Annotated in this window: 47 protein-coding genes and 2 pseudogenes; 26 read left to right on the top strand and 23 right to left on the bottom strand. The window is 63.6% G+C overall.

Annotation, left to right across the window (positions count from 1 at the left end; all coding sequences use genetic code 11):
* Nucleotides 1–205: 205 nt before the first annotated feature.
* From IT540_RS00245 to idi, 4 genes are all read left to right on the top strand, one after another.
* On the top strand, nucleotides 206–1543 hold the full coding sequence (locus IT540_RS00245) for a PQQ-dependent sugar dehydrogenase (protein WP_291171666.1): 1338 nt from the start codon (nucleotides 206–208) through the stop codon (nucleotides 1541–1543).
* A 117-nt stretch (nucleotides 1544–1660) separates the two neighbouring features.
* On the top strand, nucleotides 1661–2128 hold the full coding sequence (locus IT540_RS00240) for a c-type cytochrome (protein ID WP_291171663.1): 468 nt from the start codon (nucleotides 1661–1663) through the stop codon (nucleotides 2126–2128).
* A 16-nt stretch (nucleotides 2129–2144) separates the two neighbouring features.
* Nucleotides 2145–3521: an alkaline phosphatase family protein gene (locus IT540_RS00235; RefSeq protein WP_291171658.1), complete on the top strand. Its 1377-nt coding sequence runs from the start codon at nucleotides 2145–2147 to the stop codon at nucleotides 3519–3521.
* Between the two features lie 11 nt (nucleotides 3522–3532).
* Nucleotides 3533–4075 (top strand): isopentenyl-diphosphate Delta-isomerase, encoded by a 543-nt coding sequence (idi, locus tag IT540_RS00230; RefSeq protein ID WP_291171656.1) that lies wholly within the window; start codon nucleotides 3533–3535, stop codon nucleotides 4073–4075.
* Nucleotides 4076–4116: 41 nt separating this feature from the next.
* Here the strand turns inward: idi and IT540_RS00225 are convergent, their stop codons facing one another.
* Both IT540_RS00225 and IT540_RS00220 read right to left on the bottom strand, forming a co-directional pair.
* Nucleotides 4117–4728, bottom strand: coding sequence for a VTT domain-containing protein (locus IT540_RS00225; protein ID WP_291171653.1), 612 nt, complete (start codon nucleotides 4726–4728; stop codon nucleotides 4117–4119).
* Between the two features lie 102 nt (nucleotides 4729–4830).
* A complete protein-coding gene (locus IT540_RS00220) occupies nucleotides 4831–5262 on the bottom strand; it encodes a GAF domain-containing protein (protein WP_291171650.1) in 432 nt (143 codons plus the stop codon).
* Nucleotides 5263–5591: 329 nt separating this feature from the next.
* Here IT540_RS00220 and IT540_RS00215 point away from each other — a divergent pair, with 329 nt between their 5' ends.
* The 4 genes from IT540_RS00215 to IT540_RS00200 all read left to right on the top strand — a co-directional run bounded on the left by IT540_RS00215 (nucleotide 5592) and on the right by IT540_RS00200 (nucleotide 10318).
* Nucleotides 5592–7673 (top strand): TonB-dependent receptor, encoded by a 2082-nt coding sequence (locus IT540_RS00215; RefSeq protein WP_291171647.1) that lies wholly within the window; start codon nucleotides 5592–5594, stop codon nucleotides 7671–7673.
* A gap of 4 nt (nucleotides 7674–7677) precedes the next feature.
* The gene (locus IT540_RS00210) at nucleotides 7678–8952 is read left to right on the top strand and encodes an MFS transporter (RefSeq protein WP_291171644.1); all 1275 of its coding nucleotides are present in this window, start codon (nucleotides 7678–7680) and stop codon (nucleotides 8950–8952) included.
* A 13-nt stretch (nucleotides 8953–8965) separates the two neighbouring features.
* Nucleotides 8966–9370 (top strand): nuclear transport factor 2 family protein, encoded by a 405-nt coding sequence (locus IT540_RS00205; protein WP_291171641.1) that lies wholly within the window; start codon nucleotides 8966–8968, stop codon nucleotides 9368–9370.
* An 84-nt stretch (nucleotides 9371–9454) separates the two neighbouring features.
* Nucleotides 9455–10318, top strand: coding sequence for an AraC family transcriptional regulator (locus IT540_RS00200; RefSeq protein ID WP_291171638.1), 864 nt, complete (start codon nucleotides 9455–9457; stop codon nucleotides 10316–10318).
* A gap of 182 nt (nucleotides 10319–10500) precedes the next feature.
* On the opposite strand, the pseudogene fhuB reads toward IT540_RS00200, so the two are convergent.
* The 7 genes and pseudogenes from fhuB to IT540_RS00165 form a co-directional block, all read right to left on the bottom strand.
* Nucleotides 10501–12486, bottom strand: a pseudogene (gene fhuB, locus IT540_RS00195) (Fe(3+)-hydroxamate ABC transporter permease FhuB).
* Nucleotides 12479–13315: an ABC transporter substrate-binding protein gene (locus tag IT540_RS00190; RefSeq protein WP_291171635.1), complete on the bottom strand. Its 837-nt coding sequence runs from the start codon at nucleotides 13313–13315 to the stop codon at nucleotides 12479–12481. Before IT540_RS00190 ends, fhuB begins: the two are co-directional and overlap by 8 nt.
* A 59-nt stretch (nucleotides 13316–13374) precedes the next feature.
* The gene (locus IT540_RS00185; RefSeq protein WP_291171632.1) at nucleotides 13375–14217 is read right to left on the bottom strand and encodes an ATP-binding cassette domain-containing protein; all 843 of its coding nucleotides are present in this window, start codon (nucleotides 14215–14217) and stop codon (nucleotides 13375–13377) included.
* A pseudogene (locus IT540_RS00180) lies at nucleotides 14204–15895 on the bottom strand (TonB-dependent siderophore receptor); the annotation flags it as partial. The gene IT540_RS00185 and the pseudogene IT540_RS00180, both read right to left, overlap by 14 nt.
* A gap of 12 nt (nucleotides 15896–15907) precedes the next feature.
* A complete protein-coding gene (locus tag IT540_RS00175; protein WP_291171629.1) occupies nucleotides 15908–16483 on the bottom strand; it encodes a TonB-dependent receptor plug domain-containing protein in 576 nt (191 codons plus the stop codon).
* Between the two features lie 163 nt (nucleotides 16484–16646).
* Complete coding sequence (locus IT540_RS00170) at nucleotides 16647–17519, bottom strand: AraC family transcriptional regulator (RefSeq protein WP_291171626.1); 873 nt, start codon at nucleotides 17517–17519, stop codon at nucleotides 16647–16649.
* 298 nt (nucleotides 17520–17817) lie between these two features.
* Nucleotides 17818–19134, bottom strand: coding sequence for a dicarboxylate/amino acid:cation symporter (locus IT540_RS00165; RefSeq protein WP_291171624.1), 1317 nt, complete (start codon nucleotides 19132–19134; stop codon nucleotides 17818–17820).
* Nucleotides 19135–19271: 137 nt separating this feature from the next.
* Here IT540_RS00165 and IT540_RS00160 point away from each other — a divergent pair, with 137 nt between their 5' ends.
* The 4 genes from IT540_RS00160 to IT540_RS00145 all read left to right on the top strand — a co-directional run bounded on the left by IT540_RS00160 (nucleotide 19272) and on the right by IT540_RS00145 (nucleotide 25613).
* Nucleotides 19272–20363 carry a LysR family transcriptional regulator gene (locus IT540_RS00160; RefSeq protein ID WP_291171621.1) on the top strand — a complete coding sequence of 364 codons (1092 nt, stop codon included), beginning with the start codon at nucleotides 19272–19274 and terminating at the stop codon, nucleotides 20361–20363.
* A gap of 388 nt (nucleotides 20364–20751) precedes the next feature.
* Nucleotides 20752–23133 (top strand): hypothetical protein, encoded by a 2382-nt coding sequence (locus IT540_RS00155; protein ID WP_291171618.1) that lies wholly within the window; start codon nucleotides 20752–20754, stop codon nucleotides 23131–23133.
* A gap of 18 nt (nucleotides 23134–23151) precedes the next feature.
* A complete protein-coding gene (locus IT540_RS00150; RefSeq protein ID WP_291171615.1) occupies nucleotides 23152–24138 on the top strand; it encodes a hydrolase in 987 nt (328 codons plus the stop codon).
* Nucleotides 24139–24152: 14 nt separating this feature from the next.
* Nucleotides 24153–25613 carry a lyase family protein gene (locus IT540_RS00145; protein ID WP_291171612.1) on the top strand — a complete coding sequence of 487 codons (1461 nt, stop codon included), beginning with the start codon at nucleotides 24153–24155 and terminating at the stop codon, nucleotides 25611–25613.
* 108 nt (nucleotides 25614–25721) lie between these two features.
* Here the strand turns inward: IT540_RS00145 and IT540_RS00140 are convergent, their stop codons facing one another.
* Nucleotides 25722–26741, bottom strand: coding sequence for a transporter (locus tag IT540_RS00140; protein ID WP_291171609.1), 1020 nt, complete (start codon nucleotides 26739–26741; stop codon nucleotides 25722–25724).
* A 351-nt stretch (nucleotides 26742–27092) separates the two neighbouring features.
* On the opposite strand from IT540_RS00140, the gene IT540_RS00135 reads away from it, so the two are divergent.
* Entirely contained in the window at nucleotides 27093–28610 is a 1518-nt protein-coding gene (locus IT540_RS00135; RefSeq protein WP_291171606.1) for a J domain-containing protein, read from the top strand.
* A gap of 131 nt (nucleotides 28611–28741) precedes the next feature.
* Here IT540_RS00135 and aroC read toward each other — a convergent pair whose 3' ends face one another.
* Entirely contained in the window at nucleotides 28742–29830 is a 1089-nt protein-coding gene (gene aroC, locus IT540_RS00130; protein ID WP_291171603.1) for a chorismate synthase, read from the bottom strand.
* Between the two features lie 144 nt (nucleotides 29831–29974).
* The gene (locus IT540_RS00125) at nucleotides 29975–30304 is read right to left on the bottom strand and encodes a helix-turn-helix domain-containing protein (protein WP_291171600.1); all 330 of its coding nucleotides are present in this window, start codon (nucleotides 30302–30304) and stop codon (nucleotides 29975–29977) included.
* A gap of 48 nt (nucleotides 30305–30352) precedes the next feature.
* On the opposite strand from IT540_RS00125, the gene IT540_RS00120 reads away from it, so the two are divergent.
* Nucleotides 30353–30832, top strand: a complete 480-nt coding sequence (locus IT540_RS00120; protein WP_291171597.1) for an SRPBCC family protein — start codon at nucleotides 30353–30355, stop codon at nucleotides 30830–30832.
* Between the two features lie 413 nt (nucleotides 30833–31245).
* On the opposite strand, the gene IT540_RS00115 is transcribed toward IT540_RS00120, so the two are convergent.
* From IT540_RS00115 to IT540_RS00105, 3 genes are all read right to left on the bottom strand, one after another.
* On the bottom strand, nucleotides 31246–31833 hold the full coding sequence (locus tag IT540_RS00115; RefSeq protein WP_291171594.1) for a histidine phosphatase family protein: 588 nt from the start codon (nucleotides 31831–31833) through the stop codon (nucleotides 31246–31248).
* 57 nt (nucleotides 31834–31890) lie between these two features.
* Entirely contained in the window at nucleotides 31891–32739 is an 849-nt protein-coding gene (fabI, locus tag IT540_RS00110; RefSeq protein WP_291171592.1) for an enoyl-ACP reductase FabI, read from the bottom strand.
* Nucleotides 32740–32952: 213 nt separating this feature from the next.
* A complete protein-coding gene (locus IT540_RS00105) occupies nucleotides 32953–33402 on the bottom strand; it encodes a hypothetical protein (protein WP_291171588.1) in 450 nt (149 codons plus the stop codon).
* A 290-nt stretch (nucleotides 33403–33692) separates the two neighbouring features.
* Here IT540_RS00105 and pdxH point away from each other — a divergent pair, with 290 nt between their 5' ends.
* Together pdxH and IT540_RS00095 are read left to right on the top strand one after the other, a co-directional pair.
* Nucleotides 33693–34343, top strand: coding sequence for a pyridoxamine 5'-phosphate oxidase (pdxH, locus tag IT540_RS00100; protein ID WP_291171585.1), 651 nt, complete (start codon nucleotides 33693–33695; stop codon nucleotides 34341–34343).
* A 146-nt stretch (nucleotides 34344–34489) separates the two neighbouring features.
* Nucleotides 34490–35521 (top strand): fatty acid desaturase, encoded by a 1032-nt coding sequence (locus IT540_RS00095; protein WP_291171583.1) that lies wholly within the window; start codon nucleotides 34490–34492, stop codon nucleotides 35519–35521.
* 67 nt (nucleotides 35522–35588) lie between these two features.
* On the opposite strand, the gene IT540_RS00090 is transcribed toward IT540_RS00095, so the two are convergent.
* Entirely contained in the window at nucleotides 35589–35807 is a 219-nt protein-coding gene (locus IT540_RS00090) for a hypothetical protein (RefSeq protein WP_291171580.1), read from the bottom strand.
* A gap of 113 nt (nucleotides 35808–35920) precedes the next feature.
* Nucleotides 35921–37549: a DEAD/DEAH box helicase gene (locus IT540_RS00085; RefSeq protein WP_291171578.1), complete on the bottom strand. Its 1629-nt coding sequence runs from the start codon at nucleotides 37547–37549 to the stop codon at nucleotides 35921–35923.
* A gap of 341 nt (nucleotides 37550–37890) precedes the next feature.
* On the opposite strand from IT540_RS00085, the gene IT540_RS00080 reads away from it, so the two are divergent.
* Nucleotides 37891–38496, top strand: coding sequence for a class I SAM-dependent methyltransferase (locus IT540_RS00080; protein ID WP_291171576.1), 606 nt, complete (start codon nucleotides 37891–37893; stop codon nucleotides 38494–38496).
* Nucleotides 38497–38556: 60 nt separating this feature from the next.
* Here the strand turns inward: IT540_RS00080 and IT540_RS00075 are convergent, their stop codons facing one another.
* Nucleotides 38557–38775 carry a cold-shock protein gene (locus IT540_RS00075; protein WP_291171573.1) on the bottom strand — a complete coding sequence of 73 codons (219 nt, stop codon included), beginning with the start codon at nucleotides 38773–38775 and terminating at the stop codon, nucleotides 38557–38559.
* A 373-nt stretch (nucleotides 38776–39148) separates the two neighbouring features.
* On the opposite strand from IT540_RS00075, the gene IT540_RS00070 reads away from it, so the two are divergent.
* From IT540_RS00070 to IT540_RS00060, 3 genes are all read left to right on the top strand, one after another.
* A complete protein-coding gene (locus IT540_RS00070) occupies nucleotides 39149–39982 on the top strand; it encodes a hypothetical protein (protein ID WP_291171570.1) in 834 nt (277 codons plus the stop codon).
* Nucleotides 39983–40123: 141 nt separating this feature from the next.
* Complete coding sequence (locus tag IT540_RS00065; RefSeq protein ID WP_291171568.1) at nucleotides 40124–40405, top strand: hypothetical protein; 282 nt, start codon at nucleotides 40124–40126, stop codon at nucleotides 40403–40405.
* A 21-nt stretch (nucleotides 40406–40426) separates the two neighbouring features.
* The gene (locus tag IT540_RS00060) at nucleotides 40427–41239 is read left to right on the top strand and encodes an aminoglycoside phosphotransferase family protein (protein ID WP_291171565.1); all 813 of its coding nucleotides are present in this window, start codon (nucleotides 40427–40429) and stop codon (nucleotides 41237–41239) included.
* A 64-nt stretch (nucleotides 41240–41303) separates the two neighbouring features.
* Here the strand turns inward: IT540_RS00060 and IT540_RS00055 are convergent, their stop codons facing one another.
* A complete protein-coding gene (locus IT540_RS00055) occupies nucleotides 41304–41441 on the bottom strand; it encodes a hypothetical protein (RefSeq protein WP_291171562.1) in 138 nt (45 codons plus the stop codon).
* 152 nt (nucleotides 41442–41593) lie between these two features.
* Here IT540_RS00055 and IT540_RS00050 point away from each other — a divergent pair, with 152 nt between their 5' ends.
* Entirely contained in the window at nucleotides 41594–42739 is a 1146-nt protein-coding gene (locus tag IT540_RS00050; protein ID WP_291171559.1) for an OpgC domain-containing protein, read from the top strand.
* Nucleotides 42740–42777: 38 nt separating this feature from the next.
* Nucleotides 42778–43566, top strand: coding sequence for an SGNH/GDSL hydrolase family protein (locus tag IT540_RS00045; protein WP_291171557.1), 789 nt, complete (start codon nucleotides 42778–42780; stop codon nucleotides 43564–43566).
* 111 nt (nucleotides 43567–43677) lie between these two features.
* Here IT540_RS00045 and IT540_RS00040 read toward each other — a convergent pair whose 3' ends face one another.
* Nucleotides 43678–43899, bottom strand: a complete 222-nt coding sequence (locus IT540_RS00040) for a hypothetical protein (protein WP_291171556.1) — start codon at nucleotides 43897–43899, stop codon at nucleotides 43678–43680.
* A 97-nt stretch (nucleotides 43900–43996) separates the two neighbouring features.
* On the opposite strand from IT540_RS00040, the gene IT540_RS00035 reads away from it, so the two are divergent.
* Together IT540_RS00035 and IT540_RS00030 are read left to right on the top strand one after the other, a co-directional pair.
* Nucleotides 43997–44452: a hypothetical protein gene (locus IT540_RS00035; protein ID WP_291171555.1), complete on the top strand. Its 456-nt coding sequence runs from the start codon at nucleotides 43997–43999 to the stop codon at nucleotides 44450–44452.
* A 375-nt stretch (nucleotides 44453–44827) separates the two neighbouring features.
* Nucleotides 44828–45178 carry a hypothetical protein gene (locus IT540_RS00030; protein WP_291171552.1) on the top strand — a complete coding sequence of 117 codons (351 nt, stop codon included), beginning with the start codon at nucleotides 44828–44830 and terminating at the stop codon, nucleotides 45176–45178.
* A 13-nt stretch (nucleotides 45179–45191) separates the two neighbouring features.
* Here IT540_RS00030 and IT540_RS00025 read toward each other — a convergent pair whose 3' ends face one another.
* Together IT540_RS00025 and IT540_RS00020 are read right to left on the bottom strand one after the other, a co-directional pair.
* Nucleotides 45192–45821, bottom strand: a complete 630-nt coding sequence (locus tag IT540_RS00025) for a DUF3592 domain-containing protein (RefSeq protein WP_291171549.1) — start codon at nucleotides 45819–45821, stop codon at nucleotides 45192–45194.
* A 90-nt stretch (nucleotides 45822–45911) separates the two neighbouring features.
* Nucleotides 45912–46043: a hypothetical protein gene (locus IT540_RS00020; protein ID WP_291171546.1), complete on the bottom strand. Its 132-nt coding sequence runs from the start codon at nucleotides 46041–46043 to the stop codon at nucleotides 45912–45914.
* Between the two features lie 689 nt (nucleotides 46044–46732).
* On the opposite strand from IT540_RS00020, the gene IT540_RS00015 reads away from it, so the two are divergent.
* Both IT540_RS00015 and IT540_RS00010 read left to right on the top strand, forming a co-directional pair.
* A complete protein-coding gene (locus IT540_RS00015; RefSeq protein WP_291171543.1) occupies nucleotides 46733–48475 on the top strand; it encodes a pentapeptide repeat-containing protein in 1743 nt (580 codons plus the stop codon).
* A gap of 31 nt (nucleotides 48476–48506) precedes the next feature.
* Nucleotides 48507–49439 (top strand): hypothetical protein, encoded by a 933-nt coding sequence (locus IT540_RS00010; protein ID WP_291171540.1) that lies wholly within the window; start codon nucleotides 48507–48509, stop codon nucleotides 49437–49439.
* A 64-nt stretch (nucleotides 49440–49503) separates the two neighbouring features.
* On the opposite strand, the gene IT540_RS00005 is transcribed toward IT540_RS00010, so the two are convergent.
* Nucleotides 49504–50026 (bottom strand): gamma-glutamyl-gamma-aminobutyrate hydrolase family protein (locus IT540_RS00005; protein ID WP_291171537.1); only part of this gene is annotated, 523 nt, incomplete at its 5' end.

Below are 50026 nucleotides of genomic sequence, written 5' to 3'. Positions count from 1 at the left end.
TGATCACCAATACAAGCGGAGTTTCGGCGCTGCGCTCGTATTTTTGCGCGATGCAAAATGATCAGACATCGTGCGGATAAATACGCCTAGAAACAAAATTTGGAAATGGGAGAACGTCCAAATGCGAATGCGGTTCATCACATCCGCTTCGGTATTGGCGGTTGGGCTCCTCGCAGCCGGGGTTATACCGGCCGTTGCGCAGGAAGTGCCCAAATCAGCCGACCAGGTTGCGCGGCCGGGCGGCAAGTTGCCGGGCGATCCGAAGATCGCCTTGGTCAAGGTTGCCGAAGGCTTTCTCGATCCGGTAGGCGTCGCATCGGCTCATGACGGCACCGGGCGCATCTTCGTTGTCGAGCGCCAGGGCACCGTCCGGGTCGTGAACAAGGACGGCAAGGTCAACGACAAGCCGTTCCTTGACTTGACCAAGAACAGCCCGCTCGGCAGCGAGGTCCAGACGGGATTCGTCGAGCAAGGGCTGTGGGCTATCGCCTTTCATCCCAAGTTCAAAGAGAACGGCCACTTCTTCGTCAGCTACGCGTCGCTGCCGTTCAACGGCGCCCATATCATCGCGCGCTACACCGTCGATCCGGCTAGCCCGGACGTGGTCTCGGTCGAGCACGCTAATAAGACCGTCAAGGTCATCATGAACATCCCGCAGCCCTACTACAATCACTACGGCGGCGGCATCCAGTTCGGACCCGACGGCAACCTGTACATCGGCAAGGGCGACGCCGGCTGGGAGGGCGATCCGCTCGACGCCGGCCAGCGCAAGGACGTGCTGTGGGGCAAGATGCTCCGCATCAACGTCGATACACCCGATGACGTTGCCTACACGATTCCCAAGGACAACCCGTGGGCCGGTGCCTATCAGGATCGCATGATGACGCTCTTCGGCATTACCGAGGAAGGCTTCTCGAAGATCCACATGGGCGCCCGCGGCGAGTCCTGGGCCTACGGACTGCGCAATCCCTATGCGTTCCACTTCAACGCCAAGACCGGCGACCTGTTCATCGCCGATGTCGGCCAGAACCATCTCGAGGAGATCAACTGGCAGCCTGCCTCCAGCAAGGGTGGCGAGAACTACGGCTGGAAGCACAACATGGGCACCAACTGCCACCCGATGACGGGGCCGGATGACAAATGCCCAATCGTTGGCGTGCTTCCCGCCGCTCAGTATCCGCACCAGGAGCCCTATCCGGGTGCCGAGAAACTGAAGGACGGGTGGGGCTGTTCCGTGATGGGACTCGGCGTTGCCAACTATGCAGGCATGGACGGCGTGTATCTGACGGGCGATTGGTGCTCGGGTCGCGTGTTCGCGACCGGCTGGGACGGCAGCAAGTGGCAGCTCCAGGAGCTCGCCCAGACGGCCCTGCAGTTTACGGCGGGCAACAACGATGAGGACGGCTCGGTGCTTGCCGTCAACTGTAACTGCTTCTACCTCGACGACAAGGGCGCCGCCGCCAACCCGCCGGGCGCGCTTTGGAGGATCGTCGCTGCCGACAAGGTCCCCGAAGGGGCCGAGGTGGCCAAGACCAAGAAGTAGCGAGCAACGTCTCTCATGCACCACGCTGCATGACCCGCGGAAGGCCCTTGCGCAAAAGCGCAGGGGCCTTCCGTCTGCCAGGAACGCACGATCCGTACTCAGATAGGTCTACGCTTCATGATCTCGAATTTCCGGACCCCGTCCGTCAAAGCCGCCGGCTTCGCGGCCCTCATTCTGGTGTCGGCCTCCGCTGCGCCGGCCTTGGCAGACATCGAGTTCCGCCACGCCCTCGACGACTCTCCGCTTGACCTTGCGCCGATCAAGGGCGAGGAAATCACCGATGCCGTGACAGCGTTCCGCAAGGACGGCGTCAACCCGTACAACGGCAACGCGGAGGCCATCACTGCGGGGCAGACGCTGTTCGATGACAACTGCCAGGCCTGCCACGGTGCCGACGGCACCGGCGGTATGGGGCCGAGCCTCGTCGATGAGGTCTTCGTGAACACGCGCGCCAACACCGATGTCGGCGTGTTCGAGATCATCCATTCGGGCGCCTCGGGCGCCATGCGCTCGGTCTCCGAGCGCGGCGTGACGCAGGACCAGATGCTCAAGATCATCGCCTACATACATTCGCTCAAGAAGTAGGCCCGTTCGAGAGACGATGCATCCTACCGTCGTCATCAATATCGTCGGGCTGACGCCGGCCCTTATCGGACGCCACACTCCCAACCTGTCGCGCTTCGCGCAAAAGGGGTGTCAGCGACCTCTGAAGACCATCATGCCGGCTGTTACCTGCTCGGTGCAGTCGACGTTCGTCACCGGATTGCCGCCGCGCGATCACGGCATCGTGGGCAACGGGTGGCTGTTCCGTGACCTGATGGAGGTCTGGCTCTGGCGGCAGTCCAACAGGCTTGTTTCCGGAGAGCGCGTCTGGGATGCGGCCAAGGCCCGCGATGCGCGCTTCACCTCAGCTAACCTTTTCTGGTGGTACGCCATGGCATCCTCGACCGACATATCGGTCACGCCGCGGCCGATCTACAAAGCCGACGGGCGCAAGCTGCCGGATTGCTATTCCGATCCACCGGAGTTGCGCGGGGAGCTCACACGCAAGCTCGGCGCGTTTCCGCTGTTCCGGTTCTGGGGGCCGGCCACGTCGATCGAGTCGAGCCGCTGGATCGCGGAAGCTGCAAAGCACGTACTAGCGACGCGCGATCCGACACTCACGCTCGTTTACCTGCCGCACCTCGACTACGGGCTGCAGCGGCTGGGTCCCGATCATCCCGACATCGCAAAGGATCTTGGGGAGGTCGACGCCGTGGCGGGCGACCTGATCGATGAGGCGCGCGCGCTTGGCCGGCGCGTCATCGTGCTTTCGGAGTACGGCATCGTTGCCGCGAGACGCCCGGTGCATATCAATCGCGCCTTGCGGGAAGCCGGGCTCCTCGCCGTGCGTGATGAAGACGGCGGCGAGATCCTCGACATTCCCCGCTCGCTTGCGTTTGCGCTGGCCGACCACCAAATCGCCCACGTCTACGTGCGCGACGAAGCCGACATTCCTGCGGCGCACGCGGCGATCGAGCGCGTTGAGGGGGTGGCGCACGTCCTCGATCGCGCATCGCAGAAGAGCTGGGAGATCGACCACGAGCGCTCTGGCGAGCTTGTCGCCGTGTCGGAACCCGACGCGTGGTTCACCTACTATTATTGGCTGGACGATCGCCGCGCGCCCGACTTCGCCCGCACGGTCGACATCCACAAGAAGCCGGGCTATGACCCGGCTGAGCTGTTCATCGATCCTGCGATCCGCTGGCCCAAAGCCTCCATAGGGTGGCGGCTCGCTAAGAAGGCGCTCGGCTTCAGAACGCTCATGGACGTCATTCCGCTCGATGCGTCCCTTGTGAAGGGCTCGCACGGCCGGGCCGACAATCCGGAACAGCATGGACCGGTGTTGCTGTCATCGGAGGCGCGCCTCGTTCCGGAGGGCACGATCGACGCGCGGCAGATCAAGGATCTGATGCTCTCGCATATCTTCGACCTGTAGGGAGCAGCGTCTTGCAGACCTCCGACGAAACTGTGGTTCTTGTCGACGCCGACGACCGCGCCATTGGCACGGCCGAAAAACTCGATGCGCATCGCCGCGGACTGCTGCACCGGGCCTTCTCGGTCATCGTTTGGGATTCCCGTGGCCGCCAGCTTCTGCAGAAGCGGGCCGCGTCCAAGTATCATTCGGGTGGCTTGTGGACCAACACGTGCTGCGGGCATCCGCGCCCGGGTGAGCCGGTCGAGAAAGCAGCCTTACGCCGTCTCGGAGAGGAGATGGGCTTCTCCTGCGCGATCGAGTGGCTTGGCGTTGTCCGCTATCAGGCTCGGTTCGACAACGGGCTTGCGGAGCACGAGATCGTGCATGTCTTTCGCGGGCTTTATGACGGGCCGGTTACCCCCGATCTCGCCGAGGCCGAAAGCTATCAATGGTGCGATTTGGACGACATCCGCGACGCCATCGCCGCCGCGCCGAAGTGCTACAGCGTCTGGTTTCGCCAGTATGTGGCCGAGCAGTGGCCCATGGCGCTGGCGCCACCCATCATTCACACTTAGAAAAAGTCTTCCATGATCTTGGTGTGGGCTCGGCGATATGCCTAAGCTGCCCCGCGCACTACGCGAGCGGCAAGCAGCGAGAGTCCAGGAACGGCCAGCGCAGCGACAAAGGCCGTAATGAATCCCGCAGTTCCTTGCATAGAGGCTCCGATGGCAGCGTAGGCTGCTGATATGCCAAGGTTGGCAAGACTTGTGACGACAAGCGTTTTGAAAGCCGGCAGACCCACTACGCCAGCCGCGATCACGGACGCTTCGGCAAGCACGGGGACGGGACGACAGATGGCCAGCATCGCGGCACCGTAACGATTCAGCAGCCCCGCCAGGTAGGCGAAATCCTCGCGCCCCATCCGGCGTTCTGCGAAATCGTGGCCGAACACCCGGCCGAGTAGGAAGCCCAGGGCACAACCGAGGCTCAGTCCAATGGTGCCAGCAACGGTCGCTCCCAACGCCCCGATCAGCCCGCCCATCAGGGAAATGACGATGCTGGACGGGACGGGAAGCACGACGTCGGCGGCCAGGAGCAGGATGCCCGCAGTGATGACCACGATACGCGAGGTCTCGAGCGTCATCACATGCTGCGAAAAGCGGCCGAAAGATTCGCCGAATAGAAGAAAGGGTACGACGACCGCCGCGACCAGAGCGCCGGCGAACATCGCATACTTGACGATGCGTCGCCGAACCGGCGCGCCTGCCTCGTCCCCCGTTGCGGGAAATGCACGACCGCCAGAGGGTGTCGGACCTTCCGACCGCACGGCTTAAAGCTTCGTCCTGAGCTGAGCGAGATCGCGACCCGCAGCGATCAGACGGGTTATCTCGGCTTCGGTAAACACGCGCTCCGCCCTGTTGGCGATGCCAAGTGCTCCAACGACGTCGGCGCCTTCGAAAATAGGGACCACAATCGACCCGGCGAGACCGGTTGCGCGCGCGCCCGGCCGCACATCGCCGCTCGTGTCGGTTTGGATGTTGCAGGCATCGACCGGGGCGCGCCGCTCGACGGCAAGGCCTGCCATGCCCTTACCGACCGGAATTTCCCGTATGATCGTAAGCACGTGCTCCGGCATGCCTGGACTCGCCGCCGCAAGATGCAGGAGGCCGTCGGATTCGAGAAAATGGATTGTGCCGCTATCCGCGCCCATCAACCCGACGATACGCAGCAGTTCTGCGCTGGCCGTCCTATCGGCTTCCATCCCGTGAACCTCCATCGTTCGGCAAGCGCAATGTTATTCTAAAACATAGTATCAGTGCAGTCTTCTGAAGAACGGCACCGGCGAACAATTCAATCGCTTAAGCCACATCCCCAATCCGTCGGATTCAAAAAGAAAAACGGCGGATCGCGAATGTCAGGCGTGTGGTCGCCATGGCGGCACCGGAATACTTTACCCTCACAATTATGTTTGCGAATGGGGGGGGCATGTTCGCTTGGGGCAGGAGGATTGGTGCGCTTGCGTGCACGACGCTGACGATGTCGGCAGCATCGATCGGTGCGTATGCTCAAGAAGGAGCTGACCCGGTCAGCTTGCCGAAGATCGAAGTCACGACGAAGCAATCACCTGCCAAGAAGAAAAAGGCACCTGCTCAGAGTTCTGCGTCGAGCCAGACGTCCCCCGAGCCGCAAGTGGAGACCATACCCGCGACCGAAGAAGCAGGATCGGCCAGCGATGCTATTCGGGCCGATGCGCAGCGCGCGCCTGCCTCGATCAGCGTTCTGACGCGGGAGGAAATCACGGATGCCGGTATTGGATCCGTGCAGGATGCCGGCCGCCGCATTCCGAATGCCATTATCTCCGATCAGGGCTCGCCGCGGTTCACGGTCAACGCCATTCGCGGCATCGGCAGCACGGTCCGGGACGACTACTTCAACAATTCCCTCGGCGTCTATATCGACGGCGTCCCCGCAACGACGGCGGAGTTCAGCCGCCGACTGGGTGACCTGGAAAGCGTGGAGGTGCTGCGCGGCCCCCAAGGCACGCTGTTTGGTCCCAACACGCCGGCCGGCGTCGTCAACATCACGAGCCGTGCCCCGACGGACATCTTTGCAGCCGAGGTGCAGGGCACCATCGGCAACAATGGCCAGCGTGAAACGTCGGCGTTCCTGAGCGGGCCGATAGCCGGCAAGGCGCTGACCGGGCGCATGTTCTTCGACTACGTCGAGCGCGACGGCTTCACCGACTATGCATCCAGCGGCAAGTCGATCGACGACCTTGAAGCGGCAACGGGCTCCGGCAGCATCCAGTTCCGCCCGAACGAACGGCTGACGGCGACCATCAGCGGCTCGCTCGAACACACCGATCAGGGCGCCTACGCCTATCAGCCGTTCGATGTCTACAAGCGGCGCGTCGTCGACATCACGCCGCCGAACGAAGAGGTGCGGGACAGCCAGGCGCTTGCCGCCAACGTCTCCTATGATTTCGGGGCCGTGAAGTTGCGCTCGATCAGCGGCTATCGCGCTTACGACGTCCAATCCGCGCAGGACCTGTCCTACAACCAGATGCTGGCGAGTTTCGGCGGCGGACGCGCAACTTCGGACGAGGACGGCGAGCAGTTCAGTCAGGAGCTGCGGCTGACCGGCAGGTTCGACCCCGTGTTCAACTGGGTCGCCGGAGCGTTCTATCAGAATACGACATTCGACTACGCCTATCTCTTCGACGTGCCGGCGTTCGGTGGGGCATCCCTTACGACATCCGACTACGAGCGTCGGGAGCTTGCCGCCTATGGCGAGGGCACGCTCACCGTCGCACGCAACCTCGATCTCACCGCCGGTGTGCGCGTCACGCAGGAGCGGCATAAGATCGAAACCGGTGTGGGCTTCGCAGGGGAAGAAACCTACACCCTCGTCACGCCGAAGTTCGCGGCCGCCTATCACCTGGACAGTGACCGGCAGATCTACGTCTCGGCGACGCGCGGCGCCCGTTCCGGCGGCTTCAACCGGCTGTCGAGCTCGGCACTCGGGGAGGAATACGATCCGGAGTCTCTCTGGAGCTACGAAGCGGGCCTGAAAACCGAATGGTTCGCGCGCACGCTGACCTTCAACGCCGCCATCTTCTACATCGATTGGACCGACCAACAGATCAGAACGCAAGTCGCCCCGGGCAGCGTCCTGATCGACAACGCCGGCCGCTCCTACAGCGAGGGCTTCGAGCTGGAGGCGAGCTGGCGCCCCATGCAGGGCTTGGAGCTGTCCGGCTTTCTCGGCTTTACGCACGGCGAGTACGAAAAGTACGTCGACCGCTTCGGCGTCGACCTGGCAGGCAACACGCTTGTGAACACGCCGGAGCTGACGGCGGGGCTGGCAGCACAGTATCGCTGGCCGATCGCCAACTCGCCGTTCGTGGGCCTGGTGCGCGGCGAATATCTCTACACCGGCGACCAGTACTTCGATGCTGAGAACCGTCTCGAGCAGGAGGGCTATGGCCTCGTCAATCTGCGGGCCGGCATCGAAACCGACACCTTCTCGGCAGTCGTGTTCGCGAGGAACCTCTTCGATCAGGACTACCGCGTCTACGGATATCGGGACTTCGAAGGAAGCCTGCTCGCCTCCGACATCTCCGTCGCTGGAGAAAGCCGGTTGGTGGGCGTGACGGCCACTTGGCGGTACTGAGCGCATGACTGCAGCCGATGATAGGCCAGTTCCCGCCTGGCGGACGTTGTTGCTGATCGGCACGTTGTACGTCTCGCAGGGCATTCCCATGGGGCTCGGCTTCATCGCCTTGCCCGCCATCTTGAGGACGCTTGGATGGTCTCCCCAGGAGATCGGCTTCCTGGGCGTCATCCTCGTGCCTTGGGCTGTCAAGTTCCTCTGGGCGCCGCTCGTCGACCGGCGCGGAGGCGGATGGCTTGGTGCGCGCCGGAGTTGGATCGCGCCCGCCCAGCTTGCCCTTGTCGCGATCTATCTGCTGCTCGCTGTCCTGCCTACGTCACAACAGTCGCTCTGGACGGTGTTGGGCCTGCTGCTGGCCGCGAATTTCGTCAGCGCCACGCAGGACATCGCCACAGACGGATTGGCCGTGGAGATGCTGCGGGCCACCGAACTCGGTTGGGCGAACGGCCTGCAGATCGGCGGGTTCTCTCTCGGCATGATCATTGGCGGAGCGCTGACCGTGATCGCCTACGAGCACGGCGGGTGGCAAACCTCATTCCTCGTGCTGGCCGTTGCCATGATCCTCACTCTCGTTCCCGTACTGACGACGACCGAGGCCCGTGGAAGCGCCGCCTCACGGCAGGATTCGACGCTCCGATCACTTCCCAGCCTGGCCAACATGCTGCGTAGGCCCGGGGCACGCGCAATGCTCTTCATTGCCGGGACGTTCTATTTCTGCACTACGATGGTTTCGAGCATGAAGGGCCCGTTTCTGGTGGACGCGGGCCTGTCGCTCACCGAGGCGGGTATCGTCGGGGGAACGAGCGCCGCCACGATCTCGATCGCCGGGGCGGGGCTCGGCTCGTTCCTCGTGCATCGGTTCGGCGCGACAAGGACTGCGATATGGGGCGGCGCGGTATCCGTACTGTTGCTCGGCCTATGGCTGATCCCCGCCGTTTCCAAGGCGGTGGATCTCCGGACCGCGATCGCCATCACCCTCGCCATCGGTTTGGCGAGCGGCGCGGCTTACGTCGCGTTCTTCACGATATTCATGGCATGGGCCTCTCCGGATCAATCCGGCACGGATTTCACGGTGCTGCAATGCACGGAGAGCTGGACCAACATTGCCGCATCCGTGCTGGCCGGACAGATCGCAGGGACAATGGGCTTTGCCGCGCTGTTTGCGATTGCGCCGATCCTGGGCCTCGTCCTCATCGCGCTCATCGCCATTCTTCTTTTTCGGCTGGATCACGGCGCGGGCAAGGTCACGCAAGCCGGCACCGCAGATGCAGCTTGTTGAATAGGGAGGTCACATGGTCGATCGAAGCCGCATCGATAGCTTGATTGAATATACGTTGGACAATCGCCTGATCGAGGCGCTCAACGAGTTCTACCACCCCGATGTCATCATGCAGGAAAACTGCCAGCCGTCCCGCGTCGGATTGGCGGCGAGCCTCGAGCGTCAACGCGCCGCCCACGCGATGACGGCCGAGATCCACGAGGTTAAGGCGGCGATCGTGCTCCATGACGGAGACAACGCGGCCATCGAGTGGCATGCTGAGTGGACTATGGTGGGGGGCGCGCGCTTTCGTATCGAGGAGATCGCGCTGCAGCGTTGGAGAGGCGACCGCATCATCCACGAGCGGTTCTTCTATGATCCGGCCGGCTTCTGCAACCCGCCGTTTCCGAGCCCGTCGCAACTCGTCGCGGCCAAGTGAGGAGCGTGCTCCGATAATAGTTGACTACAGTAGTAAAGATAAATAATGCTGTTCGGCATCTGTCCTTGCTCGAGATCATGTGCCGTGGACGAGAACCGTGCGGCCGGCCAGTACGAGACGGTCCGCGTAGCAGATATGACGCTCACATCCGGCCGCAGCCAAGTTCGCCAGGCCGACCGGACGCGTTCGGTAAGCAGCGAAGGCCTTTCGCTCGGCATCCTGATGAATGCGAGCGTCGATGTTGACTTCGACAACCGGCGCCGGGAGCATTTTGCCGCCGCGGACGGCTTCTTGCTCTCCTGCCGCGAGCCCATCGAGATGCTGCATGTCTTCCGAAAGGCGTCCGAGCCTCGGATCGTCTTCTTGCACATTCCGCCGGAGGCGCTGGACAGCTTCGGTTGGGCTGCAAATGTCGTGGGATCGCCGGCTGCGCCCGACGCGATCCTGAGCCTGCGATCGTGGAAGCCCAATTCCTCCCTTTTGACGGTCGCCCAGCAAATCATGGATTGCCGCTATACCGGCTCCGTTCGTGAGCTGTACCTCCAGGGTAAGGCGCTTGAGCTTCTGTCGATGACGCTCAATTCCTTGGATCAAGGCGAATCCACTTCGTCGATGTCGATTGCAAGCAGGACCGAGCGGCTCATCGCGGCACGCGACATTCTCTTGGCCGAGTACAGGACTCCGCCAAGTCTCGATGTTCTGTCGTCCCGCGTGGGCATCTGCACGACAGCGTTGACCTCCGGGTTCCGCGCGATGTTCGGCATGTCCGTCACCGATTTCATCCAAAATCAGCGGCTCGAGCACGCCCGGTTGGCGATCATCGAAGGACGACTTTCGGTGTCGCAAGCCGCCTACAGTGTGGGCCTATCGCCTGCCTACTTCTCCACGATCTTCCGTCGGAGATTCGGTGAGCCTCCCAGCAAAGTCCTCCGGCGCCACCACCGCTAGGCTCCATTCCGAAGTCGAAGAGCGAAGGCTTCACCGACGCCATGACGAAGTTCGGAAGCTATCACAACCTGGACTACGCGCTCTTCTACGACAGCGTACGGCGTAATGCCGTCGAGCGAGTGAATGCATTTGGCCGTCATACGGCGCAACAGTAATGCCTTGGCTCAAACGCTGGTTGGAGGTTAGGTGTTTCGGGAGACGCCTTTGCTCAGCAGATAGATGAGGTACGGCCCCGCGATCAACGAAGCGAGCAGGCTCAGGGGAAGCTCGTAGGGGAATGCGATCCAGCGGGAAAGCCAGTCCGCGACCACAAGAAGGCTTCCTCCGATCAGCACCGATCCCATCAGATGGGTGGAGGCGGCGGACAAGCCGGTCATGCGCGCGATGTGAGGCGCGATGAGACCGACGAAGCTGAGCGGTCCAATAAAGAGTGCGGCCGCCGCGGAGAGGAGGCCGGCGAGCACGATGAGCAGCAGGCGGACCCTGTGCACCTCAATGCCGAGGCCGGCGGAGATTGCGGTGCCAAGGGGTAATGCCGTGAGCCAGCGGATGGTGAAGGCGGTCGGCTATATCAGCACCAAGGCGGCGAGGGCGGCCATCCATGCATCATGCGGCGATGCATCGTGCGTGGTGCCGCTGAGCCAGCGTAGAAGTGCGAAGGAAAGCTGATTCCCCGATGCAACAACGGCAGTCACGACGGCGTTCCCCATTGCGCCGATGGCAATGCCTGCAAGCAGCACGCGCTCGGGACCAATCAACCTGAAAGCGGCCACTGTCATGATGATGGCGATGGCGCCAAGCGCTCCGCAGGCGAGGCCGATGAACTGTGCGGCCAGGCCGGCCATCGGCGACAGACTGAGCACGGCTGCCAACCCGATGCCGGCTCCGCTGCTCACGCCCAGCATTTCAGGACTGGCCAGCGGGTTCCCGGTCATGCGTTGCATGATCGCGCCCGCGGCACCGAGCATGGCGCCGGCCGATGCCGCGATGACAAGGCGTGGAAGGCGCCAGGCGGCGAGGTCGGCGAGCAGGGGGCCGGTTGCAATGTGCCATCCATCGGGGGCACGTCCGACGAGCATTGAGATGGCCGCGGCTATGAGGGCGCCCGCAGCGATGAACGATAGAACCAGCTCCGGGCGGGTGGTGCGGCGGGAGGCCACGGCTGGGTCCGTCAACGACCGCCATTCGTAGATGCGCAATCTCAACAGCATCCACAGCAGCAGCGGGCCTCCGAGAAATGCCGTCGCGGCGCCGGTCGGCACCCATTCGCCTTCTGCGCTCGCCGTCAGTTGCACCAGTCCGTCGGTGAGCCAAAGAATGATCGCGCCGATGAGCGGTGCCGCGATCAGCTTGCTGGAGAAGCGACGCACGCCGCTCAGCTCTGCCAGCGCCGGTGCGGCCAGTCCGACAAAGCCGATGACGCCGATTTCGGCGGCGACGGTCGTGGCCAAAGCCACGGCGAGGGCAATGGCAACGCATCGCCAAAGTGCCGGCGCAATGCCGAGACTTCTTGCGCCGCGATCGTCGAGACCAAGGATCGAAAGCGGTCGCAGCAAGGCAAAAACCGCCAGGACGGCAACCGTCAATTGCTTCAGGAGCGCCGTTGCCGGGCCCCACCCGTTCTGCACCAGCGAGCCGCCGCCCCATATGAACAGCGTGTAAAGGTACTCTCCGTTGGCCAGCACCAGCGTTGCACTGAGGGAAGCCGCGGCGAGCGACACCATCATGCCCGCGAGAACAACCGAGACAGGCTCCAAGCCACGGCGCCACGTCAGGGATAGGAGAAGGGCTACGACGGTGATGCCGCCGCCAAAGGCCACGGCTTCCCGTCCGCCGTGCAGGAGCGAGGGTGCGTAGAGGGCCGCCAGGGCCATCGCGAGATTGGCGCCGGAAAAGATGCCGAGCGTCGAGGGCTCGGCCAGATCGTTGCGCAGAACGCGCTGCAGGATGAGGCCCGACAGGGCGAGGGTCGCGCCCGCCAGCACTGCTGTCGCCGCGCGGGGCAGCGTGCTGTTGAACAGCATGATCCATCTGAGGCCATCGTCGACGCCAGCGGCAACGATGCCGGGAGCGGACCATTGGACCCATATCTTCCATCCAAAGAGCCCGGCGGCCGCAAGTGCCAGGCCCGTCCAGGCGAGGACGGCGCGTCCGTGTCGGTCATTCATGGCGCACGCGGCCCATGTTGCGGATGGCGCCCTCGAACAGCCGCGCAAAGCGGCGCGCCGAGGGGAGGCCGCCGAAATGATTGACCGAAGGAATAACCGCAACCTGGCCCCTCTGGACGGCAGGGAGCGCCTGCCAGATGGCGTTCGAGGCCTGGGTCCGCTGAAACTCGGGAGGCAATGGTGATACGATGACGATCGCCGCGTCCGGTGCCTGGGCGAGCGCTTCAACGCCGACCGGCGCGGCGGCGCTGTAACGCGTGTCGTGTGTCCAGGCGTTGGCGATGCCCAGCCGCTGCATCACCTCTCCAAACATCGAATCGTGACCGAATGCCTGCAGGTGGCGCGTGTCGCCCATCATGATCACGAAGGCACGACGCACTGCGTTGCTGGAAAGCCCCTGACGCAGACGCTCCAGCTCTGCTTCCGTCTCGGCCAAGTAGTGCTGGGCCGCATCGTGGCGTCCCAGCAGCTCGCCCAGGGTTGAGACCGCGTCGACGGCAAGCCGATAGGGCGGCTCGCTCGGCTGATAAACGGGCAGCGAATGGACGGCGGCGATGCGCTCGAACTGGCGTCGTTTCGGCTCATAGAAATTCGAGATCAGGATGATGTCCGGACCAAGGATCCGCAGCAGCTCGTAGTTCGGTGCGCCCCGCAACCCGAGATCGGCGACGCCGGCCGGCACCTCGGGCTCCACGACGATCTTGCGGAACTGAATGAGCTCCGTTGCCGCCATGGGCGTGAGGCCGAGCGCAAGCACCGTTTCCAGGACGGCCCAGTCGATGATGGCGACGCGCCTGGGGCCGGCATGGACCAAGGTTCCCGCTGCCATCGTGCCCGCGGCTCCGGCCAGCAACGCGCGCCGTGAGATCTCGGGAGGCCGGCTCCGCATCAGCGCACATAGCTCATCGGCAAGCCGGTGGACGGATTCGGCACAACTCCCATCTCGATGCCGTAGATCTGTTCGAGAACCGTGCTGGTCACGATCTCGGTGGCTGGCCCGCGTGCGATGAGCCGTCCGCTCTTCAAGGCCAGGATCTCGTCGCAATAGCGCGCCGCCAGATTGACATCGTGCAGGACGATGACGACGCCCATCGCGCGCTCGTAGCTGAGCTCCCGGATCAAGGCCAGGATCTCGACCTGGTGCGCCACGTCGAGCGCCGATGTCGGCTCATCGAGAAGGAGGCAGTTGGTCTCCTGTGCCAGCATCATCGCGAGCCACACACGCTGGCGCTCGCCGCCCGAGAGCGTATCGACGATCCGATCCGCCATCTGCAGGAGATCGGTGCGCCGCAGCGCCTCTTCGGTCTTCTCGGCATCCCTCTCCGTGAAGCGCCCAAGCGGGCCATGCCAGGGGAAGCGCCCGAGCGCGACGAGCTCGCGCACGTTCATGCTGTCGGCAGGGGGCGGGAACTGGGGAAGAAAGGCGACAGAGCGTGCAAATTCGCGTCGGCCGATGGCGGCGATGCTTCTGCCGCGATAGTCCAGCCGTCCGTTCGATGGAGCCTCCTGGCGGGCGAGCAGCCTGAGAAGGGAGCTCTTGCCGGATCCGTTGGGGCCGACGAGTGCGAACATATGCGACGTTTCGAGTGTTGCGGTGAGGCCGTCCAGCACGCGGCGCCCTGAAATTTCGAAGCTCACATCGGCAAGGCGGAAAAGCGGAAAGGCCGCCGCCGAGGAATCGGCGGCGGCGCTTGAGCTCGGGACAATGCTTTCAGCACTACCAGGCAACATGCGACTTCAGTTTTACGACACGGCCTTCGCCATAGCTGCATACGTCCGCGCCCTGGCAGCTTGCCACGTACTTTTCGTCGAAAATATTGGTCACGTTGAGGTCGATGCCCCAGTCTCCCCAGTCGTAGCCGATGCGGGCGTCGAACAGCGTCACGTCGGGCACCTTGAGCGTGTTCTGCTGATCGGCCCAGGACGAGCCGTAATAGCGCACGCCGGCGCCGATCGACACGCCGTCCAGTGCGTTGCCGCGGAACGTGTAGTCGGCAAAGGCCGAGGCCATGACCTCCGGAACGACAAACGGCTGCTTGCCGACGATCGACGCGTCGTTGTCCTTCGTGATCTCGAGGTCGAGCGCCGTGAAGGCCGCCGTGACACGGAGCTGCTCCGTCACGTTGGCCTTGGCCTCGATCTCGAAGCCATGCGAGGTGACCTCGCCGGTCTGCACCTGGAAGTTGATGTTCGCGGGGTTGGCGGTGAGGACGTTCTGCCGGGTCAGGTCGAACCACGAGGCGGTGATGATCGCGTCGAGAAACCGCGGCGCATACTTGAACCCGAATTCATACTGCTGCCCAGTCTCGGGCTGGAAAAGATCGCCCTCCAGCGTGGCTCCGATGACGGGATTGAAGTAGGTCGCGGCGCTGGCATAGGGCGTGAGGCCGTTGGCGAGCGTATAGGCGATGCCCGCTCGCCCGGATGCTTCCCCGGCGTCGCTCTTCGCGGGTGCGCCTAGGAAACCCGGCGGCGAATAGAAGTTCGGGCGGTCATGCACCTCCGTCGATACCCAGTCGTAACGGCCATTGAGCGTGACGAGCCAGCCGCCGCCGAAGCGGATCTGATCCTGGATGTAGGTTCCGATCTGCTCCTGCGTAAGATCCTGGTTGAGGTAGCTCACGCGCGGCGACTGCGGCACGCCGTAGACAGGGTTGACGACATTGATCGGAGTCGCGGGATCCATCCAATACGCCGATGACTGCACCTGATCGATGTTGAAGTACTTGTAGTCTACGCCAGCCAGAATCGTGTGCTCGGCGAACAGACCACGCGTTCTCCATTCGACCTGATTGTCGATGAGAAACGTCGATACGGTTGTGTCATGGCCGAAGTTGACGCGGAAAAGCTCCTCAGCCGAGACGTAGCCAAACGGATAAAGTTGAACTTCCTTCACATCGGCGGCGCTATAGCGCGCGTTCTGCCGCACGATCAGGTCGTCGGTGAGCTTGTGCTCCAACTCGTAGCCGATCGATCCTTGCTCGCGCTCGTAGGTGTCGAGGTCGGGCTCTGTGGGGTTGAAGTCGCGCCGAATGCGTCCGAAGGAGGCCGGCACGACGGTGCCCACATACGGCAGAAAGCTGCCGCCGCCGTGGATCTCGTCGATGTGGCTGTAGTTGGCGAGTAGCGTGAAGCTGGTCTGGTCATCAGACCATCGCAGCGTGGGAGAGATGAAGCCGCGGAAGCCGTCGTCCTGGAAATCGCTGTAGCCGTCGCCGCCGGCAATGCGGCCGGTGACGCGATAGTCGAGGGTGGAGGTCGCCCGATCTCCGATGTCGAAGCCAAGGTAGGCGTTGCCCACATCGTTGATGCCGGCTTCCAGGTAGCGCAATCGTTCGCCCGTGGGTCGCTTGCTCACGTAGTTGACGATGCCGCCCGGATTGCTGCCGCCATAGAGGACCGATGCAGGCCCCTTGAGGACCTAGATCCGCTCGAGGGCGAACGAGTCGACGTAGAACGAGCCGAAAGCATGATTGTAGAGCTGCAGTCCATCCAGGTAGATGCCCTTTTGTGTCGCGTCGAACCCGCGGATGAAGAGCCAGTTCATATCGGTATCCGCACCGAACGGTTGCGCGAACACGCCGGAGGTGTAGCGCAGGGCCTCGTCGGCCTTCTGGGCACCCTGAGTGTCGATCTCGTCGCGCCCGACGACCGAAACGAACTGTGGAATGTCCTTGATGGCTGTCGGCGACTTGGATCCGGTCGTCGTATCTGTTCCGACGAAGCCGTTGACGGCTCCGGTGGCCGATGTCGTGCTCGGACCCCGTGGGGCCTCTGACGGCGCTTGCGGTGTGGGTGCCGATTGTGCGGCGGCCGGCGGGGACTTCTTCTTCGCGTTTTTCTTGGCGGACTTGGGCTGCGTACCGGTGACAGTGACCGGTTCTAGCTCGGTCGGTCCCTCGGCATTTTGCGCTGACGCGGCCAGCGGCAGCATCAATACTGCCATCGCGGCGGTGCCGCCCGCGCGCGTCGCTCGGTTGAGAGCACTATTCCCCATTGCAATCCCCACAGTTTCGGTAGCTGGCCGCGCCAGAGCCGGCACGGCTACGCTCGGAGTAAGTTGATTGGATAAATCAAGTTTGATTGGGGAGATTGAACGATCTCGGCCGGATTTGAACGGATTGGCGTGGAAAGCGGTGTGTATCCGCCACACTGCGAGGTTATTTACCGCGCAGCGCACACTGCCGTGCCCAATAGGCGGGCGTCAGTCCGGTGATGCGCTTGAACACGCGGGTCAGATGCGCCTGGTCGGCGAATCCTGCGGCCGTTGCGATCTCGGTCAGCGGCCAATCGTGCACCGACAGGAACTCCTGCACCTTCCTTACCCTGATCTCCTGGAGCCGCGCGTGAGGCGGCATCCCGACGGTCTCCTTGAATGCACGGCTGAACTGGATCTGGGAAAGACCGGTGAGCGCCGCCATCTCGCTGAGCCTGATAGGCTCGTTATAGTTGTCCTCCATGAAGTCCATGACCAGCCGTAACTGCTGCTCGGACAACCTGGGACGGTGGCGCCCCTTCGTTTTTCTCACCTCGAAGAGCTTGGCGACGAGGGCCGTGGCGAGACTGTCGCCGTAAAGGCTGTGCAGCGGGTCCGGATTCATGCATTCGGCGGCGATGAGTTGGCAGATTGCCAGCAAGTGCTCATCCTGAAAGAGTAGTCTGAGCTCGCCGAGGCGCTGCTCGTCGAGAGCGGCGCCGAACTGGCGCCGCAGCGCCTCGACGTCGAAATGCAGATCGAGATGACGCACATACGAGATGCCGTAGGAGCGACTGCGGAGGAACCTTCCTGCCGGGACATAGGTGATGGAAGAAGAGAAAACGCGGTGCGCGCCCGGAGCGTCCAGGTTGAAGCTGCCGTCGCCGCGCATCTGGAGCGCCACGAACAGGCGCGGATCGGGTGATTCGTACTCGCCTTCCGCGTCTTGGCAGCGGACCTGCCAGACATCGGCTACAATCCCATTCCACGTTCGGTGAAGGGCATTGATGACCGAGATCCCCTTGAGGCTGCTCTTCATGCGAGGATGAAAGGTCATCGGAGGCCCCTCTCGATGGGCTGCCCAGGGAACAAGGCTGTCGGGAAAAAACTATACTAATTGTGTAAAGAATATCAACGGTTGACTGTCTGGCCCTCGAAAAACTTCAGGGACTATAAGATCTTCTGATCGTGCGGGGGCTGTCACGACCTGATCGGAGCCGAGGTAGTGCTCGCCCAGGCTGGAACGTCCGATCGTCGGAACCGCGTCGGTGCTCGAGAGCTATCCGAACGGCAGCGCGGGATTGAGGGGGCGGAGATTCGGAGGGCTCCGGACTCAACACCGGCCGCGCAAGCGATTAACCCGCGTCAGGGCTCGAACGGCGATCGAGCTCGGCCCGCATTCGTTCCACGTCGAGTGCTCCCTCCAACTTGGCGACGACTACCGTTGCCACGCCGTTGCCCACGAGATTGGTCAAGGCCCTCGCTTCCGACATGAAGCGATCGATGCCGAGGATGATCGCCATCGCATGAACATCGATCGTGCCGGTGGATGCGAGCGTGGCTGCAAGCACAATAAAGCCAGAGCCCGTCACGCCGGCTGCGCCCTTCGATGTCAGAAGAAGGATTCCGAGGATTCCGAGCTGCTGTGCCAGAGACAGATCGACGTTGGTGGCTTGGGCCAGGAACAGGGTGGCCATCGTCAGATATATGCAAGTGCCATCGAGGTTGAACGAGTAGCCCGTGGGGATGACGAGTCCGACGACGGACTCGTCGCAGCCCAGACGCTTCATGCGCGTGATCATCCTGGGGAGCACGGACTCGGAGGATGACGTGCCGAGGACAATGAGCAGCTCGTCCTTGATGTACCGGATGAATTTGAAAATGTTGAAGCCGGCGAACTTGGCGATGGTGCCGAGCACGAGGAAGATGAAGATCAGGCACGTCAGATAGAACGTTGCCATGAGCGTCGCGAGCGAGCCGAGAGTCTCGACACCGTATTTTCCGATCGTGAATGCCATGGCGCCGAACGCTCCGATCGGCGCCGCCCGCATGATGATGCCGACGATACCGAAGAAGACGTGCGAGGCCTGATCCACGAGGTCGAGGATCAGCTTGCCGCGCTGACCCAAGCCCTGAAGCGCGAAAGCGAACAGAATCGCAAACAGCAGAACCTGAAGGATGTTGCCGTCGACGAACGCGCTGACGACAGTTCTCGGGATGATGTCGAGAAGGAACTCGATGGTGCTTTGCCCTTCAGCTTTCGTCACGTAGCTCGAGACGGCGGCTCCGTCGAGCTTGCTGGGGTCGATGTTCATGCCGTCACCCGGGCGGATGACGTTGGAGACGACAAGGCCGATGATGAGCGCAAGCGTGGTCACGATCTCGAAATAGATGAGCGCCTTGATGCCGGTGCTCCCGACGGCTCTGAGGTTCGACATGGACGCTATGCCATGCACCACCGTACAGAAAATCACCGGGACTATGATCATCTTGATCAGCTTGATGAAGCCGTCGCCGAGCGGCTTCATTGCGACGCCAATGTCGGGATAGAAGTGGCCGAGGAGCACGCCGATCACGATCGCCGTCAGCACCTGCACGTAAAGCTGCGTGTAGAACGGCCGCTTGACAGAGGCTTCAGGCAAAGAAGCGCCTGCAGTCGTTGTCTGCAACATGGGTCCCCACCTCCCTAGGCGAAAATTTTTCCTCGAGTATAGGCCCGTTGTCGTATGGCGCAGAGCGTCTTTCACCGGATCATGCTCACGCAGATGGCGACTCATGCGTTGAAGCTTTGATCTCTTTTGCTCTCTGCATGGATCGCGACGGCAACCGGCTCGGTGGCCTGCGTGCGGACCAGTCAACGTTAATGTGGGAGCGCTGGCGCGAAACCTGTTGGAGCAAGACCTCGAATGCAGCAAGTTGGCGCCGAATGCTTCACCGCATCGGGGCGACGGAAATGAATCTAAAGGCGCTTCGCGCTTTCCAACTGATAGTCGAGGGAGGATCGCTTACGGCGGCCTCGAACGCCCTTGGCCTCAGCCAGCCGGCGGTGAGCCGCCTCGTCGCGCTGCTCGAGGAAGAGCTCGACCTTCTTCTTTTCGACCGTTCGGGCCGGGCACTCCGCGTCACAAAGAACGGGGAGGCCTTCTATATTGCCACCCGTCACATTCTCGCGGGCTTGGGCGAGATTCCGCGCATCGCCAAGGACATCCAGACAAGCGAAAAACAGCTCAAGATCATCACCACGCCGCGCATTGCACAAGGACTGGTGTCTCCCGCCGTTGCGCTTCTGCGCCGGGAGAATCCGAAGCTCCGTTGCGCCGTCGACGTTCTGTCTCGGTTCGATCTGGACAGCCTGGCGGGGTTGCGGCGGTTCGATCTTGCGATTGCATCGCTGCCCGTCACGCACGCACTTGTCGAGCTCAAGAACCATCCGATGTTCAAAGTGCGGCTCGAAGCGGTGATGCGGAAAGACCATCCCCTTGCCGCCCGACGGCGCGTGAGCGCTGTGGATCTGGCGGGAGAAGACCTGCTCGGGCTCTGGGAGGATCAGATCTGGCGTCAACAGATGAACGACTACATGCGCTCCAGCGGCGAGACCGGGCGCTATGTCGTCGAAACGCGTTCATCCCTGATGGCCTGCCAGTTGGCCAGTGATGGCGCCGGCATCGCGGTGTTCGATCGGCTGAGCGCGCGGGGCCTTGATCTCAGCGAGGTCATATTTCGGCCGCTGGACCCCGAGCGCTGGATCTCGTTCGGATATGTGCATCACAGGGATCAGACGCCGTCCTCGAACGCCAGGGTTTTGATCCAGTGCCTGCAACGCACGCTGACCGAATTCAAGAACCAGAGTCCGGATCATTTCGCGTCCGTTGAATTCATCTCGAATGATCGGGAAGAGTAGCCAAATCCACTCCACGCATTCATCCGCATGCCGCTGGATATGAGGACGCGACGCAACACGGAGAAAAATTCCGAAGCCTCGTTGCGATTGTTGAGCCTTTCTATAGCATTGAAATACAATAATATTGTCTGCATTGTTGCAGATTCCTGAATGACTCTTCCGGTATTTCGTATCCTGTTTTGGAACTTTCATCGGCAAACTCCCGCCCAATGCCGCGCGACTGAACGGGCACAAGCGCGGCGCATAAATGTGTTGGGGGTTGGGAATGCTGCGTGCCGTTCATGGTGGGCAAAACGACGATTGTCCAAAGCTCAAATATCTTGTCTCCAGGTCTAGCGCACCTTGGGCGATCCTATCTGCCGCGGTGCTGCTCGCGCTGTCCTTTCCAATGTCGCCAGCCGTCGCGGACGGGGACGACGAGCGGGACACGGGCGGCTTCGAGGAGGACAGCTCCGTAACTGGGGGGAGCGAGGATGATGACGCGGGGCCGCGTGTCACGAGATCCCGGGAGCAGAGCGTTCTCACAATCGAAGGCCTGATCTACCGCCGCGAGGATCTGCCCGAGTTTCCGTTCACCGCACTTGGAGACAGCCCGCCGGCGGCGACAAGGTTTGTTCCGTTCAACTCCTCCGAGCTCAAAGGCGAGGACTATACGGCCGGACTGCGCGGCACGCTGCAGGGCACGATCTTCGACCAGCCGGTCGAGTTCTCCGCCTTCTATATGAATCCGATCGGATTGGAGCAGACAAAGCTGGACCTGAACCAGGGGACCGGAACCAATACCGATGCCGTCTATGACGACGGACCGGGAGCCGACATCACCTCCACCAACTCGGACAACATCTTCGGGATGACGGTGCATCACGAGACGAAGCTGTTCGGCGCCGAGGCAAATGTCGTGCGCCCGTTCGGCATTCCGGGGCTGCTGATCGGCGCGCGCGGCATCTATTTCGGGGAGCAGCTCTCGTCGACCACCATGGACCAGGCCGACGACGTGCCGTGGCTCGGATCCGACAATCAGCGCGACCACGTCAGCATCCGCACGGACAACTACCTGCTCGGCATGCAGATCGGTTTGCAGCACATGTTCGATGTCGGCGACTTCGTTCGTATCGGCGGAAGCGTCAAAGGGGGATTTTACAATAACTTCGTCGACCGCAACCGGACATACGTCTCCGAGAACCGTCCGGACCTCAGAAGTTTCGACACGTCCCACAGCGCGAGCGTCTTTGCGCAAGGGCTCGAGATCAATCCCCGGCTCGAACTCAAGCTGACCGACAACGTCTTTCTCACGGCTTCCGGCTCGTTCCTGTGGCTGAACAACGTCAGCACGCCTCTCCAGCATTTCGCTAGCGTCGAAGACATCGATGGCAACCGCGACGTGGGCGCGAAGGACGACGTGTTCTTCTACGGCGGCACCGTCGGCTTGACGTTCCTGCTCGACCCTCCCTCGCCCTCCAAGGGAGCGCTGACGCCGATCGTGCCGGACACGTCGCCCGCGACGATCGGGGATATTGAAGATCGGATCGCAGAGCTGGAGGAAATGGAGGCGAGAAAAGGCAATCGCAATGTCTCGCTGACAGTCTCCGGCCACATCAATCGCATGCTCTTGGCGTGGGACGACGGGGCTGACAAGGATGTCTACGTCGTGGACAACACCGCGTCCCGGAGCCGCCTGGAGTTCAAGGGGGCCGCCAGGATCGCGCGCGGCTGGAGCGCCGGCTACATCCTCTCGCTCGGGCTCGATGACAAGGCGGCCAACGACGTCGACCAGCTCAATCAGTCCGGAGAAGGGCAGATCGAGCAACGAGAAGCCGCATGGTGGATGAGGAGCAACAGCCTTGGAACGGTGACCGTCGGTCACACCTCGCCGGCGACGGACAACATCATTCTCAAGGACGTCGGAGGCATCATGCCGGGCGCCGCAAACATTGCGACGATCGGCGGGAGTTTCTACCTGAGGCGCGCGGATTCGTACGAGCAGGGAGACGGCGCCCTCGTCATCTCGGGTGCCTTCACCACGACGCTGAATGACATTTCCGCTGGAGCGAGCGTGGACACCTTGCGGCGCGACGTCGTGCGCTACGACGCGCCCCGCATCTCCGGCCAATGGGGAAATGTGGACATGGCCGTGGCCTGGGGCGAGGACGACTTCTACGATTTCGCGGCCGAGTACGGCATCAACTACAACGATTGGAAGTTCCGCTTCGGTGCCGGCTATCTGCGCGACACGGACGAGAACGGTCGTCCGAACAGCCGGCGCGACCGTGAGGAATACAAGGGCTCGGCGAGCCTGCTTCATATTCCGAGCGGGCTATTTGGAACAGCCGCATACGTGCGCCGGGAGTTCCATGGCTTCGATGAGTCGGCGCAAGCGGTTTTCGGAGAGAACACGGTCGGCCTTGTCACGCCGGCGGGCAGCAACCGTCCTCCAATCGACTACCTCTACACGGCCTTCGGCTTGCGACGGGATTTCTGGTCGTTTGGCGACACATCCATCTACGGCGAGTTCGCCCAGGTGGACGACGCCATCACGGGCCTGCGCGAGGCGGATCTCCGCGAGGTCACGGACAGCCGGCTGCAAATGATCGGTGCGGCCATCTCGCAGGATATCGATGCCGCCGGCATGGATGTGTACGCGGGCTTCCGCTACTACACCTTCGACACGGAAGGCGTTCAGTTCCGGACCACTACGGGAGTTACCGGGCCGAGCCCCGTGCCTCTCACCGACCTCATGATCGGCTACGCCGGTACCCGCATCAAGTTCTGATCGTGGAGGCGATGGCAAATGGACAAGAGAACTCAATATCCCAAACGCGCCCACGAGATCGGAGCCTTGCGCATGCTCGGTACGACGATCCTTCGCTTGGCGGTCGTGATGGCCGTGATCGCATCGGGCCGCGTCGCGGCTCATGCAACGGAACGGCACTTCGATCCCGGGAGCGGCGAGGCCATGCCCGTTGGGCACGGCGCGTTCGAGGTCGCCAACGTGCCGCGCGGGCCGGTCACCGTGTATACGTACCGCCCCTCGTCGGCGTCGTCCCAAAGCCCTATCTGGGTGGTGATGCCCGGCATGCGGCGTGATGCGCATCGCCATCTGGCGTTCGACTACTACGATACCTGGCGCCCGCTTGCGGATCGCTACGGCGCCATCCTGCTCGTGCCGGAATTCACGGCCGAGAAGTGGCCAGGACCCTGGACCTACAACATGGGCAACGTGATGAGCCAGCGCTTGCAGCCCAAGCCCTGGATGCAAACGGCCTTCCATGTGGTCGAGCAGGCCTTCCGTACGGCGGCGGCCAGCCTCGGCAGCACGCGACGCAAGTTCAGCATGTTCGGGCACGGCGCGGGATCGCAATTCATTCAGCGATATGTCCTGCACTCGGGCTGCCGGATGATCGATCGCGCGGTTGCGGCCAATCCCGGCTGGTACATGCTGCCGGACAGCGAGTATCAGTATCCCTACGGGCTGCGCGATGCGCCGATCGCGTCGCGGACCCTGCGCGCGGCCTTCGCGTGCGACTTCACGCTGTTGCTAGGCGGGTCCGACGTCAACTACGCTGGCCTCAGAAGCGATCCCGATGCCATTGCGCAGGGGAGGACGCGCTACGAGCGTGGCCACTTCTACTTCGAGCGCTCGCGGCGTGTTTCGGCCCGGATGGGGGCGCGGTTCGATTGGCGGCTCGCCGAGGTTCCCGGCGTCGGGCACGAGGCTGACAGAATGGCACCCGCTGGGGCGGCCATCCTGGCTGGCCAGCCGCTTCCCGGCTCGTGAGGTGTCTCGACCGCATGCGCGACGTCCGCAAAGAGATGGCATCCGCGAGCAAGTTGGGATTTCTGCTGCTCTTCGGGTCGCTCGCGGCTGCGGCGACGGCACTTGCATCCGGGGCCGTATTCTCCGAACCGATTGCACACAGCGATCGCCGCGACGCGATCGAAGCGGTTTTCGATTACGACCAGACGAACCAGTACGTTCTCGACATTGAAGCCGCTCTTGCCCGCGCGCAGGCCGCGTATGGGGCCATTCCGAAAGCCGCTGCGGCCGAAATCACGCGCAAGGCGCACATCCGCTTCGCCCCGCTCGATGAAATCGCAGAGGAACGGAAGGTCGTTCAGCACCGCATGGTCGCGCTGCTCAACGTTTGGCGCAGATCCCTCGATGCGAGCACGCGGCAGTATGTGCACTACGGTGCGACCACGGTGGACGTTTACGACACGGCGCTGACGCTTCAATTGCGCAGGTCGACGGTGCTGCTCATCGGCCGTCTTCGCGAGATCGAGTCCGTCATGATTGGGCTGGCGCGTGCAAACCAGGATGCCGTGATGCCAGGGCGCACGCTTGGACAGCACGCCCTGCCAATCACCTTCGGAAAGAAGGTCAGCACGTGGATTGGCGAGAACCGCCGGAACATCGAGCGTCTCAAGCTTGTCCTCGCCGAATTGGAGCAGTCGGCGATCCTCAAGGGGGCGGTCGGTACCTACGCGGGACTTGGCGAGCGCGCGATGGACATCGAGAAATCGTTCGCGAAGGAGCTGGGCCTGCGTGCGCCCTATCCGGACGACTGGCACGGGTCGCGCGATGTCTACGCCAACTATGCCCTGACGCTCGCTCTGATCAGCAAATCGTTCGGGCATATCGGCCAGGAGCTCTTTCTTCTGCAGATCACGGATATCGGCGAGACCGACGAGCCCCGCGATACGAAATCCGTCAGCAGCAGCTCGATGGCGCAGAAGATCAATCCGAAGAAGTCGGAGGTTTTGATCCAGGCGTCGCGTACGATTCCACGCCTCGCCGAGGTCGTTCTCGACGACGTCGTGAACTTCTTCGAGCGCGACAACACCTCCGGGCCGAACTCCGCGCTCGAGGAGATCTCGATTAAGTCAGGGGACAACCTCAAGACCGCCCAAGAGCTGCTCGAGCAGATCGAGGTCAACCGTGACGCCATGCGAAAGAACCTCGCGCGGACCAACGGGTTCATCATGGCGCAGCGCGTCGCTTTCGCGCTTTCGGCTGAGCTCGGAAAAGAGGAGGCCGACAAGCTCGTCCATGACATCATCCACCGTGCCATGCAAAGAAACGTCGCGTTCCGCGCCGCCTTGCTGGACGATCCGACTGCATCCCGGTTGCTGCCGGCGGCAGACATCGACAAGCTCCTCGAGGTCGACGGGTACCTTGGTCTTGCACGCGCCTCCGTGGAAGAGGTCATCAGGCGCGTCGAAATATCGAGGCGATCTGATCCCGTAGATTAGAGGGCTTTCCGATCATTCGGACGCGCGTGCCGCGCTTGTTCGCTGCATCATGTTGGAGGGCTTTCCTGAGCGCCGGCCGTTGGCTTTCAACAGCGTGTGGCTTCCGGATCAGTGCCCCGCAACCGATAGCGGCATCGAGATGTTGAGCATGCCCATGTCGCCTTCGGCGCGGTTCACGGCTTCGAACTCGTGAATGTACTCGAGCTGCGCCGTGACGGGTATCTTCCCCCATTCGAAGCTGTAGGTCAGAACCGGTCCCAGGCCCGTCACGCGACCCTCGAAATCGCCGAGCGTGGTGCCGGCGCCGCTGTCGCCGGTCAATTGCTGATAGTGATAGCCGGAGAGGCCGAGCGAGAACGCCTTCGAGACGTGCTGGATCAAGGCCCACTCGACATGGAATTCCGTGCCGGTCTTGTAGTCGGTCGCGCGGTTCTCCCAGTTGAACGTGAAGCCGGCCGCGACGGAGACCTCGTGGCCGCGTGCCGGATCGAGCCACGTCACGGCGCCGGTCGTGTCGAGCCCCCAGTGATGGAACGATACGTTGGTGATGCTGTCGGTGTCCCATGGGCCGATCGGGACGTTGAGCAGGGCTCCGACAGACAAGTGCCAGTTGCCGTGATGCCAGCCGATAAGGGCGTTGAGCACGGGATCTCCGAACCTGACCGAGGCCTCGTCGTAGTCGAAGCGGCGGTCGCGCTCGATGACGGTGCCGTTCGGCAGCGTGAGATCGATATGCGCGTCAATGCCGACATCAACCTTCTTTCGCCCGACAGGCACCATGATGCCGAAGCCGATGTTTCCTCCGAGCACCTTTTCCGGCGCGATCCAGAGCGCGACCGGGGCGTTGACGTAGGCGTCGGCATCGATCCGGACGTCGGCATCAATGTCTAGGATGGAGCCCGTCTGCCTCAGCGCGATGCCCACAGCCGCCTGACCACCCGCCTTACCGGAGTAGAAATAGTTGATGTCGGTCACGTAGGTGCCAGGCGGTGGCACGTAGCCCGCCATGGCGGTCTTGGCGCCAAGCAGATAGAAGCCCGCGGCATTCTCCGCCGCGTGTCCGGCTGCCGCCCATGCCACGGTGGCGGAGATCGCTGTTGCTGAGTGGAAAACCGTTCGCAATCGCATGGACTTGCTCCAGTTGCGTGGGTTTTCTGCCTTCTGTTTCGTTTGCTCCGGGAAACAAGAACGTCTGCGCTCAGACACTCCTATGTCGATTCGCTGCCTGCGCTGAGTGTTTGGAAGGGGATGCTCGATCAAGAATGGTTACTTGGGTGCGCGCCTTTGCGCCCCTGTGTCTGCCGTCGCCAGGCCGAAGGGACGGGACTTAGCTCGATCCACGGCGCCGGCGTTGTGCGGCGCCCATCGTTTTTTGCTAAGTGGCGACAATTCAGCGCAAAATCTTTGTGGCGATGCCGCAAATGCGCCCAGGTCTCGGGGGTATCTGAGCCGGATTCTCGAACGCCAGGATGGGAGCTCATGCGCGCGTTCAGATTTTGCGGCAGCAGGTTGTCCTTCCTCGTCGCCGGGGTACTGCTCCTCGGCTCGTCCGGCGTGCGCGCCGACGAACTGCACGTCATGCCGTATTCCTGCAGGGTCGTCGGTGGCCAGCCGGTCCTGACGCCCGCCGAAGACGAAGGCCATCCCGTGATCGGCCATCGCGAGCAGCGGGAGTTCCGCGCCTGCTCTCCTGTCGATCCGGACCTGTGCCGTCGCTGGACGGTGCACCGCTTCGATCTCGATTGCGGCGGCAGGCGCGTGCCCTGGGTCGAGGTTGCTGCCGCCGCGGAAGCGACTCGTGACGGGCGCGCCTTCATCTCCGGCGGCCGGCTCGAGCTCGAGATGCCGGCGCGCTGGAGCCTGCCGCCCGACGCGCCGTGCGCTCGCCAGGGGGAATTCGAAGGCGGGATGCGGCGCTTCTGCGCCGAGCGTCTGGCCAGAATCCGCCGCGTCACGGTGCCGATGCCGGCGGGGTTCGCGCCGATGCTCGGCGTCGACGGCATCTTCGTCAAGGACTCGGTGCCGCGCGGCGCAATGGCGGACGCGGCACCTTCCCGCCCTACGCCCGCATCCGAGCCGGGTGCCGAGGCTCAGGGCAGCGAGCCTATCCCGCCGCCCCATCCCAAGCCGATCAGAAAGGCACCGCAGAAGGAGCCGCCCGCGCCGCAGCCTCCGCCTCAGCCGATGGAGGCGTCGACGCCCAAGGCGGCGCCCCCGCCGGCACCGGAGCCGGTAAAGACCGAGCCGTCTGCCAGCGGCCATGCCGCGGAGGTTGCGCCCGTCGTTCCAAAAATCATCAATAGTGCGAGCGCGCCCGAGCCGCCGCCGGATGCCAAACCGAGCGTCGGCGCGACGGGTGCCTTGCCGGAGCCGTCGGTGGTGTCGCCTGCTAGCGAGGGGACTGCTGTCCAATCCGAGGTGGCCGGCGGTGCCACGTCTGCTCCGGATCGGCTCGCGTTGTCGGAAAGCGAGGCGGAGTCTCCGCTGCTGCCCGTCACGGCGTCCGGTGGGCCGCTGCGTGTGGACGCCACCGTCATTACCGTGGCCTCGCTCGCGATGCTTACGCTGCTCACGCTCACTGTCGTTTGGCGGCGCCGTCGCGTGCCTCCCGTTCCGGCACTCTCGCGTGATATTTCCGCGGTGTCGCTCGGCAGGAGCGCTGCGCCGGACGGCGAGCGCACCACGAAGGGTGAGCTGACGCTCGTGGCCGAGCCTTTGACGGGCCGCGATCTCGATGCGTCGCCCACGTTGCCGGGCGGGTCGCCGGTTCCGTTGGGGGACGCGATGCCGCGTACGCGGGAGGAGGCGCTCAGCGTTCTCGGCATGGGCATAGCGCCGGACGTGAACGAAGCCGCGATCAAGAAGATCATCGACGGCCTGCGTCTGAGCTGGCACCCGGATCATGCCAGGGATCCGGCCGATCGTGCGATGCGCGAACTGCGCTTGAAGCAGATCAACGCCGCCTGGGATATCATCTCCGGACAGGGCGCGGGATAGGCTTCGTCAATTGCCGATAGTGCAGTGCCCCCTCACCCGGAAGCGATCTTGCGATCGCTTCCGACCTCTCCCCATCGGGGAGAGGTGAAGAAGGCGGCAGCGGTTCGGCGCGAAGCGTCGGGTGAGGGCGCTCAGCCGCGCTGGGCGCGGTGGCGCAGCAGGTGGTCGGCCAGAACCAGCGCCATCATGGCCTCGCCCACCGGAACGGCGCGGATGCCGACGCACGGGTCGTGGCGGCCCTTGGTGACGATCTCCGTCTCGTGACCCTCGGCGTCGATGGTCTGGCGCGGGGTCAGGATCGACGACGTCGGCTTCACGGCGAAGCGGCAGACCACCGGCTGGCCGGTCGAGATGCCGCCCAGGATGCCGCCGGCGTTGTTCGAAAGGAAGCGCGGCTTGCCGTCAAGCCCGATGCGGATCTCGTCGGCGTTGGCCTCGCCCGTGAGCTCTGCCGCCGCCATGCCGGCGCCGATTTCGACGCCCTTCACCGCGTTGATGCTCATCATGGCGGACGCGAGGTCCTGATCGAGCTTGCCGTAGAGCGGGGCGCCGAGCCCGGCGGGCACGCCCTCGGCCACCACCTCGACGACGGCGCCGACGGAGGAGCCGTTCTTGCGCACGCTGTCGAGGTAGTGCGTCCACTCGGGCACCATGCACGGGTCCGGTGCGAAGAACGGATTGCTATCGACGGTTTCCCAGTCCCAGCGGGAGCGGTCGATCTTGAGCTCGCCGATCTGGATCAGCGCGCCGCGGATGACGATGTCGGGGCCGAGCACCTTGCGCGCGATGGCGCCTGCGGCGACGCGCATGGCCGTTTCGCGCGCGGACGAGCGGCCGCCGCCGCGGTAGTCGCGGATGCCGTACTTGGCCCAGTAAGTGTAATCGGCGTGGCCGGGGCGGAAGACGTCCTTGATCTCGCCGTAGTCCTTGCTGCGCTGATCGGTGTTGTGGATCAGGAGTGCAATCGGCGTGCCGGTGGTGACCTGGCGTCCCTCGGCGTCGGGGAAGACGCCGGAGAGGATCTCAACGGCGTCGGCCTCGCGGCGCTGGGTGGTGAAGCGCGACTGGCCGGGCTTGCGCCGGTCCAGATGCGCCTGGATCTCCTCGGCGGTGAGCGGAATGCCGGGTGGGCAGCCGTCCACGACGCAGCCGATGGCGGGCCCGTGGCTCTCGCCCCAGGTCGTCATGCGGAACAGGCGGCCGAAGGTGTTGTGTGACATGAACGCCGCTATTTGGGGCTGCTGCGCGCGCAGCCCGGATTTCGGAAACGCGCGTATCGACAACTCAGGCCAATACGAAAATCGTATTGCCTCTCATAAGGGCCGCGCGCTCCCGCAGCAAGTGGAGGGCGCGGCACGTGTGCGTTATTCCGACCTTTCGAGGTCGCGCTTCAGGCGATCGAGAATGTCGACTGCATGCGCGGCATAGGGGCCGATCCAGCGGTCGTGGATATGCTTGATGGGCAGCGGGTTGAGGTAGTTCCAGCGCTCGCGCCCCTTGCGGCGCACGATGACCAGCTCCGCGTCCTCGAGCACTTTCAGGTGCTGCATGACCGTGCAGCGGTCGAGCGTCGGAAAATGCGCGCACAGCGCTCCCGTCGTCTGCGGACGATCCTTCAGCACATCGAGAATCGACCGCCGCGTGGCGGCCGATAGCGCCTTGAAAGTTCTTTCATTTTCCTCGTCGGTTGACATGTTATATAAATATAACATAATAAACCCAGCAGCAAGGGAGTGCGCGTCATGGATCTCAAGTTCAAAGTGACCGGTCGGATCGCGAAGCCGGTGGGCGAGGTGTTCGAGGCCGTCGTCAATCCGCAGCTGCTGTCGGGCTATTTCACGACCGGGGGCGCAAAGGGGCGGCTCGAGCCGGGCGCCACCGTCTATTGGAGCTTCCATGATTTCGCGGGGGAGTTTCCGGTCGAGGTCGCGGAGGTCGAAACCAACCGGAGGATCGTGCTGCGCTGGGCCGCGCATGAAGGCGATGCCTCCGACGGCGACGCGGGCGCCAAGTCTGCCGGCTACGACAGCACGGTGACCATGACGTTCGAGCCGCTCGAGGACGGGCGGACGCTGGTCACGATCGCGGAGGAAGGCTGGGGCGAGACGCCCCAAGGGCTCAAGGCCTCGTACGGCAACTGCCACGGCTGGACGCAAATGCTCTGCGCGCTCAAGGGCAATCTCGAATACGGTATCAACCTGCGCGACGGCATGTACAAGTAATCGCGCGCGGGAGCGCGCTGCGTCCGGACGGGTGGACGACCCCCCCCGCGATCGGATTCATTTTGCATGGGGCCGCGACGCAGGTAATCAGGCAGATGCCCTGCGTTCTGTGCGTTCCCGAAAGGAGGCTGCATACGACGCACGGGGTGCCCGGCCGAGCCAAGAGCTCGGGCCGTTGCGGTTGTGCCGCGTTTTTGCGTCTCTGCGGATTTCTCCTCACGGTCTGAGCAACCGTGGTCGAGAGATCTGCGCCTTGTCGTTCGCATACGGGAGAGCCGGAGCAGCCGCTGCTCCGGCTCTCTTTTTTTGGGCTGCGTTCGGTTGTGCCGTTGTTGCGAGATCGGTTTGGCTTGAAGCACGCTCTCCTCGCGTCATGGCCCGGGTCAACCATGCTCAGGTGAACATAACGCGCTTCAGAGCCAGCGCATGCTGCCGCGGGTCAGGATCAGCACGCGGTCCTGGGGGCTCTCGAGGTCCGGGATCAGCTCGGGGTCGAGGCCCAGGAAATGGGCGCGCAGGCAGCGCGAGACGCCGCCGTGCGAGACGACGACGCGGTTGCCGCGGCGCGCTTCGGCCCAACCCGTGACCCTGGCCAACAGGTCGGCGTAGCTCTCGCCCGCATCAGGGCGCCAGCGAAAGGGGTCCTCTGCGCGCGCGGCGAAGGCATCGGGATCGTGCTTCTTGATGTCGTCCTGCAGCGTGCCTTCCCAGACGCCGTAGCACAGTTCCATGAGGCGCGCGTCGATCGCATAGCCCTCGGGTGCGAGACCCAACTCGGCCCGGATGATCTCCATGGTCTCGCGCGCCCTAATGAGTGGGCTCGCTATGAACTCGGCGTCGGCTATGGCGGGTAAAAACGTTCGAAGCGCGATGCCGTTGCGACGGGACTGGGCGCGGCCGGTCTCGTTGAGCGGGATGTCCTTCTGGCCCTGGTAGCGGCGGTCGCGGTTCCAGTCGGTCTCGCCGTGGCGGATGAAGTAGATCGTCGGGTGGTCCGGCATCGATGATCTTGCTCGGCGACGGCACGCCCGCGAACGCTCCCTCCGGGGCTCGGGACGTCAGCCGTCGTTCTTGACGACGGAAATGTCGGGCGCGTCCTCGTTCTTCATGCCCTGCACGTGATAGCCGGCGTCCACGTGATGGATCTCGCCCGTCACGCCTTTGGAAAGGTCGGACAGGAGATAGACGCCGGCGCCGCCCACGTCCTCGATGGTCACGGTGCGCCTCAGCGGGGAATTGTACTCGTTCCAGCGCAGGATGTAGCGGAAGTCCGAGATTCCCGACGCGGCCAGCGTCTTGATGGGGCCCGCTGAGATGGCGTTGCCGCGGATCGCGCTCTTGCCGAGGTCGGCCGCGAGGTAGCGGACGGACGCCTCGAGCGCAGCCTTGGCGACGCCCATGACATTGTAGTGCGGCATCACTTTCTCGGCGCCGTAGTAGGTGAGGGTGATGATCGAGCCGCCGTCGGTCATCAGCTTCTCGGCGCGCTGGGCCAGCGCCGTCAGCGAGAAGCACGAGATCAGCATGGTCTGCGTGAAGTTGGCTTCGGTCGTGTCCACATAACGGCCGTCGAGCTCGTTCTTGTCGGAGAAGGCGATGGCGTGGACAAGGAAATCGAGGCGGCCCCAGGCCTTGCCGAGCTCGGCAAACAGGGCGTCGACGGAGGGCGTGTCGGCCACGTCGCACGGCAGCACGAGCTTGGAGCCCAGCTCCGCGGCCAGCGGCTCGACGCGCTTCTTCAGCGCGTCGCCCTGGTAGGTCAGCGCCACCTCGGCGCCCTGCGCGACCGCGGCCTTGGCGATGCCCCAAGCGATGGAGCGGTTGTTCGCGACGCCCATGATGAGGCCGCGCTTGCCAGCCATGAGTGTGCCGGCAAGTTGCCCTGCTCCCGACGCCGTTTCGGTCATTTGCTCGCGATCCCCTTGTGCGGAAATTTGCGCGCATCCTACACAAAAGGGCATGCCGGTCCAGATGGCCTCGCGGCCGCATCCACGCGGGAGTACCAAAGGGGGGCCGCAGCGCCTTGCCGCAAGCTTACAGGCCCCGGTAAGGTTTCCGTAAGGCTTTGGCGTTTCACAGATTTAACTGGTTTGCGGCGCGTAGGGCCTGCACCCTCACGCCTAACCTTCGAGCACCCAGCGGCGGTTGGCGGAGCGGCAGGCGACGCCTTCCGCGGTTCGCGTCTTGAAGCCGGTGGTGAGCAAGACGACGACATGGCGGCACAGGGCGCCCGCCGTGTTACGGAACGAGCTGGTCGGGCGCACGATGCCCGACAGGCGTCCGTTCGAGCGCTTCCAGACGAAGGGGCTGCCGTCGTCCATGCGGCTCAAGCCGACCTGGATGCTCTCTAGTGCGGCGATCTCGTCGGATTCGTCGAGCGGGGGCCGATTGAAGTCGGCGAACTTGGGGCGCGTGGACTTGCGCGCGGCATCCGGGCACGTGCAGCGGGTCTCTTCCGACGCAGCCTCGTCGGCCAGCGTCGCGTTGCCCGACAGGAACACGAAAGCCACCAGCATCACCGCGGTTGCGGCGGCGAGAACGAGGGTCTCCAACGCGAGCACGTGACGCATGACAGACAACTCCAGGACACGACAAACACGCCGCCAACCCCTAAAAACACTGCGGGCGGCTTGCCTGCCATTGTGGCCGGTCATGGTTAAAAGGTGCTAAAGGGGCGTCCCGTTTTATGAGAGGCAGGGTGTCCGCGGCGGCCGGCGTGCAAGAGAATAGATGTGTCTGGGCACTGAGGCGAAGCAGGGCTCTGGAGGCAGTCGGGGTCCGCTCTGACGTCATTCCGGCGCAGGCCGGGATAGAGAAACGTATGAGATGGTGCGGATCAGGTGCATCGGGCAGGTATCACGTGAGCGACGACCTTCAGCGCAGGGCAGAGACAGAGCCGGATCACTTCACGGCGGGCGACGATCCGTTCGCGCTGTTCGAGGCCTGGCTCGCGGAGGCGGCCTCATCAGAGCCGAACGATCCCAACGGTATGGCGCTTGCCACCGTCGACGGCGACGGGCTGCCGAACGTGCGCATGGTGCTGCTCAAGGGGGTCGACGGTGCGGAGCATCCGGCACGCGGCTTCGTGTTCTTCACGAACCTCGAAAGCGCCAAGGGCCGTGAGCTTGCGGCTTCGCATAAGGCCGCGCTGCTGTTCCACTGGAAGTCGCTCCGGCGGCAGGTGCGGGCGCGCGGGCTCGTCACGCCGGTCTCGGCGGAGGAGGCCGATCTCTATTTCGCGACGCGACCCCGCCTCTCGCGCATTGGGGCGTGGGCGTCGGATCAGTCACGTCCGTTGGAGAGCCGGTTCGCGCTCGAGAAAAAGGTGGCGGAGTACACGGCCAAGTTCGGCATCGGCGACATTCCGCGGCCGCCGCACTGGTCCGGATTCCGGCTGACACCGGTCGAAATCGAGCTGTGGCGCGACCGGCCGTTCCGCCTGCACGACCGCGTGGTGTTCCGGCGCGCCGACGTCTCGGAGTCCTGGACCAAGGCACGGCTCTATCCGTGAGCAGGGGGGCGGTTTTTTCGCACCGGTGTCTTAGAATCCCCTTACACCCCTTGCGGAACGTGCGACGCCCTGCAAGTGTGCCTCCGACATTTCCAGGGGGGTCGCCTCGGCGGGCGGGCTCGACCGCGAATTCACGGGGGGAACCTTTGGCACACTCACTTGCGTCCGATGCGTCGGCGCAGCCCGCTCAGGCGCGCGACTGGATCGTAATCCTCCAGCGCTATCGGCACCCCGACCTCGGGCGCAGCGTGTTCGAGATCTTCGTCACCTTCATCCCGTTCGTTGCACTCTGGGTGGCGGCATGGGCAGCGCTCTATGTCAGCTACTGGCTGACGCTTCTGATTGCCGTTCCGGCCGCGTTCTTCCTCGTGCGCCTGTTCCTGATTCAGCACGACTGCGGGCATGGCGCGCTGTTCCGCAAGAAGCTCACCAACGACTGGATCGGCCGCGTCATCGGCGTGCTGACGCTCACGCCCTACGATGCGTGGAAGCGCAGCCATGCCATCCATCACGCAACGCACGGCAGCCTTGACGATCGCGGGACCGGAGACATCGATACGCTGACCGTCCGCGAGTACCGCGCGCTCTCGCCCTGGCGCCGTTTCCTCTACCGCACCTATCGTCATCCGCTCATTCTGTTCGGAATCGGGCCGACGCTGCTGTTCGTCGTGCAGCATCGGCTGCCGTTCAGCATGCTGCGCGGGGCTGACTGGCGTAGCTGGGCCAGCGTGATGGGCACCAACGTTGGCCTCGTCCTCATCGGCGGGATCGTGATCTGGCTCGTCGGGTGGAAGGCGTTCCTGGCGGTGCAGCTTCCGATCGTGATCGTCGGCTCGTCCATCGGCGTCTGGCTGTTCTACATCCAGCACCAGTTCGAGGATACGATCTGGGCCGAGAAGCCGGAGTGGAACGTGCACGAGGCGGCGCTGCACGGCAGCTCGCACTACGATCTCCCCGGCATCCTGCCGTGGCTCACGGCGAACATCGGCGTGCACCACGTGCATCATCTCTACAGCCGCATTCCGTACTACAACCTGCCGAAGGTCCTGCGCGACTTTCCGGAGCTCGCGAATGTTCACCGGATCACGCTGTGGGAGAGCTTCAAGTGCGTCAGGCTGCGCCTCTGGGATGAGAGCCAGCGCCGGCTCGTCTCCCTGTCGGACGTCGCGACCGCCTAGGCTATCGAAACGAAAACGGCCGCTCGCGCGAGCGGCCGTTTTCGTTGGTCCGTGCTTCTAAAAGGGGTCAGGCGCGCTCGATGGACTTGATCGGGCCGCGCGAGCGGCCGGAGCGTTCGGCGATTTCCTGGTCCTGCGCCTCAATCACGGCGCGCGCGGGGTCATCGCCGTCAAGGCCGCCCAGAATCTCGCTCGGAACCTTGCGGTTCGAGGTCTGGGAGCCGTCCTCATAGAGGACGTTGAAAAGAACGAACGCGGCTTTCGGATTGGGTTTCTTGCGTGCCATCGGTCCTCCGTAAGCAGGCGGCCGGAAAGGCGGGCGTCGGGCCCGGCGATTCCGGCCAGTTTTCAAATCAAGCATGCGCGTGCGGAGCTGCGGATCGCAGCCCGGCGCTTCGCTCAGCCGGCGTCCCGGTTGCGGGACGACCCGTGCCGGGCGGCGCCGAAGCCGGGCCTCCGCGGGCGTTCATGTCCGCCGCCGTGCGGGCGCGCGGCGCCGTTGCGGTCGCGGTGACCGTGAGCGGGCCGCGCGAGGAACGCGACGTCGCGCAGCGAGCCCGTCGCCTCGCTATCGCGCGTGCGGTCGTGAGAGCGCGGCTCGGCGCGGCGCTCATGGCCGTTGCCATTGCCATTGCGCTGTTCGTCCGCGTGCCGGGTGCGCGCGCGGTGACCGTGACCGTTGTGTGCGTGCTCACCCTGACCATGGGCAGGCTTGGCAGCCGAGCGGGGCTCGTCGCCATGCGCCGGCCGGCTGCGGCTGCGATCGCCATGGGCTTGACGTCCGCGGCGATGCTCGCGCTCATCGGCGCGGCCGCCGTGGTGCCGGGGTCCGCGGTGGGGGCCGCTGGTGCGCTCTCCGTCCTCGCGGCGCGGCGGCGTGCGGTCGGCGACGATAGAGGGGTCGTTGCGGCGATCCTCGTTGGGGATCTGTTGGCGTGTCAGGCGCTCGATGGCGCGGAGCTGGTCGCGCTCCTCCGCATCGCAGAGCGAGATGGCGATGCCGGAGGCGCCGGCACGGGCTGTGCGGCCGATGCGGTGCACGTAGGCTTCAGGGACCTCGGGCAGCTCGTAGTTCACGACGTGCGTCACGAGATCGATGTCGATGCCGCGGGCGGCGATGTCGGTCGCGACCAGCACGTTGATGCGGGACTGCTTGAAGTCCTCGAGCGCCAACTCGCGCTGGCGCTGGCTCTTGTTGCCGTGAATGGCCGCGACCTTGGTGCCGCCGCTCTCCAGATGGCGGGCGACGCGGTCGGCGCCGCGCTTGGTGCGCGTGAAGACGAGCGTCCGCGTCATCTCGGGGTCCGCGAGCAGCTCGGCCAGGAGCGCACGCTTCTTGCCGGCCTCGATCATGATCACCCGCTGGCGGACGCGCTCGGCGGTGGTGGCGACAGGTGCCACGGAGACCTTCACGGGGTCGTTCAGGAGCTCGTTCGCGAGCCCCGCGATCTCGGCCGGCATGGTGGCCGAGAAGAACAGGTTCTGGCGGCGCTGCGACAGGTGCGAGACGATGCGACGGATCGGCTTCACGAAGCCGAGGTCGAGCATCTGGTCGGCCTCGTCGAGCACGAAGATCTCGGTGCCCGAGAGGTCGACGGCGCGCTGCTCCATCAGGTCGAGGAGGCGGCCCGGGGCGGCGACCAGCACGTCGACGCCGCGCGCGAGCGCCTGGATCTGCGGACGGTGGCCGACGCCGCCGAAGACGACGGCGACGGAAATGCCGAGGTGGCGGCCGTAGGCGCGGAAGCTCTCGCCGATCTGCGAGCAGAGCTCACGTGTCGGCGAAAGCACCAGCACGCGGCAGCCCTTGCGCGGGGCCGGGCGGCGGTCGGCGGCGAGCCGATGCAGGATCGGCAGCGCGAAGGCGGCAGTCTTGCCGGTGCCAGTCTGGGCGATGCCGAGGAGGTTGCGCCCTTCCATGACGGGCGGAATGGCCTTTGCCTGGATCGGTGTCGGGGTCTTGTAGCCTTCGCCCTCGAGGGCCTTGAGGATCGGCGTTGCGAGGCGGAGGTCGGAAAATGATGTCAAAGGACAGTCTTTCTTGTAAGGCCGCGCGTAGCGGCAAGCAGCCCGCGCCATTCATGGCGAGGCAATGCTTCTCTTCGATGACGCCCCGCGTGGCCTGGGCTGTCGGATGGGGATTGTTTCAGGGCGCTCAACAGGGGGACGAATAGGGCCAAATTGCTGCCCGAGACATGTCCCTTCACGCGGCTGGAGCGCCGGAAGACGCTCGATTCCTTCGAGCGTTGCGCGGCTTGTCTCATGTTGCGGGTGCGAAGTCAAGGATGAACGCGGCAGGGCGGTGTCGCAGTCGGTTGCGGCGGGATCTACATCTTGCGCCGGGGCCATCGGTCCCGGACACTGGCCGGATGCACCATCCGTCGGCCGAACAGATCATCGCCCTCTATGAGCGCCACGCCGAGGCGTGGGACGGCGACCGCGGGAGATCGCTGTTCGAGCGGTCCTGGCTCGACCGGTTCCGCGCGGCGTTGGGGGCCGATCGCTCAATCCTCGATCTCGGCTGCGGCTCGGGCGAGCCCATCGCGCGCTATCTGATCGAGAACGGCCATCCGGTCACGGGCGTCGACTCGTCGCCGTCGCTGATCGGGATCGCGCGGGCGCGGTTTCCCGGCCACGACTGGATCGTCGCCGACATGCGCCGGCTCGATCTCGGTACCCGCTTCGGCGGGTTGATGGCCTGGAACAGCTTCTTCCACCTGACGCGCGCGGACCAACGGGCCATGTTCGCCGTCTTCCGCGCCCATGCGACAGCGGGTGCCGCGCTTCTCTTCACCAGCGGTCCGGCGGACGGGGAGGCGATCGGCGCGTACCGCGGCGAGCCGCTCTATCATGCGAGTCTCGCCCCCGACGCTTACCGGGTCCTGCTCGCGGAGCATGGTTTCGTGGTTCTCGACCACGTGGCCGAGGACGAGGCCTGCGGCAGGCACACGGTTTGGCTTGCACGATTGGGTTGAACAAAAAAAGCCGCCGGCGAAAGCCGGCGGCTCGTGATCCTATCGGATCTGGCAGCTCGCTTACGAGACGAGCTGGACCTGGCCGGCCTGCTTGCCGCGGCCCTTGCGGTCGTCCTCGAGCACGAACGAGAGCTTGTCGCCCTCGTAGACGCCGTTGATGCCGGCGCGCTCGAGAGCCGAGACGTGGATGAAGACGTCCTTCGAGCCGTCCTCGGGCTGGATGAAGCCGAAGCCCTTCGACGTGTTGAAGAACTTCACGGTGCCCGTGATGCGATCCATGTGGTGTTCCTTCTTGCGTGCATAAAAAAGATCAGCCAGTCCCGGACGGCACGCCGTACGTCCGGAATCTCAGTCAATCGGGAATGGGGTAAACGGCCGGTGGCACGCTCTCTCATTCAAACTTCGTGAGGGTACGATCCACCTCGGAGCGCACCGGCACCCGGTATATGCGGGGTGTCTGTGGCGAAAGCAAGGACCATGTCGCGCCTCAATGTCCGGACGCGCTTCAGGTTTCCGCGGCGGCCGATGCTCCCTGCCCTTATTGCATGGGCGAGGATTTGTTACTCCTGGTGATAGTCGGGCACGGCTTATTGTGAGTGAGCGGAGCGCCTGATACCACTCTAGCCAACCAGGGGTGGGAGCAGGGACGAACATGGGGACGGGTCTTCGCGCGGCCGGGCGGATCAGCCTTTGCGGCATGGCGGCTTTGCTGGCCGGCTGCTCGGATATCGTTACCGGCCTCGACACCTCCTCGATCAAGCCCGCCGCCGAGTCGGTCAACGCCCAGTTCGTGCCGGGCGTGCCCAAGGGCTACCAGTGCCCGCTGGTGCCGAACGGCTTCGATCCCGCCGGCTCGATCTACAGGCTCGAAAAGGACGGCACCTATTTCCGCGTCAAGGATTTCACGTCCGATCCGAGCATCGCCGCGCTCGGCACCGTAAAGCGCGAGGTGCCGATCTCGAACTACGTGCTCTCCGACACACAGCAGGCGAACGCCGGCCTCTCCATGGACCTCCTGCAGAAGGTGGTGCCGGGCCTCACGGCCTCCGGCTCGGCCGACTACAAGAAGGCGACGACGGTCGACATTACCGTCGAGGACATGGTGGGCGAGGTGATCGACGACCATGTGGCTGACAAGATCGTCGATCTGTTCAAGGCCAACATGACGCCGAAGGCCGGCAGCAAGTATTTCCTGGTGCGGGAGACGGTGCGCGCGGGCGCCGTCAGCTACCGGCTGAAGCAGGCCGACCTCGCCAAGCTCGGCGGCAAGGCCGAGGTCGAGAAGGTGGCGCAGGGGCAGGCCAACGTCACTGTGCGCGAGAACGACGGCACGTTCGAGATCAAGCAGACGTTCAAGCCGGACCGGATGCCGATCTGCATTAAGTCGGCCGAGATCGTCATCGAGCGCGGGGCCGGCGCGACCGTCGCGCTCAAGAGCGCTGACGACACGCCGCTGCCGCAGATCAAGCGCGTCGGCGAGAACTAGGCTCTTGCGTTCTCCGCCGGGGAATTCCGCGTGGTGCAATGCGAGATCGCGCTGGCGATCCTTGCTATCAGGACGTGGCCGGACTATCTTAAAAACAAAGAAAAGACTCAGGAGAAACGCTTAAGCTCCAGGGTGGGTGCGATGACCGACACGCAGACCCGCGACATCACCAAGGCCGACGTGGACAAGTTCCTGTTCGGCAAGCATCTTACGAGCTGCGCCGTTTGCGGGCGGTTCCGCTCGAAATGCGACCTCGACGTCCATACGCTGAGCTGCCAGCGCGGCGCGACCGCCGATTGCTCCTCCAACTCGACGCTCAACGTGCTCATGATCGTCTGCCAGAACTGCGGCGCGATCGAGTTCCACGACCGGACCGTTATCGCCAAGTGGCTCGATAGCCAGCGCGTGACACCAGTGCTATAGGCCCGGTTGAACCGCGCACCCATGTTCGACGCCATCCTCGCGCGCTGGGGCCTTGCCCCGGACGGCGCGCCCATTGTCACCCCTCGCGCGGGGCTGCTTCCCGTGCGCCGAGGCGGTGGGCCCGCCATGCTCAAGGTCGCCACGGAGCCCGAGGAAATGCGCGGCGGCGTGCTGATGAGCTGGTGGGACGGCGAAGGCGCGGCGCGCGTGCTGGCCATGGACGGGCCGGCGCTCCTGCTCGAGCGCGCCCAAGGCCGCCAATCGCTCACCGAGCTCGCGCGCACCGGCCGCGACGACGAGGCGACGCGGATCCTCTGCACCGTCATCGCCAAGCTGCATGCGCCGCGCGAGAAGCCGTTGCCCGACGGGCTGGTTCCGCTCGAGGCATGGTTCGAGGCGCTGGCACCGGCGGCTGCAGCCTTCGGCGGCATCCTCACCCGATGCGCGGCGGCCGCTCGTGATCTGCTCGGCGAGCAGCGTAACATCGGCGTGCTGCACGGGGACATCCACCACGACAACGTTCTCGATTTCGGCGCGCGCGGGTGGCTCGCGATCGATCCCAAGAGCCTCGTCGGCGAGCGGGGCTTCGACTACGCCAACCTGTTCTGCAACCCGGATATGGATGACCCGTCGCAGCCGGTGGCGGTGCTGCCGGAGCGTTTCCGGCGCAGGCTCGACATCGTCGTCGATGCGGCGGGGTTGGAGCGGGCGCGGCTCCTCAAGTGGATCCTTGCCTACACGGGGCTTTCGGCGGCGTGGTGCCTAAACGATGGGCAGAGCGCAGAGGTCGACCTCCGCGTCGCGGAGCTGGCGCTGGCCGAGGCCGACCGCTGAACCGCCCGTTCTGGGCGCCGGCTCGGGCCGTGGTGGTCTCTTTGGTCTCAAGATTGCCATGACCCTAGTCGACGATGGCGCCGATCGCGATTCCAAGTGCGAGGCCGATCCCGATCCCCAGGCCGATGTTGCCCAAGGCCACCCCGATGGGAACACCGATCGTGATGCCGAGCACAAGTCCCGCCGTTTTGCTCCCGTTCATCTTGCGTCATTTAAGTCTTGCCGCTGCGACTGCAAGCAAAGGGTCGTCTTGGTTAAGCGAGGTTTGAAACCAAAGGCGTGTCCCGGCGTTAACGTCGCGGGTGCGCGGGTTTACCGCCTGCATCGTGTCAACAATCTGGGTCGTGGCACCGCATGAGCACAAGTCGGCGCAAAGAGCGAGACCTGCGGATCGACTTTTTCCGTGGCTTGGCGCTCATCTTCATTTTCATCGACCACGTGCCCGACAACACCTGGGCCTCGGCGACGCTTCGCAACTTCGGCTTCGCGGATGCGAGCGAGGTATTCGTGCTTCTCGCGGGCTACTCGGCGGGCCTCGCGTACTGGTCGATGGCGGAGCGCGGCGATTTCCGCGGCGCGTTTGCCCGCGCCAGCCGCCGGGCCAGCGAGATCTACGTGTGGCACATCATCGTGTTCATCGCCTCGGCGATCATGCTCTACAGCGCGGCACGTTTGTTCCAGTACCCGGCTTATGTGCACAACATCGCCATCGGCGGCCTGGCCACGGACCCTTGGCGCACCCTGGGCTCGGCGATGCTGCTCTTCTACCAGCCCAACCAGATGAACATCCTGCCGATGTACGTCGTGCTCATGTTCTGGCTGCCGGTCGTGCTCGTCCTGCTGCGGCGGAGCGTGGCGCTAACGCTTGCGATCTCGTTCGCCATCTGGCTGGTCGCCAACTTCGCGACGGTCAACCTTCCGGCGCACCATCGCGAGACCGGATGGTTCTTCAACCCGTTCGCCTGGCAGCTCCTCTTCACCACCGGCGCGGCGGCCTCCGTGCTCGTGCGGCGCATGCATATGCCGCCGCCGCAGGTCTGGGTTCTCGTGCTCGCGGCGGCCTACCTGATTTTCGCCTTTATCGTTGCGGCGCCCTGGGTCCAGTATTCCTGGCTGCCGGACGGGCGGCTCCTGTCGCGGGAGCTGGTCGAGCCGATGAGCAAGCATGACCTGTCGATGTGGCGCTTCCTGCACGTTCTAGCCCTCGCCTACGTGGTGGCCGCGCTGGTGCCCAAAAATGCGGCGTGGCTCAAGCAATCCTGGGCCTGCGTCATCCAGACCTGCGGCAAACATTCACTCGAAGTTTTCTCTCTTGGCACACTGCTGTCATTTTTTGGTTGGATAGCCCTGCGTGAGTTGGGTTCCAATCAAATGATGATGCTGGCGGTGAACGTGGCCGGCATCGCGATCATGAGTGTGACCGCATGGCAGATGTCGCGCCGCAAGCAAATCCGTGTTCCGCAACGGGCCCGCACCGAGCCCGTCCTCGCTTCCACCTGACCTTAGCCGCCGCCCTGCTGGCCGGCGGCGTCTCCTCCGTGCCGCTCCCGGCTTTGGCGGGCGGCTGCACGGCGCCGCCCGAGCTCGTGAAGCTCGAGGCGCCGCTCCCCAAGTTTCTGGCCGCCGTTCATTCCGGCAGCCCGATTCGCGTCGTGGCGCTCGGCTCGTCGAGCACGTGGGGGAAGGGCGCGAGCAGCCGCACGCACACCTATCCCGCCCGCCTCGAGCAGGAGCTCCGCGCTGCATGGCCGAAGAGCGACGTGCGGGTCATCAACGCGGGCGTCAATGGGCAGCTCGCCCGGCACATGCTGGCCCGCATCGACACGGACGTGGCGCCCCACAAGCCGCAGCTCGTGCTCTGGCAGACCGGCGTCAACGATGCGATCCGCGGCGTGGCCATCGACACCTACCGGGAGCAGCTTCGCACCGGCATCACGCGCTTTCGGGGGCTGGGCGCCGATGTCGTGCTCATCGATCAGCAGTTCTATCCGCGGTTCACGAAGGTCAAGAACGGGCCGCTCTACATGGCCACCCTGCGCGAGGTCGCCGGCGAGCTGCGCGTGCCCGTCATGAAGCGCTTCGCCATCATGCAGCACCTGATCGCGAGCGCCCAGTTCACGGCGGCGTCGCTGCTCTCGTCCGACGAGTTCCATCTCAACGACAGGTCCTACGACTGCATCGGCCGCCTCCTGGCGCAGTCGCTGCGCTCGGCTGCGGCTCCGATCCCGCCGCCGCCGCGGCCGGCGATGCCAGCCGCTGCTGTGCCGCCGGCGGCCGCCCCGCCCGCCGTCAAGGTGGTGGCCCCGGAGGACGCGGCCAGCATGTAAGGGGCGTCGGCTCGGAGTTTCTCATGAGCCCTCGCCGCCGGGGATAAATCGAGCCCGTGGCCGTCGCGCCGTGCGTGACGGCCGTCCATGCGCCGGCGTCGTGCTCGCGGATCAGCTCAGCACCTGCGTCATGTCTCCCCCGTTTTCTTGCTCGCGCTCAGCCCGCGAGAGATCCAACACGCCGCCCCGATTCATCTCCTTATTTTCTTTCGAGAAAACCTCGATGTGAACCGCTCCGTCGCGTGAACCGAGAATTGTCGCTGCGGGCGCGTTGCCGGCGTCGGCGCACGGCGCAAACGCTTGCGTGAGGATGCGCGCGATGCCGAACGGCAAGTTTCGCGCAAGCATTCTGCATGCTGTAGATGCATGAAAACCTTCGTCAGAGTCGCGAGAATCTGTTGAAATACTGCGGCGCCACGGAGGACACCTCATGAAAGCCACAATACTCGCTGTCGTCGTGCTCGCGTTCTCAACCGCCAACGCCTTTGCCGTCAGTCTGACCGTCAAGCTCGCCTGCAAGGACGATTACTTCGCTCATTGCAGTCATCACGCCGTGGGCACTCCCGGTGTGCGGAAATGCATGAGGGATGTCGGTCCCCGCCTCTCCACGCGCTGCCTCGGGGCGCTCGCGGATGCGGGAATGATCAAGTCGAAGGCCGTTGCCAAGAAGTATCAGACCAAGACTCGAGTCGCGCAAAAGCAGTACAGCAAGAAGCGATTCGCCAAGAAAACCACCGTTCAGAAGCAGGTCGCCAGTAAGAGCGACCTGAAAAAGCGTTACGCTAGCAAGCCTTCCAAGAAGCGTTACTCGAAAAAGGAGTATCCGAGGAAGGAGTACGCCCGGAAGGAGTACGGCAGGAAGCACGTTGCGCTCGCTGAGCACTAACCTTTTCGGTCCTATCCTCTCATGGCCGTCTGCGCGGGGAATTTTGTTCGCTCGTGCCGGCGGCCGCTTCTTTCGTGGCACGACTGCAGCGGTGCGTGCGGGGAGGTGCGCTGTATAGTGGTGCAAAAAAGCGAGGGGAGAGATGAAGCTGCGCGCCTGCTTGATCGCCGCCAGCCAGATGTTCGCCGGCATGGCCGCTGCCGACTCCTATCCGTTCGCGGGGTTCTTCGCGCTCGAGCGGCCGGGATCGGCACTGCGGCGTGCGCCTTCGACATTCTGCATCAGTCGCGCGATGGCGCATTCAGCGGCTACCTCCTGGATAAGCGCCACTGGGATGCGCATGGGCGAGCGCGGTTCCTGCGCTACAAGCAGGGCATGTGCTCCTTCGACGCCGTCACGGCGGTCGACAATTGCGCGACGCATGTCAATCACATCAACGACGTGACGCAGACGGCGCCGGACCGTGCGAAGGTGACGGTGCTCGGCGCCGATGCGGTGGCAATGCTGACGCTTGGCGAGGGCGACAGCGCGGAGCGGTTGCCGGATCTGCCGCCGTTCGTGTTCAAGCGGTGCCCGTTCGCAGAGGACGAGATCGCGCCGCTGCTGTCGGATGACGTCGGCGGCTACTCGCAGGCGGAGCTGCGCGAGATGGCCGGCGTGCGTGACACGGAGCTCCTGAGGCAGGTGCTCGGCTCGATCACGCGGGAGGGCGCGGCGGGGGAGTGAGCCAGGGTCTGGGTCACTTCTGCAGCCACGTGGCCCGCTTCACTGCCGGAGAGCGAACGTACGGTTTCCTCGTCGATGCGCCCGACTTCGCGGGCCGTGGGGCGCGGTTGGATGCCCATTTCCAGAAGCGGACGACGTACCAGAGGGTGGACCCGAGCCCCACCGCGACAAGGAACGGCAGGAAGAGAAGCAGTCCGTAGACGTCGGTCCTGAGATTGTGCTCCGCAACAGAGTTCGCCGGGTTGGCTGCCTCGTAGAAGACGCCAGTCGCGTCTCCGGGGTGGAAATCCGGCGGGGTGCGGATGTCGCCGCGCAGCGTTCGTCCGCTATAGGCGACGCCCGTGTGGGCGACGAAGCTGTAGTCGATGGTGAGCTGGTACTTGGGCGCGCCGCCCTTGAAGGATCCGACGCGGCGCAGGGCGGCGTTCTCGACGACGCCTTGTGTGTATGAGCCGAACCACAGCAGGCGTCCTTCGCGGACGAGGCGCGGGCCCATCACCGCGACCGCGAACGTGCAGGCGGCGGCCAGAAGCAGGAGCAGGAGTCCCGTCAGGACGAGGGTGCGCCGCTTGGCGCCGTTCGCCCAGGCGTCGAAGCTTGCTTGTTTCCAGGAAACGTTCCGGGCCGCCGACGAGGCGCTCATCCCCACTCCTCCCATGATTTGCGCTGCGAGCCTGGCCTGACGGAGCGCGTCCGGCTGTCTCCGGGGGAACACGCTGCAGGCTCATGTCCGTCAGGGCGTGGAGGGGACGGCGAGCGGCGTCGGGCTATCGACGATCGGGCCGTCCGCGAACACGAACAGATAGGCCAGCATGGCCAGGATGCAGGCCACGCCGCCGAACGTCACGATGTGCTTCGTGTGCATGGGATCGCTCCTTGTCTCGCTGAGCGCGAGCCTATGGGCGGCCCAAGCGGCGCGCAAGGACGCGCGGAGCTGGTGGAGCATGCGTGGATAGCCGCGAGGATGTGAGGCTCGCGGGGATGGCCTGGATCGTTTCAAAGAGCGGGTCTTGTTCCCCTTCGATTGCACCCCTTCGGCATGCTCGGGGAGCGGAGCGGCAGGCCGTGGGTAGAATCCGGGGATGCGGCTAGTCGTTGTTTGCGTGCCTTCGGCACGACCCGCCCCGCCGCTGCTCACGCCGCGCGCACTTGATGCCGGATTGCCGTTGGCGATGGTCGCCCGCGACGTGTCCAGCCCCGCGCGACGCAACCCCTACCGGTACGAAGCCGCATGACCGAACATCCACCGTTCATGCGTTTGCTCTCCGGTCCATCCACCGGGGAGACGGCTCCGCACCTTTCCAGTCCAGCTGATGGGTATCAGTCTTGAGGAGAGGCGCAGCTCCCGCCCGCGGGCATCCAGCTCACGCCGGCCCCCGAATGAGCGGGATGCGGAGAGGGTGGTGTGAGGAAGAGGGGATAAGATTCGTAGCGAGGGTGCCACGCAACATTGTGGATTCGCCTACCGACGGACGCTCAGATGTCTGTACACTTATGGCGCGCAGGCGCATTGTGCTCGTCATTGCCATTTATGTGTATTGCGGGGAGTTGAAAATGGCTTCGCTCGACGCGTCGCTTCGTAAGGAAGCGGTCGAACTGGATGACGACGAGGAGCTTGTCTCCAGGGAGGCATCCAGCCCGGCCGAAACGAAAACGTTCTCAACGCTGAATTTGGATGGGCAAGTTTTCGCTGACTTCCAAGACTTCTCAGGCGCTACGTTCACCGGGCAAGTTTCGCTGAACAACACCCGCTTCGATAAAGGTGTAAGTTTTGCGGGCGCGAAATTTTTCGGTCCGGTACGCTTGAGAGGCGTTACAGTTCCCTCGGCGCGAGGAAACAAGACCACGTTCGCAGGAGCAACATTTTTCCAAAGTGTTTCCGTTCGGAGATCGACGCTCTACTTGGCGGACTTCACCGGTGTGTCCTTTGGACAAGTTGTAAGCTTTAGGGGTTGCAGGTTTTATGCCTCCGCAAAATTCGACGGTTCGTCGTTCGGCAGCGCGGTGACGTTCGAGAACGTTGTCTTCCACGGTGCCGGAAATTTTGTGGCGACCGAGTTCAAGGGCGGCTTGGCCTTTGAGAAGGTGACATTCCGCTATTCTATTTCACATGCACGGTTCGCAGATGCTAAATTCTCTGAACACGCAGCGTTTGGTGGTACGCGATTCGGAGGCAACGTCTTCTTCACAGAAGCCGTCTTTGATGCGGGCGCGTCGTTTGATGGGGCGGAGTTCAGCCTTGTCACCGACGGTGATCCGGACGGCGACAATGCAGATGCTAGCGCCAGAGAGACGGCCGATCTCGTTGTGTCCTTTGAGAAGGCTACTTTCCGCGCAGATCTGGACAGTGAGGTTTTATCATTCAGAGAAGCGCGGATTGGAGATCCGTCACTCCGAAGGTCGTTCTCATTTCGTGGCGCACATTTTAGACCTAGTAAGCTGGCAATCAATACCGCGCAGCGCCTCACGGTCGACTTTAAAGACCTTGAATGCTTTGGCAACTTAGTGTTCCGGGACGCTGACCTTCATGACGCCATTGTTGTTGATTTTTCTCAGGCTCGCTTTGGCGCCGACACGGATTTTTCTGGTGCCCATTTCGGTGGGGATGCGTTGTTCGAGAAATCGCACTTCGGAGGCGATTTCCTCGTATCTCAAGCGCGCTTTGATAGGTATCCCGATTTCAAGCAAGCAACTTTCTTTCATTTCCCGGAGTTGTCGCAAGCGCTCTTGCCCTCGCGCAAGAACTCTTGGTCGGCTACCGACCGCAAGGACATTGTTCAGCGGCTGACGGTGCTACGCCGTCTCGCAGCTCGCACTGACGATAAAAAGACAGAGTTTGACTTGCTTGTTAGGGAGCTGAAATTAGAAGGCGGCTTTGCGAGCAGCCTTTATGGCTTGGTGTCGAGCTACGGGCAAAGCTGGCTGCGTCCGGCGCTTTGGTTGTTGACATTTGCGGTTTGCGTCTTTCCGGCAATGTATTTTGCTGCGGGCAAAGTACGCATCTCTTTCGAGAACGGAGGTCTGGCCGTCTCGACAGATCTTAGCGGAGAATGCGGCGGACAGGATCAGGGCAGCGCTATCCTAGCCGCGGTTGAGCTGTCTGTTCGTAACGCGTTGATCGTCGGCATCCAAGACGACCAAAGAGCGGAGCGGCTCGGTGAGTGTCTAGGGTTTGGCAGCAAAGCCGATGGTCGGCGACTATTAGCAGTCTTGCTCCAAGCGGCGCAAACGGTGCTTACGGTTGTCCTTGTTTTCCTGATTGGCCAGGCAGTGCGGCGTCGCTTGCAGATGCGATAGGGGCGATCACGCACAGCAAGTGGCGGCATAGATGGACCTTCGCGAGTTTTCTGACGATGCTTTCACCATAAAGTTTGGTGGCCCGCGCTCCGAAGTTGACGTCTACACGTTGACGGAGGCGCTAACCGGGCTTGCTGACGCGCTCCAAGAAATCAATGCGCTCGTTAATCCTGAGGTTGAGCTTGATATTATATTCGAGCACACCGCTGAGGGTAGCTTCCTCGCAAAAATCCGCACTAACAAACGTGCTCGAGCAGTTTTCGCAAGGGTAAGCGAAGCGCTGATTGTGGGTTTGCTAGTCAACTATATCTACTCTGAGCTCATGTACGAGACACCCACTTACACCGTGGAGGGCGACAAGCTCGTGGTAGTCACCTCGCAGGAAAAATTGATTTTTCCGAAATCGGTGTTCGACAATCAGGAAAAGGTTGCTGGCAGTCCGACCGTAGCCAAGGGAGTCAAGAGGGCGATTGAGGCCGTGCATCAGGACGATGACGTGGTTTCGCTGGGTATCATCCCGGGTGAAGACGTTCACGCGCGGCCTGCCATCGACATTCCTCGCTCTGAGTTTCCAGGCGTTATCTCGAAGCTCAACTATGCACTCGATCGTTCCCTTCGCGACATTCTACCGGATCGCACGCTCAGTGTGCCGACAAGTCGGCAAATCACGGAGCGCACTACGGTTGGTATTATCAAGGCCGTGCTCCGTCGCTCCAAACGGAAGTGGCAATTCAGTTGGCAAGGTATCGAAATATCTGCCGCCATCCTTGATCCGACGTTCTTCGATAGGCTTGCTGCGCGACAAATCGCAATCGCGCAAGGCGATTCCCTCGACGTGGATCTTCGCATTACTCAGTCCTTCGACCCCGATATCCAAATTTGGATGAACACACATTATGAGATAGTTAGAGTTCATGGACTGGTGGAAGGGCCGAAGCAGTCCTCCTTCGGCCTTGATCCTTGATCTTGCCACGGACGAGCCCGACGGTGTTGTTCGTGGACGTGTCACCAGACTCTTGCCGGTTGCCCTAAACCAACCTACTCCTCTCAACCGCCGCAGCGATGAAGCTCTTGAACAGCGGATGCGGGTCGAAGGGGCGGCTCTTCAGCTCCGGGTGGAACTGGACGCCGATGAACCAGGGGTGGTTCGGGTATTCCACCGTCTCCGGCAGCAACCCGTCCGGTGAGAGGCCGGCGAAGCGGAGGCCCGCCGCCTCCAAGCGGGCGCGGTAGTCGGTGTTGACCTCGTAGCGGTGGCGGTGGCGCTCCGAGATTTCCGTCGTGCCGTAGATGTCGGCGATGCGCGTGTCCTTGCCGAGCGATGCCGGGAAGGCGCCCAAGCGCATCGTGCCGCCGAGGTCGCCGCCGAGGCGGCGCTGCTCGAGCTCGTTGCCCTTCATCCATTCGGTCATCAGGCCGACGACGGGGTTGCCATACTTGCCGAATTCGCTGGAGCCAACGTCGTTGAGGCCGGCTTTATGCCGGGCGATCTCGATGACTGCCATCTGCATGCCCAGGCAAATGCCGAAATACGGCACTTTCTCCTCGCGC

The sequence above is a fragment of the Hyphomicrobium sp. genome, from assembly GCF_020852195.1.
Taxonomy (GTDB): Bacteria; Pseudomonadota; Alphaproteobacteria; order Rhizobiales; family Hyphomicrobiaceae; genus Hyphomicrobium_C.
This window is presented reverse-complemented; position numbering and strand designations above follow the sequence as displayed.

Excerpts from the sequence above, each read along its gene's own strand:
- IT540_RS00145 (WP_291171612.1), top strand. The coding sequence starts at position 24,153 with ATGCGCGACGTCCGCAAAGAGATGGCATCCGCGAGCAAGTTGGGATTT.
- fabI (WP_291171592.1), bottom strand. The coding sequence starts at position 32,739 with ATGACCGAAACGGCGTCGGGAGCAGGGCAACTTGCCGGCACACTCATG.
- IT540_RS00185 (WP_291171632.1), bottom strand. The coding sequence starts at position 14,217 with ATGTTGCCTGGTAGTGCTGAAAGCATTGTCCCGAGCTCAAGCGCCGCC.
- IT540_RS00115 (WP_291171594.1), bottom strand. The coding sequence starts at position 31,833 with ATGCCGGACCACCCGACGATCTACTTCATCCGCCACGGCGAGACCGAC.
- IT540_RS00190 (WP_291171635.1), bottom strand. The coding sequence starts at position 13,315 with ATGGCAGCGGGAACCTTGGTCCATGCCGGCCCCAGGCGCGTCGCCATC.
- IT540_RS00065 (WP_291171568.1), top strand. The coding sequence starts at position 40,124 with ATGACCGACACGCAGACCCGCGACATCACCAAGGCCGACGTGGACAAG.
- IT540_RS00135 (WP_291171606.1), top strand. The coding sequence starts at position 27,093 with ATGCGCGCGTTCAGATTTTGCGGCAGCAGGTTGTCCTTCCTCGTCGCC.
- IT540_RS00060 (WP_291171565.1), top strand. The coding sequence starts at position 40,427 with ATGTTCGACGCCATCCTCGCGCGCTGGGGCCTTGCCCCGGACGGCGCG.
- IT540_RS00105 (WP_291171588.1), bottom strand. The coding sequence starts at position 33,402 with ATGCGTCACGTGCTCGCGTTGGAGACCCTCGTTCTCGCCGCCGCAACC.
- IT540_RS00050 (WP_291171559.1), top strand. The coding sequence starts at position 41,594 with ATGAGCACAAGTCGGCGCAAAGAGCGAGACCTGCGGATCGACTTTTTC.
- IT540_RS00075 (WP_291171573.1), bottom strand. The coding sequence starts at position 38,775 with ATGGATCGCATCACGGGCACCGTGAAGTTCTTCAACACGTCGAAGGGC.
- aroC (WP_291171603.1), bottom strand. The coding sequence starts at position 29,830 with ATGTCACACAACACCTTCGGCCGCCTGTTCCGCATGACGACCTGGGGC.
- IT540_RS00090 (WP_291171580.1), bottom strand. The coding sequence starts at position 35,807 with ATGGCACGCAAGAAACCCAATCCGAAAGCCGCGTTCGTTCTTTTCAAC.
- IT540_RS00225 (WP_291171653.1), bottom strand. The coding sequence starts at position 4,728 with ATGTTCGCCGGCGCTCTGGTCGCGGCGGTCGTCGTACCCTTTCTTCTA.
- IT540_RS00125 (WP_291171600.1), bottom strand. The coding sequence starts at position 30,304 with ATGTCAACCGACGAGGAAAATGAAAGAACTTTCAAGGCGCTATCGGCC.
- IT540_RS00160 (WP_291171621.1), top strand. The coding sequence starts at position 19,272 with ATGGATCGCGACGGCAACCGGCTCGGTGGCCTGCGTGCGGACCAGTCA.
- IT540_RS00080 (WP_291171576.1), top strand. The coding sequence starts at position 37,891 with ATGCACCATCCGTCGGCCGAACAGATCATCGCCCTCTATGAGCGCCAC.
- IT540_RS00235 (WP_291171658.1), top strand. The coding sequence starts at position 2,145 with ATGCATCCTACCGTCGTCATCAATATCGTCGGGCTGACGCCGGCCCTT.
- IT540_RS00140 (WP_291171609.1), bottom strand. The coding sequence starts at position 26,741 with ATGCGATTGCGAACGGTTTTCCACTCAGCAACAGCGATCTCCGCCACC.
- IT540_RS00025 (WP_291171549.1), bottom strand. The coding sequence starts at position 45,821 with ATGAGCGCCTCGTCGGCGGCCCGGAACGTTTCCTGGAAACAAGCAAGC.
- IT540_RS00155 (WP_291171618.1), top strand. The coding sequence starts at position 20,752 with ATGTCGCCAGCCGTCGCGGACGGGGACGACGAGCGGGACACGGGCGGC.
- IT540_RS00205 (WP_291171641.1), top strand. The coding sequence starts at position 8,966 with ATGGTCGATCGAAGCCGCATCGATAGCTTGATTGAATATACGTTGGAC.
- IT540_RS00015 (WP_291171543.1), top strand. The coding sequence starts at position 46,733 with ATGGCTTCGCTCGACGCGTCGCTTCGTAAGGAAGCGGTCGAACTGGAT.
- IT540_RS00035 (WP_291171555.1), top strand. The coding sequence starts at position 43,997 with ATGAAAGCCACAATACTCGCTGTCGTCGTGCTCGCGTTCTCAACCGCC.
- IT540_RS00240 (WP_291171663.1), top strand. The coding sequence starts at position 1,661 with ATGATCTCGAATTTCCGGACCCCGTCCGTCAAAGCCGCCGGCTTCGCG.
- IT540_RS00165 (WP_291171624.1), bottom strand. The coding sequence starts at position 19,134 with ATGTTGCAGACAACGACTGCAGGCGCTTCTTTGCCTGAAGCCTCTGTC.
- IT540_RS00070 (WP_291171570.1), top strand. The coding sequence starts at position 39,149 with ATGGGGACGGGTCTTCGCGCGGCCGGGCGGATCAGCCTTTGCGGCATG.
- IT540_RS00170 (WP_291171626.1), bottom strand. The coding sequence starts at position 17,519 with ATGACCTTTCATCCTCGCATGAAGAGCAGCCTCAAGGGGATCTCGGTC.
- IT540_RS00120 (WP_291171597.1), top strand. The coding sequence starts at position 30,353 with ATGGATCTCAAGTTCAAAGTGACCGGTCGGATCGCGAAGCCGGTGGGC.
- IT540_RS00210 (WP_291171644.1), top strand. The coding sequence starts at position 7,678 with ATGACTGCAGCCGATGATAGGCCAGTTCCCGCCTGGCGGACGTTGTTG.
- IT540_RS00055 (WP_291171562.1), bottom strand. The coding sequence starts at position 41,441 with ATGAACGGGAGCAAAACGGCGGGACTTGTGCTCGGCATCACGATCGGT.
- IT540_RS00030 (WP_291171552.1), top strand. The coding sequence starts at position 44,828 with ATGTGCTCCTTCGACGCCGTCACGGCGGTCGACAATTGCGCGACGCAT.
- IT540_RS00175 (WP_291171629.1), bottom strand. The coding sequence starts at position 16,483 with ATGGGGAATAGTGCTCTCAACCGAGCGACGCGCGCGGGCGGCACCGCC.
- IT540_RS00010 (WP_291171540.1), top strand. The coding sequence starts at position 48,507 with ATGGACCTTCGCGAGTTTTCTGACGATGCTTTCACCATAAAGTTTGGT.
- IT540_RS00020 (WP_291171546.1), bottom strand. The coding sequence starts at position 46,043 with ATGCACACGAAGCACATCGTGACGTTCGGCGGCGTGGCCTGCATCCTG.
- IT540_RS00150 (WP_291171615.1), top strand. The coding sequence starts at position 23,152 with ATGGACAAGAGAACTCAATATCCCAAACGCGCCCACGAGATCGGAGCC.
- IT540_RS00220 (WP_291171650.1), bottom strand. The coding sequence starts at position 5,262 with ATGGAAGCCGATAGGACGGCCAGCGCAGAACTGCTGCGTATCGTCGGG.